58 protein-coding genes and 1 pseudogene (1 of these 59 running past the window's edge) are annotated in these 54,617 nt (G+C 71.1%); 23 read left to right on the forward strand and 36 right to left on the reverse strand.

The features are described from left to right. Positions 1-300 precede the first annotated feature (300 nt). A complete protein-coding gene (locus tag J7E93_RS19715; RefSeq protein ID WP_215071223.1) occupies positions 301-942 on the reverse strand; it encodes a DNA-3-methyladenine glycosylase in 642 nt (213 codons plus the stop codon). Positions 943-1,046: 104 nt separating this feature from the next. Between J7E93_RS19715 and J7E93_RS19720 the strand changes: the two genes are divergently transcribed. The 3 genes from J7E93_RS19720 (at position 1,047) to J7E93_RS19730 (ending at position 3,094) form a co-directional block, all read left to right on the forward strand. After that, the gene (locus J7E93_RS19720) at positions 1,047-1,829 is read left to right on the forward strand and encodes a sporulation protein (RefSeq protein ID WP_215071224.1); all 783 of its coding nucleotides are present in this window, start codon (positions 1,047-1,049) and stop codon (positions 1,827-1,829) included. A gap of 57 nt (positions 1,830-1,886) precedes the next feature. After that, on the forward strand, positions 1,887-2,423 hold the full coding sequence (locus tag J7E93_RS19725; RefSeq protein ID WP_215071225.1) for a YbhB/YbcL family Raf kinase inhibitor-like protein: 537 nt from the start codon (positions 1,887-1,889) through the stop codon (positions 2,421-2,423). 164 nt (positions 2,424-2,587) lie between these two features. Beyond that, the gene (locus J7E93_RS19730) at positions 2,588-3,094 is read left to right on the forward strand and encodes an HNH endonuclease (RefSeq protein WP_215071226.1); all 507 of its coding nucleotides are present in this window, start codon (positions 2,588-2,590) and stop codon (positions 3,092-3,094) included. Positions 3,095-3,160: 66 nt separating this feature from the next. Here the strand turns inward: J7E93_RS19730 and J7E93_RS19735 are convergent, their stop codons facing one another. The 4 genes from J7E93_RS19735 to J7E93_RS19750 form a co-directional block, all read right to left on the reverse strand. Beyond that, complete coding sequence (locus J7E93_RS19735; RefSeq protein ID WP_215071227.1) at positions 3,161-3,928, reverse strand: sulfite exporter TauE/SafE family protein; 768 nt, start codon at positions 3,926-3,928, stop codon at positions 3,161-3,163. 95 nt (positions 3,929-4,023) lie between these two features. After that, the gene (locus J7E93_RS19740; RefSeq protein WP_215071228.1) at positions 4,024-4,974 is read right to left on the reverse strand and encodes an SPFH domain-containing protein; all 951 of its coding nucleotides are present in this window, start codon (positions 4,972-4,974) and stop codon (positions 4,024-4,026) included. 93 nt (positions 4,975-5,067) lie between these two features. Next, the gene (locus tag J7E93_RS19745) at positions 5,068-5,496 is read right to left on the reverse strand and encodes an NfeD family protein (RefSeq protein ID WP_215071229.1); all 429 of its coding nucleotides are present in this window, start codon (positions 5,494-5,496) and stop codon (positions 5,068-5,070) included. Positions 5,497-5,591: 95 nt separating this feature from the next. Next, entirely contained in the window at positions 5,592-6,389 is a 798-nt protein-coding gene (locus tag J7E93_RS19750) for an ABC transporter ATP-binding protein (protein WP_215071230.1), read from the reverse strand. 175 nt (positions 6,390-6,564) lie between these two features. On the opposite strand from J7E93_RS19750, the gene J7E93_RS19755 reads away from it, so the two are divergent. After that, positions 6,565-7,350, forward strand: a complete 786-nt coding sequence (locus tag J7E93_RS19755) for a hypothetical protein (protein ID WP_215071231.1) — start codon at positions 6,565-6,567, stop codon at positions 7,348-7,350. An 84-nt stretch (positions 7,351-7,434) separates the two neighbouring features. On the opposite strand, the gene J7E93_RS19760 is transcribed toward J7E93_RS19755, so the two are convergent. The 3 genes from J7E93_RS19760 to J7E93_RS19770 form a co-directional block, all read right to left on the reverse strand. Beyond that, entirely contained in the window at positions 7,435-7,677 is a 243-nt protein-coding gene (locus J7E93_RS19760) for a chaplin (RefSeq protein WP_215071232.1), read from the reverse strand. Between the two features lie 161 nt (positions 7,678-7,838). After that, positions 7,839-8,483, reverse strand: a complete 645-nt coding sequence (locus tag J7E93_RS19765) for a response regulator transcription factor (protein WP_215071233.1) — start codon at positions 8,481-8,483, stop codon at positions 7,839-7,841. Next, positions 8,476-9,621: a GAF domain-containing sensor histidine kinase gene (locus J7E93_RS19770; RefSeq protein ID WP_215071234.1), complete on the reverse strand. Its 1,146-nt coding sequence runs from the start codon at positions 9,619-9,621 to the stop codon at positions 8,476-8,478. The genes J7E93_RS19765 and J7E93_RS19770 overlap by 8 nt, the downstream gene beginning before the upstream one ends. A gap of 171 nt (positions 9,622-9,792) precedes the next feature. On the opposite strand from J7E93_RS19770, the pseudogene J7E93_RS19775 reads away from it, so the two are divergent. The 3 genes and pseudogenes from J7E93_RS19775 to J7E93_RS19785 form a co-directional block, all read left to right on the forward strand. After that, positions 9,793-10,518: pseudogene (locus J7E93_RS19775) on the forward strand (SDR family NAD(P)-dependent oxidoreductase); the annotation flags it as partial. A gap of 164 nt (positions 10,519-10,682) precedes the next feature. Next, positions 10,683-11,900: an S-adenosylmethionine:tRNA ribosyltransferase-isomerase gene (locus J7E93_RS19780; protein ID WP_215071236.1), complete on the forward strand. Its 1,218-nt coding sequence runs from the start codon at positions 10,683-10,685 to the stop codon at positions 11,898-11,900. Positions 11,901-12,191: 291 nt separating this feature from the next. Continuing rightward, the gene (locus J7E93_RS19785) at positions 12,192-12,941 is read left to right on the forward strand and encodes a transglycosylase SLT domain-containing protein (protein WP_215071237.1); all 750 of its coding nucleotides are present in this window, start codon (positions 12,192-12,194) and stop codon (positions 12,939-12,941) included. Positions 12,942-13,031: 90 nt separating this feature from the next. Here the strand turns inward: J7E93_RS19785 and J7E93_RS19790 are convergent, their stop codons facing one another. Further along, the gene (locus tag J7E93_RS19790) at positions 13,032-15,590 is read right to left on the reverse strand and encodes an FHA domain-containing protein (RefSeq protein WP_215071238.1); all 2,559 of its coding nucleotides are present in this window, start codon (positions 15,588-15,590) and stop codon (positions 13,032-13,034) included. Positions 15,591-16,112: 522 nt separating this feature from the next. Between J7E93_RS19790 and serB the strand changes: the two genes are divergently transcribed. Next, positions 16,113-17,333, forward strand: coding sequence for a phosphoserine phosphatase SerB (serB, locus tag J7E93_RS19795; protein ID WP_215071239.1), 1,221 nt, complete (start codon positions 16,113-16,115; stop codon positions 17,331-17,333). A 65-nt stretch (positions 17,334-17,398) separates the two neighbouring features. Here the strand turns inward: serB and J7E93_RS19800 are convergent, their stop codons facing one another. From J7E93_RS19800 to J7E93_RS19810, 4 genes are all read right to left on the reverse strand, one after another. Next, on the reverse strand, positions 17,399-17,917 hold the full coding sequence (locus J7E93_RS19800) for a histidine phosphatase family protein (protein ID WP_215071240.1): 519 nt from the start codon (positions 17,915-17,917) through the stop codon (positions 17,399-17,401). Positions 17,918-17,964: 47 nt separating this feature from the next. Continuing rightward, entirely contained in the window at positions 17,965-18,168 is a 204-nt protein-coding gene (locus J7E93_RS19805; RefSeq protein WP_215071241.1) for a hypothetical protein, read from the reverse strand. 240 nt (positions 18,169-18,408) lie between these two features. Then, a complete protein-coding gene (locus J7E93_RS37215) occupies positions 18,409-18,525 on the reverse strand; it encodes an SGM_5486 family transporter-associated protein (protein ID WP_251066797.1) in 117 nt (38 codons plus the stop codon). 17 nt (positions 18,526-18,542) lie between these two features. Then, a complete protein-coding gene (locus J7E93_RS19810; RefSeq protein WP_215071242.1) occupies positions 18,543-19,853 on the reverse strand; it encodes an MFS transporter in 1,311 nt (436 codons plus the stop codon). A gap of 63 nt (positions 19,854-19,916) precedes the next feature. Here J7E93_RS19810 and J7E93_RS19815 point away from each other — a divergent pair, with 63 nt between their 5' ends. After that, a complete protein-coding gene (locus J7E93_RS19815; protein WP_215071243.1) occupies positions 19,917-20,597 on the forward strand; it encodes a FadR/GntR family transcriptional regulator in 681 nt (226 codons plus the stop codon). Here J7E93_RS19815 and J7E93_RS38390 read toward each other — a convergent pair. From J7E93_RS38390 to fabG, 3 genes are all read right to left on the reverse strand, one after another. Then, entirely contained in the window at positions 20,575-21,153 is a 579-nt protein-coding gene (locus J7E93_RS38390) for a hypothetical protein (RefSeq protein WP_374105405.1), read from the reverse strand. The two genes, J7E93_RS19815 and J7E93_RS38390, sit on opposite strands and share 23 nt — an antisense overlap. Positions 21,154-21,314: 161 nt before the next feature. Next, positions 21,315-22,091, reverse strand: a complete 777-nt coding sequence (gene fabI / locus J7E93_RS19825; RefSeq protein ID WP_215071244.1) for an enoyl-ACP reductase FabI — start codon at positions 22,089-22,091, stop codon at positions 21,315-21,317. Positions 22,092-22,095: 4 nt separating this feature from the next. After that, on the reverse strand, positions 22,096-22,800 hold the full coding sequence (gene fabG / locus J7E93_RS19830) for a 3-oxoacyl-[acyl-carrier-protein] reductase (protein WP_215071245.1): 705 nt from the start codon (positions 22,798-22,800) through the stop codon (positions 22,096-22,098). 187 nt (positions 22,801-22,987) lie between these two features. Between fabG and J7E93_RS19835 the strand changes: the two genes are divergently transcribed. From J7E93_RS19835 to tyrS, 3 genes are read left to right on the forward strand one after another with little or no spacing between them, the layout of a single operon-like run. After that, positions 22,988-24,511 (forward strand): TldD/PmbA family protein, encoded by a 1,524-nt coding sequence (locus tag J7E93_RS19835; protein ID WP_215071246.1) that lies wholly within the window; start codon positions 22,988-22,990, stop codon positions 24,509-24,511. Then, entirely contained in the window at positions 24,508-25,899 is a 1,392-nt protein-coding gene (locus J7E93_RS19840; protein WP_215071247.1) for a metallopeptidase TldD-related protein, read from the forward strand. The genes J7E93_RS19835 and J7E93_RS19840 overlap by 4 nt, the downstream gene beginning before the upstream one ends. A 54-nt stretch (positions 25,900-25,953) precedes the next feature. Next, positions 25,954-27,225 (forward strand): tyrosine--tRNA ligase, encoded by a 1,272-nt coding sequence (gene tyrS, locus J7E93_RS19845; RefSeq protein ID WP_215071248.1) that lies wholly within the window; start codon positions 25,954-25,956, stop codon positions 27,223-27,225. Between the two features lie 162 nt (positions 27,226-27,387). Here tyrS and J7E93_RS19850 read toward each other — a convergent pair whose 3' ends face one another. Continuing rightward, on the reverse strand, positions 27,388-27,663 hold the full coding sequence (locus J7E93_RS19850; RefSeq protein WP_215071284.1) for a GlsB/YeaQ/YmgE family stress response membrane protein: 276 nt from the start codon (positions 27,661-27,663) through the stop codon (positions 27,388-27,390). Between the two features lie 180 nt (positions 27,664-27,843). On the opposite strand from J7E93_RS19850, the gene J7E93_RS19855 reads away from it, so the two are divergent. Next, a complete protein-coding gene (locus J7E93_RS19855) occupies positions 27,844-28,200 on the forward strand; it encodes a DUF3099 domain-containing protein (RefSeq protein ID WP_215071249.1) in 357 nt (118 codons plus the stop codon). A gap of 193 nt (positions 28,201-28,393) precedes the next feature. After that, positions 28,394-28,612: a hypothetical protein gene (locus J7E93_RS19860; protein WP_215071250.1), complete on the forward strand. Its 219-nt coding sequence runs from the start codon at positions 28,394-28,396 to the stop codon at positions 28,610-28,612. On the opposite strand, the gene moaA is transcribed toward J7E93_RS19860, so the two are convergent. From moaA to J7E93_RS19875, 3 genes are all read right to left on the reverse strand, one after another. Beyond that, positions 28,595-29,596: a GTP 3',8-cyclase MoaA gene (gene moaA, locus J7E93_RS19865; protein WP_215071251.1), complete on the reverse strand. Its 1,002-nt coding sequence runs from the start codon at positions 29,594-29,596 to the stop codon at positions 28,595-28,597. The two genes, J7E93_RS19860 and moaA, sit on opposite strands and share 18 nt — an antisense overlap. Before the next feature lie 160 nt (positions 29,597-29,756). Beyond that, complete coding sequence (locus tag J7E93_RS19870) at positions 29,757-31,382, reverse strand: cation acetate symporter (protein WP_215071252.1); 1,626 nt, start codon at positions 31,380-31,382, stop codon at positions 29,757-29,759. Continuing rightward, positions 31,379-31,753, reverse strand: coding sequence for a DUF485 domain-containing protein (locus tag J7E93_RS19875; RefSeq protein WP_215071253.1), 375 nt, complete (start codon positions 31,751-31,753; stop codon positions 31,379-31,381). The genes J7E93_RS19870 and J7E93_RS19875 overlap by 4 nt, the downstream gene beginning before the upstream one ends. Positions 31,754-32,060: 307 nt before the next feature. Here J7E93_RS19875 and J7E93_RS19880 point away from each other — a divergent pair, with 307 nt between their 5' ends. After that, positions 32,061-33,599: a S8 family serine peptidase gene (locus tag J7E93_RS19880; RefSeq protein WP_215071254.1), complete on the forward strand. Its 1,539-nt coding sequence runs from the start codon at positions 32,061-32,063 to the stop codon at positions 33,597-33,599. Between the two features lie 75 nt (positions 33,600-33,674). Continuing rightward, entirely contained in the window at positions 33,675-34,976 is a 1,302-nt protein-coding gene (locus J7E93_RS19885) for a CoA transferase (RefSeq protein ID WP_215071255.1), read from the forward strand. 33 nt (positions 34,977-35,009) lie between these two features. On the opposite strand, the gene J7E93_RS19890 is transcribed toward J7E93_RS19885, so the two are convergent. The 8 genes from J7E93_RS19890 to J7E93_RS19925 form a co-directional block, all read right to left on the reverse strand. After that, the gene (locus J7E93_RS19890) at positions 35,010-36,053 is read right to left on the reverse strand and encodes a zinc-dependent alcohol dehydrogenase family protein (protein WP_215071256.1); all 1,044 of its coding nucleotides are present in this window, start codon (positions 36,051-36,053) and stop codon (positions 35,010-35,012) included. An 18-nt stretch (positions 36,054-36,071) separates the two neighbouring features. Next, positions 36,072-36,740, reverse strand: coding sequence for a lysoplasmalogenase (locus tag J7E93_RS19895; protein ID WP_308368724.1), 669 nt, complete (start codon positions 36,738-36,740; stop codon positions 36,072-36,074). Further along, positions 36,737-37,615 carry a sterol desaturase family protein gene (locus J7E93_RS19900; protein WP_215071258.1) on the reverse strand — a complete coding sequence of 293 codons (879 nt, stop codon included), beginning with the start codon at positions 37,613-37,615 and terminating at the stop codon, positions 36,737-36,739. Before J7E93_RS19900 ends, J7E93_RS19895 begins: the two co-directional genes overlap by 4 nt. Before the next feature lie 118 nt (positions 37,616-37,733). Continuing rightward, positions 37,734-38,447, reverse strand: coding sequence for a VIT family protein (locus J7E93_RS19905; protein ID WP_215071259.1), 714 nt, complete (start codon positions 38,445-38,447; stop codon positions 37,734-37,736). Positions 38,448-38,471: 24 nt separating this feature from the next. Then, complete coding sequence (locus J7E93_RS19910; RefSeq protein ID WP_215071260.1) at positions 38,472-39,695, reverse strand: amidohydrolase family protein; 1,224 nt, start codon at positions 39,693-39,695, stop codon at positions 38,472-38,474. Continuing rightward, complete coding sequence (locus J7E93_RS19915) at positions 39,695-40,984, reverse strand: amidohydrolase family protein (RefSeq protein ID WP_215071261.1); 1,290 nt, start codon at positions 40,982-40,984, stop codon at positions 39,695-39,697. The genes J7E93_RS19910 and J7E93_RS19915 overlap by 1 nt, the downstream gene beginning before the upstream one ends. An 11-nt stretch (positions 40,985-40,995) precedes the next feature. After that, positions 40,996-41,880, reverse strand: a complete 885-nt coding sequence (locus tag J7E93_RS19920; RefSeq protein ID WP_215071262.1) for an SDR family NAD(P)-dependent oxidoreductase — start codon at positions 41,878-41,880, stop codon at positions 40,996-40,998. Beyond that, positions 41,880-42,689 (reverse strand): acetoacetate decarboxylase family protein, encoded by an 810-nt coding sequence (locus J7E93_RS19925; RefSeq protein ID WP_215071263.1) that lies wholly within the window; start codon positions 42,687-42,689, stop codon positions 41,880-41,882. Before J7E93_RS19925 ends, J7E93_RS19920 begins: the two co-directional genes overlap by 1 nt. A 96-nt stretch (positions 42,690-42,785) precedes the next feature. On the opposite strand from J7E93_RS19925, the gene J7E93_RS19930 reads away from it, so the two are divergent. From J7E93_RS19930 to J7E93_RS19955, 6 genes are all read left to right on the forward strand, one after another. Next, the gene (locus J7E93_RS19930; RefSeq protein ID WP_215071264.1) at positions 42,786-43,442 is read left to right on the forward strand and encodes a TetR/AcrR family transcriptional regulator; all 657 of its coding nucleotides are present in this window, start codon (positions 42,786-42,788) and stop codon (positions 43,440-43,442) included. 179 nt (positions 43,443-43,621) lie between these two features. After that, a complete protein-coding gene (locus J7E93_RS19935) occupies positions 43,622-44,596 on the forward strand; it encodes a DEDDh family exonuclease (RefSeq protein WP_215071265.1) in 975 nt (324 codons plus the stop codon). Between the two features lie 54 nt (positions 44,597-44,650). Further along, on the forward strand, positions 44,651-44,884 hold the full coding sequence (locus J7E93_RS19940; RefSeq protein WP_158986043.1) for a hypothetical protein: 234 nt from the start codon (positions 44,651-44,653) through the stop codon (positions 44,882-44,884). A gap of 69 nt (positions 44,885-44,953) precedes the next feature. Beyond that, on the forward strand, positions 44,954-45,754 hold the full coding sequence (locus J7E93_RS19945) for an SURF1 family protein (protein WP_215071285.1): 801 nt from the start codon (positions 44,954-44,956) through the stop codon (positions 45,752-45,754). Between the two features lie 62 nt (positions 45,755-45,816). Beyond that, positions 45,817-47,601, forward strand: a complete 1,785-nt coding sequence (locus tag J7E93_RS19950) for a glycoside hydrolase family 15 protein (RefSeq protein WP_215071266.1) — start codon at positions 45,817-45,819, stop codon at positions 47,599-47,601. 4 nt (positions 47,602-47,605) lie between these two features. Further along, positions 47,606-48,361 carry an SDR family NAD(P)-dependent oxidoreductase gene (locus J7E93_RS19955; RefSeq protein ID WP_215071267.1) on the forward strand — a complete coding sequence of 252 codons (756 nt, stop codon included), beginning with the start codon at positions 47,606-47,608 and terminating at the stop codon, positions 48,359-48,361. Positions 48,362-48,403: 42 nt separating this feature from the next. Here J7E93_RS19955 and amaP read toward each other — a convergent pair whose 3' ends face one another. Genes amaP through J7E93_RS19980 form a run of 5 tightly spaced genes read right to left on the reverse strand, consistent with a single transcriptional unit; the run spans position 48,404 to position 50,661 of the window. Beyond that, positions 48,404-48,991 (reverse strand): alkaline shock response membrane anchor protein AmaP, encoded by a 588-nt coding sequence (gene amaP / locus J7E93_RS19960; RefSeq protein ID WP_215071268.1) that lies wholly within the window; start codon positions 48,989-48,991, stop codon positions 48,404-48,406. Between the two features lie 3 nt (positions 48,992-48,994). Continuing rightward, a complete protein-coding gene (locus J7E93_RS19965) occupies positions 48,995-49,627 on the reverse strand; it encodes a DUF6286 domain-containing protein (protein WP_215071269.1) in 633 nt (210 codons plus the stop codon). Next, the gene (locus tag J7E93_RS19970; protein WP_215071270.1) at positions 49,624-49,974 is read right to left on the reverse strand and encodes an Asp23/Gls24 family envelope stress response protein; all 351 of its coding nucleotides are present in this window, start codon (positions 49,972-49,974) and stop codon (positions 49,624-49,626) included. The genes J7E93_RS19965 and J7E93_RS19970 overlap by 4 nt, the downstream gene beginning before the upstream one ends. 6 nt (positions 49,975-49,980) lie before the next feature. After that, positions 49,981-50,172, reverse strand: a complete 192-nt coding sequence (locus tag J7E93_RS19975) for a hypothetical protein (RefSeq protein WP_215071271.1) — start codon at positions 50,170-50,172, stop codon at positions 49,981-49,983. Positions 50,173-50,202: 30 nt separating this feature from the next. Beyond that, entirely contained in the window at positions 50,203-50,661 is a 459-nt protein-coding gene (locus tag J7E93_RS19980; protein WP_215071272.1) for an Asp23/Gls24 family envelope stress response protein, read from the reverse strand. Between the two features lie 93 nt (positions 50,662-50,754). Between J7E93_RS19980 and J7E93_RS19985 the strand changes: the two genes are divergently transcribed. Then, the gene (locus tag J7E93_RS19985) at positions 50,755-51,513 is read left to right on the forward strand and encodes a hypothetical protein (RefSeq protein ID WP_215071273.1); all 759 of its coding nucleotides are present in this window, start codon (positions 50,755-50,757) and stop codon (positions 51,511-51,513) included. 16 nt (positions 51,514-51,529) lie between these two features. On the opposite strand, the gene J7E93_RS19990 is transcribed toward J7E93_RS19985, so the two are convergent. The 3 genes from J7E93_RS19990 to J7E93_RS20000 all read right to left on the reverse strand — a co-directional run. Next, complete coding sequence (locus tag J7E93_RS19990; RefSeq protein WP_215071274.1) at positions 51,530-52,327, reverse strand: enoyl-CoA hydratase/isomerase family protein; 798 nt, start codon at positions 52,325-52,327, stop codon at positions 51,530-51,532. 151 nt (positions 52,328-52,478) lie between these two features. Further along, positions 52,479-52,700, reverse strand: coding sequence for a helix-turn-helix domain-containing protein (locus tag J7E93_RS19995; protein ID WP_006123601.1), 222 nt, complete (start codon positions 52,698-52,700; stop codon positions 52,479-52,481). A 322-nt stretch (positions 52,701-53,022) separates the two neighbouring features. Beyond that, positions 53,023-54,617, reverse strand: the 3' portion of a protein-coding gene (locus J7E93_RS20000; RefSeq protein WP_215071275.1) for an ABC-F family ATP-binding cassette domain-containing protein. The gene runs 4 nt beyond the window's last position; the window shows 1,595 of its 1,599 coding nt (coding positions 5-1,599); its start codon lies beyond the right edge, outside the window; it ends in the stop codon at positions 53,023-53,025.

Raw genomic sequence — 54,617 nt, forward strand, 5'->3', positions numbered from 1 at the left:
CTTCGGTCTTTCGTGTTTCCAACCTTACCAGATCCGTTTTCCGATCCGTTTCCGGTTCGGATTCTGTATTCCGGCGGCCGATTGGGGCCTTTGCCTTTCGGCGTGTTCACTACTTTAGCCGAATTCCCCGGCGGCTCATAATCGAGCCATTCAGTTCGGTTTCCGGCACGCCGAGAAACCCACCCTGTGGGGGTTTGTTGTAGGTAGTGGATGGCCGCTCCGGGGGTGCTCTCACAAGCACTGCCCGTCTCAAGCGGCTCGGACTACATTAGGCGTCCCCAGCATCTGGGTCAAGTCGCGTCAAGAGGTCCTCTTGCGGGGCGCATGGGCCCGGTACGGGCTCACCGTCGGATCGTCGTCGATCCAGAAGCGCCAGGGGTGCGGGGCACCTTCTCCGCCCACTCCCGTGCGGGGCCCGCTGCGTATCTGGTCGGCCGGGGGCGGGGTGCCGGTGAGGAGGGACAGGGGGGAGTCCGGGCCGTCGCAGGTGTCGGTGCCGTTCAGGGAGAGGGCCACGTCCAGGGCGGTCGCCAGGCGGGCCGGACCTTTGGCGAGTTCCGTGTCGTATCGGGCCGAGAGTCGACGTGCCCGGGCCTGGTCCGCGCCCACCAGAATCCGGCCCGCGCGCAGCAGCACTCCGCTCGCATGGCCCTCGGGGCCGCACACCAGGTTGAGGCAGTGCCACATGCCGTAGGTGAAGTAGACGTACGCGTGTCCCGGCGGACCGAACATGACCGCGTTCCGGGCGGTGCGGCCCCGGAAGGCGTGGGAGCCGGGGTCGATCGCGCCCGCGTACGCCTCCACCTCCGTCAGGCGGAGTTCGATACGGCCCGCCTTCGAGGTGCGGACCAGGGTGCGGCCGAGCAGGTCGGGGGCGACCTCCAGGACGGGGCGGTCGAAGAAGTCCCGCGGGAGCGGCGTACGGTCGGGGCTCTCGCTCATGGCGTCCGAGCGTACTGGGGAGCGCCGGGAAGCGGCGCGGAACCGGCTACGGTCGTCGCGCGTATGTAGGGGTCGAGACCAAGCAGGACCAAGAGGGAGTGTTCATGGGGTTCAAGAAGCTGCTCGCGAGCCTGGGTGCCGGCGGTGCGTCGGTGGAGACGGTGCTCACCGAGGAGAACGTCGTTCCGGGTGGCGTCGTCCAGGGTGAGGTGCGGATCCAGGGCGGTTCGGTCGACCAGCAGATCGAGGGGCTGTCCGTCGGGCTGCAGGCGCGGGTCGAGGTCGAGGGCGGTGAGCAGGAGGTCAAGCAGGACATCGAGTTCATCAAGGTCCGGCTCGGCGGTGCCTTCGAGGTGAAGGCCGGCGCGGTGCACGTCGTACCGTTCGGTCTCGAGATTCCCTGGGAGACGCCGGTCACGGCCATCGCCGGCCAGCAGCTGCGCGGGATGAACATCGGTGTGACCACCGAGCTGGAGATCGCCCGCGCGGTGGACTCCGGAGACCTGGACCCGATCAACGTCCACCCGCTGCCGGCGCAGCAGGCGATCCTCGACGCCTTCCTGCAGCTGGGCTTCCGCTTCAAGAGCGCGGACATGGAGCGCGGGCACATCCGCGGTACCCGGCAGAAGCTGCCGTTCTACCAGGAGATCGAGTTCTTCCCGCCGCAGCAGTACCGCGGTCTGAACCAGGTCGAGGTCAGCTTCGTCGCGGACGACCGTGAGATGGACGTCGTCCTGGAGATGGACAAGAAGCCGGGGCTGTTCAGTGAGGGCGGCGACTCGTTCCGTGCTTTCAAGGTGGGTCTGAACGACTTCCACACGACCGATTGGGCCGCTTACCTCAACCAGTGGCTCGCCGACGTCGGTGGGAAGCGCAACTGGGCCTAGGCTCGGCCGCGTAAGGCTGTGAGCCAGATCCTGGCCAGGCGATACGGAGGTTCAGACGTGGCCGAGGGAAAGAGGGCGCCGCTCCCTCACGACTTCCACCCGGAGGTGCCGGCGTTCACCGTGGTGAGCGACGACATCGTGCCGGGCGGTGTGCTAAATGACGCTCAGGTGTATGCGAAGGGGAACGTCTCTCCGCAGCTGAGCTGGGAGGGGTTCCCGGCGGGGACGAAGAGCTTCGCCGTCACCTGCTTCGACCCGGACGCGCCGACGGGCAGCGGGTTCTGGCACTGGGTGCTGTTCGACATCCCGGCGTCGGTGACCGAGCTGCCCGCGGGTGCCGGCTCGGGGTCGTTCGAGGGCTTGCCGGCCGGTGCCGTGCACGTCCGTAACGACTACGGGTCCCGGGAATTCGGCGGTGCCGCTCCCCCGGCCGGTGAGAACCACCGGTACGTCTTCACCGTGTACGCGGTGGACACGGAGAAGCTCGGGCCGGACGCGGACGCGTCGCCGGCGGCCGTGGGCATCAACCTGCGGTTCCACACGCTGGGGCGCGCGCAGCTGATCGGGGAGTACCCGGGTCCCGAGCACAGCTGAGCGTTCGTTTGTTGTTTGCCCGCTTCTGGTCTTGGAGAGATCAGAAGCGGGCATCTTTCGTTGCACACGGATATTGCGTTGTCCAACCCGGCGCGCCCGGCCAGAGTTGATCCGAGTCCGGAGCCCCGCAGCGGGGCTGGGCCGGCACACGGGAGGTGGGCACAATGCGGGACACGCTGGTTCTGAACGCGAGCTTCGAGCCGCTTTCGACGGTCACACTCAACCGTGCGGTGGTGCTTGTCCTGCAGGACAAGGCCGTCGTGGAGCAGGAACATCCCGAGCTCCGTATGCGTGCCGCCGCCGTCGACATTCCCGTGCCCCGGGTGATCAGGCTCTGCCGCTACGTCCGGGTGCCGTTTCGAAGACAGGCGCCGTGGTCGAGGCGGGGGGTGCTGGTCCGGGACCAGCACCGGTGCGCGTACTGCGGGAGGCGCGCGACGACAGTGGACCATGTGGTGCCGCGGGCGCAGGGTGGTGCGGACAGCTGGCTGAACACGGTGGCGTCCTGCGCCGAGGACAATCACCGCAAAGCGGACCGGACGCCGGAGCAGGCGGGGATGCCCCTGCTGCACGAGCCGTTCGTGCCGACGCCGGCGGACGCGATGCTGCTGGCGATGCGGGCGGGTGAGCGCTCGGAGCTGCCGCAGTGGCTGGCGAACTCGGCGGCGTGAGAGGGATCTTCCGTCGTCCGTAGGTCGTGTGGGCCCGCTCCCCTCGGGGGGCGGGCCCACGGTCGTTCAGCGGAGCAGCAGCTGCACGATGGCGGCGGTGCCGACGACCACGATGAAGCCGCGCAGGGCCGGGGGCGGCAGGCGGCGGCCGACCTTGGCACCGATCTGGCCGCCGATGGCCGAGCCGACGGCGATGAGCAGGACGGCGGTCCAGTCGAAGTCGGCGACGAAGAGGAAGAAGAGCGCGGCGATGCTGTTGACGATCGCGGCGAGGACGTTCTTGACGGCGTTGAGGCGCTGGAGGGTGTCCGCGAGGAGCATGCCCATGAGGGAGAGGTAGATGATTCCCTGGGCCGCGGTGAAGTAGCCGCCGTAGACGCTGGCGAGGAGCAGTCCGGTCAGCAGGAGCGGGCCGCCGTCGGGGTCTCCCGGGGCGCCGGTGCGGGCGCGGCGGGCCTGGACCGCCTTGGAGAGGCGGGGCTGGAGGATGACGAGGACCAGTGCGAGGGCGACCAGGACGGGGACGATCGTCTCGAACGCCCGGGCGGGGAGCATCAGCAGGAGTACCGCTCCGCCGAGCCCGCCGATCGCGGCGACGATGCCGAGGCGCACGATCCGGCGGCGCTGGCCCTTGAGTTCCTCGCGGTAGCCGATGGCGCCGCTGATGGAGCCGGGGATGAGGCCGAGGGCGTTGGAGACGGTGGCTGTGACCGGTGGCAGTCCGGTGAGGAGGAGGACGGGGAACGTGATCAGCGTTCCCGACCCGACGATGGTGTTGATGGTGCCGGCTCCCACACCGGCGGCGAAGACTGCCAGTACTTCCCAGATGGACAACGCCATCTCCTTACATGGTCAGTGAGTCGCCTCCCCGCCCTGAGGCCGTCAGGGTCGAGGGGCTCTCACCGATCATGCATGACCACGTGTACGTGTCAGTCGACCGGGGGCTGTTCGCGGCGCTCGGTTCCGGTGCCGTTCGCCGTGCCGCCGGTGTTGAATCCGGGGGCGCCGCCGCCGAGGTTTCCGAAGGCGCCGGAGAGGCCCTTGAGGGCGTCGCCGATCTCGCTGGGCACGATCCAGAGCTTGTTGGCGTCGCCCTCGGCGATCTTCGGCAGCATCTGGAGGTACTGGTACGAGAGGAGCTTCTGGTCCGGGTCGCCCGCGTGGATGGCCTCGAAGACCGTCCGTACGGCCTGGGCCTCGCCCTCGGCGCGCAGGGCGGCGGCCTTGGCCTCACCCTCGGCGCGGAGGATGGCCGACTGCTTCTCGCCCTCGGCGGTGAGGATCTGCGACTGACGGATTCCCTCGGCGGTGAGGATCGCGGCGCGCTTGTCGCGGTCGGCGCGCATCTGCTTCTCCATCGAGTCCTGGATGGAGGTCGGCGGCTCGATCGCCTTCAGTTCGACGCGGTTGACGCGGATGCCCCACTTGCCGGTGGCCTCGTCGAGGACGCCGCGCAGGGCCGCGTTGATCTCCTCGCGGGAGGTCAGGGTCCGCTCCAGGTCCATGCCGCCGATGATGTTGCGCAGGGTGGTGACGGTGAGCTGTTCGATGGCCTGGATGTAGCTGGCGACTTCGTAGGTCGCGGCCCGGGCGTCGGTCACCTGGTAGTAGATGACGGTGTCGATGTTGACGACCAGGTTGTCCTGGGTGATCACCGGCTGCGGCGGGAACGGGACGACCTGTTCACGCAGGTCGATCCGGTTGCGGATCGAGTCGATGAAGGGGACGACGATGTTCAGGCCCGCGTTGAGCGTGCGGGTGTAGCGGCCGAAGCGCTCCACGATCGCGGCGCTCGCCTGCGGGATGACCTGGATCGTCTTGATCAGGGCGATGAAGACAAGCACCACCAGAATGATCAGGACGATGATGACTGCTGACATCGTGTTCCCCGTGCCCTTCGCTGCCGGTTGACTACCGGGTTGCTGCTGATGATCGAGTTTCCCAGACGACGGAGCGTCGTGTGAGGGGTTCGGTCACATGACCACGGCGGTCGCCCCGTCGATGTCGACGACGTCGACCTGATCGCCCGGTTCGAAGGCCTGCCCGGAGTCGAGCGCGCGGGCGGACCAGACCTCGCCGGCGAGCTTGATGCGGCCGCCGTTGCCGTCGACCCGTTCGAGCACGACGGCCTGACGGCCTCTCAGTGCGTCGATTCCGCTGGCATGTTGGGGCGGTCCGTTGCGGTGCCGGGCCGCGATGGGGCGGACCACGGCGAGGAGCGCCACCGAGACGACGGCGAAGACGACCACCTGCGCGACGATGCCGAACCCGAGACCCGCGGTCACGGCTCCGGCGATCGCGCCGACGGAGAACATGCCGAATTCGGGCATCGCGGTCAGGACCAGCGGAATGCCGAGTCCCACCGCGCCGATCAGCCACCAGACCCATGCGTCGATGTCCACGTGGTCATGGTAGGGCGGTGGGAACTCCGGGGACAGGGCGCGGCGCTGTGCGGGGACGCGACGCCCGTGATTCCGTGATTCGGTTCGGTGCAGGGCTACTTGAGCGGGAGACCCTGGGCGGTGTAACGCTCGCCGACGTGCTCGACGACGAGCGGCAGGCCGAAGCAGAGCGAGAGGTTGCGGGAGGTGAGCTCGGTCTCCATCGGGCCGGCGGCGAGAACCTTGCCCTGACGGATCATCAGGACGTGGGTGAAGCCGGGGGCGATCTCCTCGACATGGTGGGTGACCATGATCATGGAGGGGGCGTACGGGTCGCGGGCGAGGCGGCCGAGGCGGCGGACCAGGTCCTCGCGGCCGCCGAGGTCGAGTCCGGCGGCCGGCTCGTCGAGGAGGAGGAGCTCGGGGTCGGTCATCATCGCGCGGGCGATGAGGGTGCGCTTGCGCTCACCCTCGGAGAGGGTGCCGAACCTGCGGTCCAGGTACTCGGTCATCCCGAGCCGGTCGAGGAAGGCGCGGGCGCGCTCCTCGTCGACGGCGTCATAGTCCTCGTGCCATGTGGCGGTCATGCCGTACGCGGCGGTGAGGACGGTCTGCAGGACGGTCTGGCGCCTGGGGAGCTTCTCCGCCATCGCGATGCCGGCCATGCCGATGCGGGGACGGAGGTCGAACACGTCGGTACCGACGCCGCCCAGCCGCTCGCCGAGGATCCGGGCGCTGCCCTGGGAAGGGAAGAGGTAGCTGGAGGCGATGTTGAGGAGGGTGGTCTTGCCGGCGCCGTTGGGGCCGAGGATGACCCAGCGCTCGCCCTCCTTGACCGACCACGAGACATCGTCCACCAGAGCCCGTCCGTCGCGGACCACGGATACGTCCACCAGCTCCAGTACATCGCTCATGAGCGCGTTGTCTCCCCTTGCGGTCGAGTCGTGTCGTCGCCTTGCGCCTGTGGGCGCGGCGTCCAGGGAAAACCTACGCCACTGTCGGAGCGGGCCGGTCCTTAGGTCGGCCCTTAGTCCGTCCCCGGGTCCGGTGCTTCCGTGTCCCGCCTCGGGGATTCCCTAGGCTGGGGGCATGCTTTCGGAACCACGCTCAGGACGCCTGGCCGCTTGGGGCAATGCCCTGTTGGCCGGATCGGTATCGCCGGACGACGCGGCGCTGGCCATCGTCGGGGACGACGCGGTGCACCGCGTGGAGGGGCTGCCGGGTGAGGCGGGGCCGGTCGGCCTGACCCTCGCGCTCGGGCGGCTGCGGCGGCTGGGGGTGACGGGGTGGCGGGTGGCACTGCCGGCTCCGGGGCATCCGCTGGGTCTGAGCGGGCCGCCCGACTTCAACGCGCGGGCGCTGGAGGCGGAGGAGGCGGTGGTCGGTTTCGGCGCTCCGTACGGTCTGGTGCCGGCGGTCACGGAGGCCGGTCCCGCGGGCGATGTGCACGTCGAGGTGGTCTGGCAGTGCCTGTCGGTGCGGGAGGCCCCGCCCGCGGACGTCCCGTCGCTGGGTGAGGCGGAGCGGGAACTGGCGGAGGCACTGCGGGACGCCACCTCTGTACTGACGAGGCTCGATGTGGCGGCGTCGGGTCCGGTGGCGGACGCGGCGCGCGACGCGTACCGGGCGCGGGCGGAGGCGGGCCGCGAGGTGCTGGCGCCCGGCTATCCGCCACGGGCGGTACGGGTGCTGGAGCTGGCCCAGCGGGTGGCTCTGCTGGTGGATCTGGCGTACGACCACGGCCACGGGGGCGCGGTGAGCGCGGCGGAGATGGCGGCGCGGGTGGCGGCGCTGCGGCCGGTGGAGCGGGTGGCCCGGCGGGCGCAGGTCGCGGCCTACAACGCGTACGTGGAGGAGAGGGAACGGGAGCGCTGACCCGGTGCGAGGGGGGCTGGGGCGGACAGGGCAGAGCCCGGCCCCCGGGGGATCGTCCGGGGGCCGGGCTGGTCAGGGGTGGCGTCAGCTGTTGACGGCGCTGTTGCCGAAGGCCGGGTTGAGCAGGCCGATCACGTTGGCCGTGTTGCCGGAGACGTTCACGGGGACGTGGACCGGGACCTGCACCAGGTTGCCGGAGGCGACACCCGGCGAGTTGAGGGCCTGCCCCTGGGCGTCCGCTCCGTGGGCGGAGGCGACACCCGCACCGGCGGCGACGATGCCACCGGCGATCATGGTGAGGGCAGCGGCCTTCTTCAGCTTGTTCACTTCAGGATCCTCCTGGTCTTCGCCGCGGCGGTACCGCCGCGGCACGCCATGAAGAACGCCGCCCGCCCCGCCGGGTTGCGCCGAACGGGGGACATGCACCCGACAGTATGAAGAGGACGAACGGAGGTGCCTCCTCCGCCTTGCCCCTGCTCCCCCTTGTTTCAGGAGGTCAGACCGTTCCGGACCGCCCAGAGCGCCGCCTGGGTCCGGTCCGCCAGATCGAGCTTCATCAGGATGTTCGAGACGTGTGTCTTGACCGTCTTCTCCGACAGGACGAGGGCACGGGCGATCTCCCGGTTGGACCGTCCGTCCGCGATCAGGCCGAGCACCTCCCGCTCCCGCTCGGTGAGCGTCGAGCCGCGGCCCGTCCCGCTGGGGGTGTCGTCCTGCGAGAGCAGCGCCTCGGCGACCTCGGGCTGGAGCAGCACATGCCCCGCGTGGACGGAGCGGATGGCACCGGCCAGGGCGTCCGGGTCCACGTCCTTGTAGACGTACCCGGAGGCGCCCGCCCGCAGCGCGGGGACGACCGTCCGCTGCTCGGTGAAGCTGGTGACGATCAGCACCCTCGCCCCGTTGGCCAGCTCGCGCAGCTTCCGCAGCGCCTCGATGCCGTCCATGCCGGGCATCTTGACGTCCATCAGGACGACGTCGGGCCGCAGCTCCTCGGCCCGCGCGACCCCTTCGGCGCCGTCGGACGCCTCGCCCACCACTTCTATGTCGTCCTGCACCTCCAGGAAGGTCCGAAGGCCGCGGCGGACGACCTGGTGGTCGTCGACCAGCAGGACGCGGATGACTCTGTCAGCCACCGGGGACCTCCATCTCGATCGTGGTGCCTCGGCCCGGTGCCGATGTCACGGTGAGGGTGCCGCCGACCCCGCCGGCCCGGTCCCGCATGGAGACCAGGCCCAGGTGGCGTCCGGCCCTGCGCACCGTACGCGGGTCGAAGCCCGAGCCGTCGTCGGTGACGGTGAGCAGGGCGCCCTGACCGCGGCGGACCAGGGAGACGGCGACCAGCTGCGGCTCCGCGTGCCGCAGCGCGTTGTGCAGGGCCTCCTGGGCGACCCGGAGCAGGGCCTCCTCCTGGGCGGCGGGCAGGGCACGCACCCCGGAGCTGTCGAAGGTGACCCGGGCGCTGTGGGCCCGGTCCATGACCTGGATCTGGGTGCGCAGCGTATGGACGAGCCCGTCCTCGTCGAGCGCGGCGGGGCGCAGCTCGACCACGGCGGCGCGCAGCTCGTCGGCCGCCTCGGCGGCCAGGGTGGCGACCTGCTGGAGCTCTCCCTTGGCCCGGGCCGGGTCACGGTCGACCAGGGCGGCCGCGGCCTGGGCGGTGAGGCGGAGCGAGAAGAGCTTCTGACTGACCGCGTCGTGCAGCTCGTGGGCGAGGCGCGAGCGCTCCTCGGCGATCGTGAGCTCGCGGCTGCGTTCGTACAGCCGGGCGTTGGTCAGGGCGATGGCGGCGTGCTGGGCGAGGATCGAGAGCAGCTCCTCGTCCTCCTCGGTGAAACCGCACCCTCCGCCGGGCCTGGGGCAGCGCTTGTTGGCCAGGAAGAGAGCGCCGATGGTCTCCTCGCCGTCCTGGATGGGCAGGCCGAGGAAGTCGGACATCTCCGGATGGGCCGCGGGCCAGCCCTCGAAGCGCGGATCCCGGCGGACGTCGGCGAGCCGCTCGGGCTCGGCCTTGTGGAGCATGGCCGCCAGGATGCCGTGCTGGCGGGGCAACGGTCCGATGGCCCGCCACTGCTCGTCGCTGACGCCGTCGACCACGAACTGGGCGAAGCCGCCGTGGTCGTCCGGCACCCCCAGCGCGGCGTACTCGGCGTCGAGCAGCTCACGGGCGGAGGCGACGATCGTCTTGAGGACGTCACGCACCTCCAGGTGGCGGCTCATCGCCAGCAGCGCGGTGCTCACGGCGGCGAGGCCCGAGCTCGGTCGATGACTCATGAACTCACCGTACTCGTGGGTTGTGACAGTCCGTATCCGCCTGGGGACGGCCATGGCTCGGGACCTCAGGACTAGGTCGAAGTGCCTTGTGCGGTCGGGGCCCGCGGACGAGGCGGCGGGCGGGGTCACGGCCGGAGGCTGAATCCATCGGTACGAGAGGGGATGGATGTCATGGCTGTCGCGATCATCACGGGAGCGTCCAAGGGGCTGGGGCGGGCGCTGGCCCGCGAGCTGGCCGGGCGGGGCTGGGACCTGGTGCTGGACGCCCGGACGCCGGCGGTGCTGGAGGAGAGCGCCGAGGCGGCACGCGCGCGGGGAGCGCGGGTGGTGGCCCTGCCCGGGGATGTGACGGACGCGGCGCACCGCCGGGAGCTGGTCGCGGCGGCGCGGGGGCTCGGCGGGCTCGATCTGCTGGTGAGCAATGCGAGCGCGCTGGGCGCGGAGCCGCTGGTGCGGCTCGACGCGCTGCCCCTGGACGGTTTGCGGGCGGCGCTGGAGACGAATGTGGTGGCGGCGCTGGGGCTCGTGCAGGAGGCGCTGCCGCTGCTGAGGGCGCGTGGAGCCGAGGCAGGGGTGGAGGCGGCCGGAGCCGAGGCAGGGGCGGGGGCTGTGATCGCGGTCAGTTCGGATGCGGCGGTCGAGGCGTACGAGACGTGGGGCGGGTACGGGGCGTCGAAGGCGGCGCTCGATCAGCTGGCGGCGGTACTCGCGGTCGAGGAGCCGGGGCTGCGGGTGTGGACGGTGGATCCGGGCGACATGGCGACGGACCTCTATACGGCGGCCGTCCCGGACGACGACGATCCGCGGCCGTCACCGGAGGCGGTGGTGCCGGGGTTCCTCTCGCTGATCGAGCGCCGGCCCCCGAGCGGCCGGTACGCGGCGGCTGATCTGACGGAGGCGGGTCCGAGGGAGCCCGACCCCGACCGCAAGGAGCCGGGACGCGGGGAGCCGGGACGCGGGGAGCCGGGACGCGGGGAGCCGGGTCTCACGGCATCGGGTCTCACGGCATCGGGGCTCACGGCATCGGGGCTCCTGCCGTCGGGGCACGAGGAGGCCGGCCGATGACCGCGCCGGTCACCCGCCCGCAAGGGGCCCGCCCGGCCGCCGGGCGGAGCCCCGACGACGCGGCGGGGCCTGTGCTGGGGGAGGGCGTGGCCGTGCCCGAGGAGCTGTCGGCGCGGGTGCCGGCCGAGCAGCGAGGGCCGGGGCGGGGCCGGGACGACGTGCGGCTGATGGTCTCGCGCGGTACGGAGGTCTCGCACCACGCGTTCCGTGAGCTGCCGGGGCAGCTGCGGGCCGGCGATGTGCTCGTCGTCAACACGTCGACGACGTTGGCCGCTGCCGTAACCGGGCGCCTTGGCGCGGAGAGCGGTGGGGAGCCGGTCGTCGTGCACTTCTCGACGTGCGGGGACGACGGCCGGTGGGCGGTGGAACTGCGGGAGCCGTGCGGGGACCCCCGGACGGGGCCCGGGGCCGGTCGGGGCGGTACCCGGCCGCGCCCGGGCGGCCCGGCGGGGCTGGTGGTGCGGCTGCCCGGGGGCCGCACCACGCCGGCTGGGGGTGTGGAGGGAGGGGCGCGTCTGGTCCTGGAGGAACCGCTGGTCCCGGGGGCGGCGCGGCTCTGGTGGGCGCGGGCGGACACGGCCGTACCGGCGCTGCTCGCGCGGTACGGCAGGCCGATCCGTTACGGGTACACCGAGCGCGACCAGCCGCTCGCCGCACATCAGACGGTCTTCGCGCTCCCGTCCCCCGACGGCGCCGGTTCGGCGGAGATGCCGAGCGCGGGCCGGCCCTTCACGGCCGGTCTGGTGGCGGAGCTGGTGAGCCGGGGGGTGCAGTTCGCTCCGCTCACCCTTCATACGGGGGTGGCGTCGGCGGAGGTCCACGAGCCGCCGTACCCCGAGCGCTTCGAGGTCCCGGCGGCGACCGCGTGGCTGGTGAACGCCGCGAAGGCGGGTGGGGGCCGGCTGGTGGCGGTGGGGACGACGGCCGTACGGGCGCTGGAGTCGGCGACAGACGAGAGGGGGGTGGTGCGGGCCGCCGGGGGGTGGACGGATCTGGTGGTGACCCGGGCGCGCGGGGTGCGGGTGGTGGACGGGCTCCTGACCGGTCTGCACGAGCCCGAGGCCTCGCATCTGCTGATGCTGGAGGCGATCGCCGGCCGGAGGGCGCTGCGCCGTGCCTACGCGGAGGCACTGCGCGAGTCCTACCTCTGGCACGAGTTCGGCGACGTCCATCTCATCCTCCCCGAGGAGGCCCCTCACCGTTTGCATTACTGAAGCAACTCACGGTGAGTTCGCCACCTGCCCGATGTGAGCCCGGGCATAGGACGTAGGTCACTTACGACCTCCCCTAGTTGCCGCATAAGGGGCAGACAAGGACGGTACGCGGCGGTCCCGGGTGGGTTTCGGTGGGTCATGCACGGGCCCCTGATCCACTACCCGGGATCGTACGTCACACCTTTGCCACAGGATTTTGCTGCCGCTAAGAATTGCATCCGTCGCCGCCGAGCAAGGCGCAGCGCCGCCCCGGCCTGAGCGACCCCCTGCGATTCGAAGAGGTACTCCTGCATGTCTGCGAACACTCCTGGCCACAGTCGTCTGAGCAAGACCTACAAGGCCTCTCTCGCCGGTGTCGCCACCCTCGGCGCCGCGGCCCTCGCCTTCACCCTCGTCCCCACCAACGCCGCCGCTGAGACCGAGCCGCAGGCGCTGGCCAACACCCAGCAGGTCGCCTGGGGCTACAACGCCGACAGCGTTCAGGCCAAGGCCCTCCACGCGAGCCTCACCGACCAGCACACGGTCCTCGGCCTCAAGGCCAAGCAGGAGGCGGCGGCGAAGGCCGAGGCGAAGGCGAAGGCCGACGCGAAGGCCAAGGCCGACGCCAAGGCGAAGGCGGCCGCCAAGGCCAAGGCCGAGGCGAAGGCCAAGGCCGACGCCAAGAAGCGCGCCGAGGCGAAGGCGGCCGCGAGCCGTGCCGCCGCCCGCACGCCCGTCTTCGCGAACAACCTCGACGGCTGGATCCGCGAGGCGCTGTTCATCATGGACAAGCACAACATCCCCGGCACCTACGAGGGCATCCACCGCAACATCATGCGGGAGTCCAGCGGTAACCCGCGGGCCATCAACAACTGGGACATCAACGCCATCAACGGTGTCCCGTCGAAGGGCCTGCTGCAGGTCATCTACCCGACCTTCAAGACCTACCACGTGCCGGGCACCAAGTTCGACCAGTACGACCCGGTCGCGAACATCGTCGCGGCGTGCAACTACGCCGCCGACCGCTACGGCTCGATGGACAACGTGAACAGCGCCTACTGAGCGTAGGCAGCGCAGACGCCGAAAGGGCGGCACCCGTGCTGGGGTGCCGCCCTTCGGCGCGTTCGGCCGCGCTTGCGCGTCCGGCAGTGCTTACTTGCGCATGACCTCGGGCTCGTGGCGGCGCAGCAGACGCGCCACCGCGAAGCCGCAGGCGATGCCGATGAGCAACAGGACCGTGAGGTTGAAGCCCCACTGGCCGACCGTGTGGTCCCACAGCGGGTCCAGGTTGGTCGGGTCCTTGTGGTCCCACGGCGGCATCAGGTGGCCGAGGTCGAGGGTCGAGCCCGCGGCGGCGATGGCCCAGCGCGAGGGCATCAGCCAGGCGAACTGCTCCAGGCCCGGGGATCCGTACACCTGGAACAGGATGCCGGTGAACACGACCTGGACGATCGCGAACATGACGAGCAGCGGCATCGTCTTCTCCGCGGTCTTCACCAGCGACGAGATGACCAGGCCGAACATCATCGAGGTGAAGCCGAGCGCGATGATCGTGACGCACAGCTCGACGGCGGGCGGCATGACCAGACCCTCCGCCGGGAGCTCACGGGTGGCGAAGCCGATGCCGCAGATGATCACACCCTGGATGGCGGTGATCACGCCGAGGACGATGACCTTCGACATCAGGTACGCCGAGCGGGACAGGCCGGTGGCCCGCTCCCGTTCGTAGATGACCCGTTCCTTGATCAGTTCTCGTACGGAGTTGGCGGCGCCCGAGAAGCACATGCCGACCGCGAGGATGAGCATGATCGTGCCGGCGTCGCCGTTGTAGCGGGACGGGGGCGTGGGCGGTGCGAGGCCGAAGTCGGCCGGGATGACGACCGAGACCAGGCCGAGGACGGCCGGCAGGATCACCATCAGGCCCATGAAGCCCTTGTCGGAGGCGATGACCGACGAGTAGCGGCGGATCAGCGTCCACAGCTGCGAGCCCCAGCCCTGCGGCTTGGGCGGCCTGGCCATGGCCTGCTGCGGCATCTGGACCGGCTGCGCGGCGACGGCGTCGATGTCCGCGGCGTACATCTGGTAGTGCTGCGAGCCCTTCCAGCGGCCCGCCCAGTCGTAGTCGCGGTAGTTCTCGAAGGCGGAGAAGACGTCGGCCCAGGTGCTGTAGCCGAAGAAGTTCAGCGCTTCCTCCGGCGGGCCGAAGTAGGCCACGGAGCCGCCGGGCGCCATCACGAGCAGCTTGTCGCACAGACCGAGCTCGGCCACCGAGTGGGTGACGACGAGGACCGTGCGGCCGTCGTCGGCGAGGCCGCGCAGCAGCTGCATGACGTCGCGGTCCATGCCCGGGTCGAGGCCGGAGGTCGGCTCGTCCAGGAAGATCAGCGACGGCTTGGTGAGGAGCTCCAGGGCGACGGAGACACGCTTGCGCTGGCCACCGGAGAGGGAGGTGACCTTCTTCTCCTTGTGGATGTCGAGCTTGAGCTCGCGCAGCACCTCGTCGATCCGGGCCTCGCGCTCGGCCGGGGCGGTGTCGCCGGGGAAGCGGAGCTTGGCCGCGTAGCGGAGCGCCTTCTGGACGGTCAGCTCCTTGTGCAGGATGTCGTCCTGCGGGACCAGACCGATGCGCTGACGCAGCTCGGCGAACTGCTTGTAGAGGCTCCGGTTGTCGTAGAGGACGTCGCCCTCGTTGGCCGGGCGGTAACCGGTGAGCGCCTTGAGCAGCGTGGACTTGCCGGAGCCGGACGGGCCGATGACACCGATCAGCGACTTCTCGGGGACGCCGAAGGAGACGTCCTTGAGGATCTGCTTGCCGCCGTCGACCGTGACGGTGAGGTGGCGGGCCGAGAAGGAGACCTCACCGGTGTCGACGAACTCCTCGAGCTGGCCGCCGACCATCCGGAAGGTCGAGTGACCGACACCGACGATGTCGTTGGGGCCGATGAGGACGGAGCCGCCCTTGGCGATCGGCTGACCGTTGACGTACGTGCCGTTGTGGGAGCCGAGGTCTCGGATCTCGAAACGGCCGTCGGGGGTGGCGTGGAACTCGGCGTGGTGGCGCGAGACCTGGAGGTCGGAGACGACCAGTTCGTTCTCGAGCGCACGACCGATCCGCATCACGTGGCCGAGGGCCAGCTGGTGGAACGTGGTCGGGCTGCGGTCTCCGTAGACCGGCGGCGCCCCCGCGATGCCGCCACCCTGGCCCGGTGTCTTCTGCGCCAACTGCTCGGCGGGGCCGCCCTGCTGGTGCGGGAACGGCGGCTGCTGGGCCTGCGGAGGCTGTTGGGCCTGCGGAGGCTGCTGCTGCCAGCCCTGCTGCTGCGGCGGGGCCGGGTGGGTGGCCCAATCGGCCTGCGCGGCCTGATGGGCCGGGGCCGCCTGCGCGGCCGCCTGGTGCTGCGCCGGGGCGCCGGCGGCGAGATTCAGCCGCGGGCCGTCGGTGGCGTTGCCGAGGTGCACGGCGGTGCCGGGTCCGATCTCCAACTGGTGGATCCGCTGCCCCTGCACGAAGGTGCCGTTGGTCGAGCCGTGGTCCTCGATGACCCAACTCCGGCCGCCCCAGCTGATCGTGGCGTGTCGCCACGAGACCCTGGCGTCGTCGATCACCAGGTCACCCTGCGGATCACGTCCCAGGGTGTACGACCTGGACGGATCGAGAGTCCAGGTCCTTCCGTTCAATTCCAGTACGAGTTCTGGCACTCCATGCCCCACTACTTGTCCCCCGATGTACCCCCGTCGCTGGGAGTCTAGGGATGGCGAACATCGGGGGGAACTATTTCAGGCCCGGCCCCGGGTCCGAAAGTCGGGCGGTGTGAAGACCCGGCAGAGGCGCGCTTCGGCCATCCTCGGGTCGCCCCCGGACACGCCGTCGGCGCGAGGAGAAAACGTCAGGGAGCAGGACGAGCGCCATGAGTGCGCAGGAAACGTCCGGAAGGGGTGAGTCGTCATGAACCGGATGATCCGGGGACGACGGGAGGGCCGGCGGGAGGGCCGGCGGGCGGCGGGCGGGACGGTGACGGCCCGGTGGTGTGGTCAGGGTGTCGGGCCGATGTGATCAAGGCCTCGGGCCCTGTTCTCCTGGCGTCGGTCCCTGCGCCCGTGGCCTCGGGCGGCCGCCGACAGGCACCGAGGGGCTCCGGAGAGTTACGGTGGCAGAGCGCGTGACGAGTCGGGTGTCCGGTACGCGGGACGGGGGCGGTGGTGGCACCCAGTGCCCGATACGGTGGAACCACCATGAGCGCATCGCAGACCTCAGACGTTCCCACCCTTCTCGTCAAGATCTTCGGGAAGGACCGTCCCGGGATCACCGCCGGGCTCTTCGACACCCTCGCCGCCTACTCCGTCGATGTCGTGGACATCGAGCAGGTCGTGTCCCGCGGCCGCCTCGTCCTGTGCGCGCTCGTCACCGAGCCGACCGTCGCCTCGCCGGGCGAGCTGCGGGCGACCGTGCACAGCTGGGCCGAGTCGCTGAAGCTCCAGGCGGAGATCATCTCCGGAACGGGCGACAACCGTCCGCGCGGAAGTGGCCGTTCGCACGTCACCGTGCTCGGACACCCGCTGACCGCCGAGCAGACGGCCGCCATAGCGGCCAGGATCACGGGGACCGGCGGCAACATCGACCGTATCTTCCGGCTCGCGAAGTACCCGGTGACGGCCGTCGAGTTCGCCGTCTCCGGCTGCGAGACGGCGCCGCTGCGGACCGCCCTGGCCACCGAGGCGCACAGCATCGGCGTCGACGTGGCCGTCGTCTCGGCCGGGCTGCACCGGCGGGCCCAGCGCCTGGTCGTCATGGACGTGGACTCGACGCTGATCCAGGACGAGGTCATCGAGCTGTTCGCGGCGCACGCGGGCTGCGAGGACAAGGTCGCCGAGGTCACCGAGGCCGCGATGCGCGGTGAGCTGGACTTCGAGCAGTCCCTGCACGCGCGGGTGGAGCTGCTCGCCGGCCTCGACGCCTCGGTGGTGGACAAGGTCCGCGCCGAGGTACGGCTCACGCCCGGCGCCCGCACCCTCATCCGTACGCTCAAGCGGCTCGGCTACCAGGTCGGTGTGGTCTCGGGCGGGTTCACGCAGGTCACGGACGACCTCAAGGAGCGGCTGGGGCTCGACTTCGCCTCGGCCAACACCCTGGAGATCGTGGACGGCAAGCTGACCGGCCGGGTCACCGGGGAGATCGTGGACCGGGCGGGCAAGGCCCGGCTGCTGCGCCGGTTCGCCGCGGAGGCGGGGGTGCCGCTGGCGCAGACCGTGGCCATCGGCGACGGAGCCAACGACCTCGACATGCTGAACGCGGCCGGGCTCGGCGTGGCCTTCAACGCCAAGCCGGTGGTGCGCAAGGCCGCCCACACCGCCGTGAACGTGCCCTTCCTCGACACCGTCCTCTACCTGCTGGGGATCACCCGCGAGGAGGTCGAGGCGGCGGACGGCGGCGAGGACGAGGAACTGCCGCACTGACCCGTGCGCACCGACGGAGGCCCGGTCACCGAGCGGTGACCGGGCCTTGTGTCAGGGGGTACCGGTCACTCGTGCGGGGCCCAGAACTCGACGAGCTTGCCCACGCCGTGCTCCAGGGACTTCCAGGAGCCGGTGAAGGAGACGATCGCGAACGCGGCGGTCGGGAAGCCGCTCCGGTTCATCCGGGCCGAGGTGTCCCCCTCGGCCTCACCGGCGAGAGCGTCGGCAAGGGCGTGCACGCCGGGGTTGTGGCCGATGACGAGCAGGTCGCGCACCTCGTCGGAGGTCTCGTTGAGCAGGGCGATGAGCTCGCCGAGCGAGGCCTCGTACAGCCGCTCCTCATACATGGTTCTGGGACGGTGCGGCAGCTCGTGGACCGCCAGCTTCCAGGTCTCGCGGGTTCTGGCGGCGGTCGAACAGAGGGCCAGATCGAAGGAGATCCCGGTGTCGGCGAGCTTGCGGCCCGCCACGGGGGCGTCCGTGCGGCCACGCTCGGCGAGCGGTCGCTCGTGGTCGGAGACCTGGGGCCAGTCGGCCTTGGCATGCCGGAGCAGCACGATCCTGCGGGGTGTATCGACGCTCATGAGCCCCAGCTTCGCATGAAACGAGGTGTCGGGCGCAGGGTGTCGGGTCAGCCGGGCAGTGTCCGCTGGATCTGCTCCAGGAGGTGGGCGACCGAGGGGTCGGCGCCGCCCGCGTGGGCCCCGCCCGGTCCCGCTATGAGCAGAAGGAGCGCGACGAAGGCGGCCGCCGGGAGGGCGAGGGCCCACCAGGGCAGCCGGGTGTCGACGCCCGCGGACGAGGACGGGGTCCGGGTGTGCGTACGGGCCGACATGGCCGCCTCCGTGGGTCGCTGGATCCGCCGCTGTCGCGGCGATGTCTCCAACGTACGGATCGGGCCAGGACCGTCCCATCCGGTGATCCACCTACTTCACCCTGACACTCACCCCCTAGGGGACAGGGGGGTTAACCCCAAGAGAGCGGCCTGGCCCGACCTGCGGGGTGAGCGGCCCCGGTGGCGGCGTCATGGGGTCATGGGGTCGTCATGGGGTCAAGGGGTCATGGGGTCACGGGGTCATGGGGAGGCGATCGAGGCGATGACGGCGATGACGACACCGATTCCGAGCATCGCGCCGAGCACGATGAGGAACTTCTTCTGGCCGTCCTGGGGGTTCGGGTCGAGCACTGGCATGGGGCCAGTCTCGCATCTCAGCATTCGTCCTCGACGGTCCGGTCCCGCCCCGCGAGGACGCCGACGGCCATCTGGGGCAGCATCAGCCCGGCCATCAGCGCGATGGGCAGGCCCCAGCCACCGCTGTGCTGGTAGAGGACGCCGACCAGGAGCGGACCGGGGATGGAGATGAGGTAGCCGACGCTCTGTGCGAAGGCGGAGAGCCTGACCACGCCGGCCCCGGTCCGTGAACGCATGCCGATCATGGTGAGGGCGAGCGGGAAGGCGCAGTTGGAGACGCCGAGGAGCAGGGCCCAGGCCCAGGCGCCCGCGGCGGGCGCGACGTACAGCCCGGTGTAGCCGGCCAGGCCGCACAAGGCCAGCGCGACGGCGATGGGGCCCTGGTTCTTGAGCCGGGTGGCGAGGCGCGGGATGACGAACGCGAGCGGCACGCCCATCACCATCGTGACGGCGAGGAGCACTCCGGCCGTGCCGGCCGGGACGCCGGCGTCCCGGAAGATCTGCGGCATCCAGCCCATGGTGATGTACGCGCCGGTGGCCTGGAGGCCGAAGAAGGCGCCGAGGGCCCAGGCGGTACGGCTGCGGGTGATCCGGAGCGGGGCGGCGGGGGCCGCCCCCTGTGCGGGGATCCCTGCGGCCGGGGCGGTGGGCCGCACCGCGTCCCGGTCGCGCAGCAGTGGGATCCAGGGCAGGACGGCGAAGGCGGCGAGGACCGCCCAGACGCCGAGGCCGGTGTGCCAATTCCCGCCCAGCGCCTCGGTCATGGGCACGGTCGCGGCGGCGGCAAGGGAGGTGCCGAGGGCGAGGGCCATGGAGTAGAGGCCCGTCATGGTGCCGACGCGGTCGGGGAAGTACCGCTTGACGATGACGGGCATCAGGACGTTGCTGACGGCGATGCCCATGAGGGCGAGAGCGCTGGCGGCGAGGAAGCCGACGGTGCCGGAGGCGAAGGGGCGGACGGCGAGGCCCGCGAAGATCGCGGCCATACCGGCGCAGACGACGGCGGCGGGGCCGAAGCGGCGGGCGAGGCGCGGGGCGGTGATGCCGAAGATCGCGAAGCAGAGCGGGGGGACGGAGGTGAGGACGCCCGCGACGCTGCCGCTCATGTGCAGGCCGTCGCGGACCTCTTCGAGCAGGGCGCCGAGGCTGGTGATGGCGGGGCGCAGATTGAGCGCGGCGAGCACGAGCCCGACGACGACGAGCCGGGTGATCCAGACGGCGGGCCGGGCCGGTGCGGAAGAATCGGCGGTGACGGCGGCGGTACGTGCCGGGGCGGCGTCGCCCGCGGGCGCGGGGGCTTGGTCGAGGGTCTGAGGCTCGTCAGGCATGAGGCCATCATAGAATCATGGGATGATTGATTGTCCAATCCGGAACCAAATGGAAGGTGCATCATGGCGCTCGGGTCTCCCCGGCGTTCCGGGCTCTCCGATCAGGTGATCACCGAGCTGCGGAACCAGATCACCTCCGGCGAGTGGCCGGTCGGGTCACGGATCCCCACGGAACCGGAACTGGTCGAGCAACTGGGCGTGGCCCGCAACACGGTGCGCGAGGCGGTCCGCGCCCTCGCGCACAACGGGCTGCTCGACATCCGGCAGGGTTCCGGCACCTACGTCGTCGCCACCAGCGAGCTGGCGGGGGTCATGCACCGGCGGTTCGCCGCGTCCGACCCGCGGCACATCGCCGAGCTGCGCTCGACCCTGGAGTCCTCGGCGGCCCGGCTCGCGGCCCAGCGGCGTACCGAGCGGGACCTGAAGCAGCTGGACGCCCTCCTGGCGGGACGGGAGGAGGCGTGGGCCTCCGGCGACGCCGAGCGCTTCGTGACGGCGGACGGCGCCTTCCACCACGCGGTGGTGGTCGCCTCGCACAACGACGTGCTGACCGAGCTGTACGCCGACCTCGGGCACGTACTGCGCCAGTGGCTGCGCGACGACGTGGGCCAGGAGCTGCGGCCGGAGCACCACATGGATCATGGGCGTCTGGTCGAGGCGATCAGGGACGGCGACGCGGACACGGCGGCGGCGGAGGCGGCCGGATACCCGTTCATGTGCCTCAGGAACCTGGGACCGGCATAGACGGCCCGGCAGACGCGGGAGGCGCCTCGGCCTTCGGCGCCTCGACCGGTCCCAGTGGCGCCGTGACAGGCGCAGGAGGGTCCTCGGCCGGTCCCGGTGGTACCCCGGCAGGGCCGGGAAGCCCCTCGGCCGATCCCGGTGGCGCCTCGGCCGGTTCCGGTGACACCCCGGCAGGGCCGGGAGGGGCCTCGGCCGGCTGGTGGGTGAGCCAGGCGGAGCGGACTTCCTTCCAGCAGCGCCCGGAGAGCCGGACGTAGGCCGTCGGGTCCACGTCGACGGGGGCGCTGTCGGTGTCCACGTCCCACCACCGGTCGCACTCGACGTGCAGACGGACGCGATCGGTGCCGGGATAGGGGTTGTGGCAGTACGCGGTGACGCGGGAGCCCTCCACGACCGTGCGGCAGGAGGCGCCGAAGTTCTCGGGATCCTCCGCGACGGTGACCGCGGGGTCCTCCGTGGGAGCGGGAGCGGCGCGGACCTCGGCGGCGACGGCGATCCCGGCGAGCAGAGCGACGGCCGAGGCAAGGGCGGCGGCCCTGCGAGGAAGCGCGCGCATGCCCGTACCTCCTCCCCGCCAATAGCTGGAATGTCACACTCCGATCCAGTCTGAGGCGGTTCGACCTACTTTTCGACTCGGGGAGGGGCCGCGGGACGGCGAAGGCCGGGAGCCCGTCCCCGTGGGGACGCGCTCCCGGCCTTCGTACGTCGTGTGCCCGCTCAGGCGCCGATCGCGTGCAGACCGCCGTCGACGTGCACGATCTCGCCGGTCGTCTTCGGGAACCAGTCGGAGAGCAGCGCGACGATGGCGCGGCCCGCCGGCTCCGGGTCGGAGAGGTCCCACTGCAGCGGGGAGCGGCTGTCCCACACGGAGGCCAGCTCCGAGAAGCCCGGGATGGACTTGGCGGCCATCGAACCGAGCGGGCCGGCCGAGACCAGGTTGCAGCGGATGTTCTGCTTGCCCAGGTCACGGGCCATGTAGCGGCTGGTGGCCTCCAGGGCGGCCTTGGTCGGGCCCATCCAGTCGTACTGCGGCCAGGCGAACTGCGCGTCGAAGGTGAGGCCGACGACCGAACCGCCCTCGCTCATCAGCGGCAGCAGCGCCATCGTCAGGGACTTCAGGGAGAAGGCCGAGACGTGCATGGCGGTGGCCACGGACTCGAACGGCGTGTTCAGGAAGTTGCCGCCGAGCGCGTCCTGCGGCGCGAAGCCGATGGAGTGCACGACGCCGTCCAGGCGGTCGCCGAGGTGCTCGCGGACCTGGCCCTCCAGACGCGCGAGGTGCTCGTCGTTGGAGACGTCGAGCTCCAGGACCTTCACCTTGTCGGGATGGGGCAGCTTCTTGGCGATGCGCTCGGTCAGCGTCGGCCGGGGCCAGGCGGTGAGGATGATCTCCGCGCCCTGCTCCTGGGCCAGCTTGGCGGCGTGGAAGGCGATGGAGGACTCCATCAGCACACCGGTGATCAGGATGCGCTTGCCCTCGAGAATTCCGCTCATGTGATCAGTGACCCATGCCCAATCCGCCGTCAACCGGGATGACGGCTCCAGTGATGTACGAGGCGTCGTCCGAGGCGAGGAACTTCACCGCGGCGGCGATCTCCTCGGGCTGCGCGTAACGGCCCAGCGGCACCTGGGACACGATGCCGGCGCGCTGCTCCTCGGTGAGCACCTTGGTCATGTCGGTGTCGACAAACCCGGGCGCGACGACATTGAACGTGATGTTGCGCGAGCCGAGCTCACGGGCGAGGGAACGGGCGAAACCGACGAGGCCGGCCTTGGAGGCGGCGTAGTTGGCCTGTCCCGCCGAGCCGAGGAGTCCGACGACCGAGGAGATCAGGACGACGCGGCCCTTCTTGGCCCGCAGCATGCCGCGGTTGGCGCGCTTGACGACCCGGAAGGTGCCGGTGAGGTTGGTGTCGAGGACGGAGGTGAAGTCCTCCTCGGACATCCGCATGAGGAGCTGGTCCTTGGTGACGCCGGCGTTGGCCACCAGCACCTCCACCGGGCCGTGCTTCTCCTCGATCTCCTTGTACGCCTGCTCCACCTGCTCGGAGTCGGTGATGTCGCACTTGACGGCCAGGAAGCCGGCCGGCGGCTCTCCGGAGCGGTATGTGACGGCAACCTTGTCGCCGGCCTCGGCGAACGCGCGGGCGATCGCGAGGCCGATGCCCCGGTTTCCACCGGTGACGAGAACCGAGCGGCTCAACGGATCACCCTTTCGATAAACGGTCTGTTACCTCGGAAACCTATCGGTCCCACCCCTTCCGCGAGGAATCGACCCCTGACAGTGGCGTCCGCGCGGCACTGTCGGGTCCCTACAGAAAGACCTGGGCATCGCGACGGAAAGCGCGACATGATCGGGGTCGACCGGTCTCATACGACAGGAGACATTCGTGCCTCATTCCATCGACGCAGCCTTCACGGCGCTGCCGCTGCGGGCGCTCGCCGACGCGGCGCTCGCACGCGCGCGTGCCCTCGGCTCCGAGCATGCCGATTTCCGCCTGGAGCGGGTGCGCAGCGCCTCCTGGCGGTTGCGTGACGCCAAGCCGTCGGGATCCTCGGACCTCACGGACCTCGGGTACGCGGTGCGGGTGGTGCACGGCGGGGCGTGGGGGTTCGCCTCCGGGGTCGATCTGACCATGGACGGGGCGGCGCGGGTCGCCTCGCAGGCCGTCGCCATGGCCAAGCTGTCCGCGAAGGTGATCGCGGCGGCCGGCTCGGACGAGAGGGTGGAGCTCGCCGAGGAGCCGGTGCACGCCGAGAGGACCTGGATCTCGTCGTACGAGATCAACCCGTTCGACATTCCCGACGCCGACAAGAGCGCGCTGCTCGCCGACTGGAGCGACCGGCTGCTGCGGGCGGAGGGAGTGGCGCATGTGGACGCGTCGCTGCTGACCGTCCATGAGAACAAGTTCTACGCCGACACGGCGGGCACCGTCACCACCCAGCAGCGCGTCCGGCTGCACCCGCAGCTCACGGCGGTCGCCGTCGACGAGACGACCGGCGAGTTCGACTCGATGCGGACGATCGCGCCGCCGGCCGGGCGGGGCTGGGAGTACCTGACGGGCACCGGCTGGGACTGGGACGCGGAGCTGGAGCGGATCCCGGAGCTGCTCGCGGAGAAGATGCGGGCGCCGAGCGTGGAGGCGGGGACGTACGACCTGGTGGTCGATCCGTCGAACCTCTGGCTGACGATCCACGAGTCGATCGGCCACGCCACCGAGCTCGACCGGGCGCTCGGCTACGAGGCGGCGTACGCCGGCACCTCGTTCGCCACCTTCGACCAGCTGGGGAAGCTGGCGTACGGCTCGTCGATCATGAACGTCACCGGTGACCGCACCGCCGAGCACGGGCTCGCGACCATCGGGTACGACGACGAGGGCGTCGAGGCGCAGAGCTGGGACCTGGTGAAGGACGGCACGCTCGTCGGCTACCAGCTGGACCGGCGGATCGCGAAGCTCACGGGCCTCGGCCGGTCGAACGGCTGCGCCTTCGCCGACTCGCCGGGCCATGTGCCGGTGCAGCGGATGGCGAACGTCTCCCTGCAGCCGGATCCGGGCGGGCTGTCCACGGAGGATCTGATCGGGGGTGTGGAGCGCGGCATCTACGTGGTCGGCGACCGGTCGTGGTCGATCGACATGCAGCGCTACAACTTCCAGTTCACCGGTCAGCGCTTCTTCCGCATCGAGAACGGCAGGCTGGCCGGTCAGCTGCGGGACGTCGCGTACCAGGCGACGACGACCGACTTCTGGGGCTCGATGGAGAAGGTCGGCGGCCCGCAGACGTACGTCCTCGGTGGCGCGTTCAACTGCGGCAAGGCCCAGCCGGGCCAGGTCGCGGCGGTCTCGCACGGCTGCCCGTCGGCCCTCTTCCGGGGCGTCAACATTCTGAACACCACGCAGGAGGCCGGTCGATGAGCCGCGTCAGCAAGCCGTACGAGATCGTCGAGCGGGCCCTGGAGCTGTCCCGCGCGGACGGGTGCGTCGTCATCGCCGACGAGGAGTCCTCCGCCAATCTGCGCTGGGCCGGCAACGCGCTGACCACCAACGGTGTGACCCGTGGCCGGACCCTCACCGTCATCGCGACCGTCGACGGCGCCCAGGGCACGGCCTCCGGTGTCGTCTCGCGCTCCGCCGTGACCGTCGACGACCTGGAGCCGCTGGTGCGGGCCGCCGAGGCCGCCGCCCGGGCCGCGGGGCCCGCCGAGGACGCCCAGCCGCTGGTGGAGGGCGTCGACGCCTCCCCCGACTTCGGGGACGCGCCGGCCGAGACGACGTCCGCCGTCTTCACCGATTTCGCGCCGACGCTCGGCGAGGCCTTCGCCAGGGCCCGCTCCGGCGGCCGAGAGCTGTACGGGTTCGCCCACCATCAGCTGACCTCGACCTATCTCGGCACCTCGACGGGTCTGCGGCTCCGGCACGACCAGCCCAACGGCACCCTGGAGCTGAACGCCAAGTCCCCCGACCGTTCCCGCTCCGCCTGGGCCGGGCGCTCCACCCGGGACTTCAAGGACGTCGACCCGGCGGCGCTCGACGCCGACCTGGCGCAGCGGCTCGGCTGGGCGGAGCGCAGGATCGAGCTGCCGGCCGGGCGGTACGAGACGCTGCTGCCGCCGACGGCCGTGGCGGACCTGCTGATCTACCAGCTGTGGTCCTCGACGGCCCGTGACGCGGTGGAGGGCCGCACGGTCTTCTCCAAGCCGGGCGGCGGGACCCGTCTCGGCGAGACGCTCTCCCCGCTGCCGCTGACGCTGCGCAGCGATCCGAACGAGCCGGGCCTGGAGTCGGCGCCGTTCGTCATCGCGCACTCCTCGGGCGACGACTCCTCGGTCTTCGACAACGGCCTGCCGATGGCGCGGACGGACTGGGTACGGGAGGGCCGGCTCGAGCACCTGATCACGACCCGGCACACGGCGGCACTTACTCGCTTGCCCGTGGCGCCCGGCGCGGGGAACCTGATCCTGGACGGCGGTGGCGAGCGCTCACTGGAGGAGATGGTCTCCTCGACCGAGCGCGGTCTGCTGCTGACCTGCCTCTGGTACATCCGCGAGGTCGACCCGGCGACGCTGCTGCTGACCGGGCTGACCCGGGACGGCGTCTACCTCGTCGAGAACGGCGAGGTGGTCGGCGAGGTGAACAACTTCCGGTTCAACGAGTCGCCGGTGGACCTGCTGTCGCGGGCCTCCGAGGCGGGGCGGACGGAGAAGACGCTGCCGCGCGAGTGGAGCGACTGGTTCACGAGGGCGGCGATGCCGGCGCTGCGGGTGCCGGACTTCAACATGAGCTCGGTCAGCAAGGGCGTATGACGCGCCTAGACTGAGTGACGGCGTGACGACCACCAATCAAGGAGACCGAAGATCGTGACGGACATCGTCGACGAGCTGAAGTGGCGTGGGCTCTTCGCCCAGTCCACCGACGAGGACGCATTGCGCAAGGCTCTCGCGGACGGTCCCGTCACGTTCTATTGCGGTTTCGACCCGACCGCGGCCAGTCTCCACGTCGGTCACCTGGTCCAGGTGCTCACCGTCCGCCGGCTCCAGCAGGCCGGTCACCGGCCGCTGGCGCTGGTCGGCGGGGCCACCGGTCAGATCGGTGACCCGCGGCCGACGGCCGAGCGCACCCTGAACGACCCGGAGACGGTCGCGAACTGGGTGAACCGGCTGCGCACCCAGATCGAGCCGTTCCTCTCCTTCGAGGGGGAGAACGCGGCGGTCATGGTGAACAACCTGGACTGGACCGCCGGGATGTCGGCGATCGAGTTCCTCCGGGACATCGGCAAGCACTTCCGGGTCAACAAGATGCTGACCAAGGACTCGGTGGCCCGGCGGCTGGAGTCCGAGCAGGGCATAAGCTACACCGAGTTCAGTTACCAGCTGCTGCAGGGCATGGACTTCCTGGAGCTGTACCGCCGCTACGGCTGCGTGCTGCAGCAGGGCGGCAGCGACCAGTGGGGCAACCTCACGGCCGGCCTGGACCTGATCCACCGTCTGGAGCCGGACGCGGTCGTGCACGCGCTGGCGACGCCGCTGATGACGAAGGCGGACGGGACCAAGTTCGGCAAGACCGAGGGCGGGGCCGTCTGGCTCGACCCGGAGATGACCACGCCGTACGCGTTCTACCAGTTCTGGCTGAACGTGGACGACCGGGACATCACGAAGTACATGCGGATCCTGTCCTTCAAGTCCGTCGCGGAGCTGGAGGAGCTGGAGAAGGTCACCGCCGAGCGGCCGCAGGCCCGTACGGCTCAGCGGGCGCTGGCCGAGGAGCTGACGACGCTGGTGCACGGCGCCGAGCAGTGCGCGGCCGTCATCAACGCCTCCAAGGCGCTGTTCGGGCAGGGCGACCTGGCCGAGCTGGACGCGCCCACGCTGGCCGCCGCGCTCTCCGAGCTGCCGCACGCGCGCGTGGCGGAGCTCGGGCAGGTCGTGGACCTCTTCACCGAGGTCGGTCTTGCACCGAGCAGATCGGCGGCGCGGCGGACGGTGAAGGAGGGCGGTGCCTACGTGAACAACGTGAAGGTCACCGCCGAGGACGCCGAGGTGTCGGCGGACGAGCTGCTGCACGGCCGCTGGCTGGTGCTGCGCCGGGGCAAGAAGAACCTGGCGGCGATCGAGGTCGGCGCCGAGGGCTGACGCCCGAAGCACGACGGCACGACGGCACGACGGCACGACAGGCACGACGGCGACAGGCAAGGGCATGACAGGCAGGACATGACGGAGGCCTGGTACGCGCGTGGCGCGCGTACCGGGCCTCCGTTCCGCCGTCGGGGCTGTCCTCCGGGCTCCCGCCCGGTGTCACGCTCGCTGTCTGTTGCCTCTGATCGAGGCCCAGAGCATGTCGCCGACGCCCACCACGGCGACCGCGCCGATGAGTTGGAGCAGGTGCCGTGTCCAGTCGATTCCCTTGGTGTCGTTGACTCCGATCCAGGTCGCGACGGCATTGCCGAGCACGCTGCCGAGAATTCCGAATACGGTCGTCAGCCACAGGGGGATCTGCTGCTTCCCCGGAATGATCGCCTTGGCGATCAGGCCGAGTACCAAGCCCCAGATGATCGCCCACAACCAACTCATGATCGCCTCCTCATGCGGCGCAATCTGCGCATGTGGCCCCAGTCTCGGCCCGACGGCGATACTGCGCATGTCGGACGGACCCATACGTGACCCGGGCTCCTCCGCCTCGTACGTCGGGCGTACCGTGGAGACAGGTCCGGATCGGGGAGTGTCCGGCGTGGACGCTGGTGGTGGATTGTGATGCGGAGGCATGACGAGACCGAGGTCTTCCGGATCACCGGGGCCCGTCAGGGCCTGACCGACGATGTGCGCGGCCGGCAGCGGCGGTACGTGATCTCGATGACGGTACGGACCCTGGCGGTGATCGCCGCGGCCACTCTGTGGAACGTCGAGCGGCATGTGGCCATCGTGGCGCTGGTGCTCGGTGGAGTGCTGCCCTACATCGCTGTCGTCATCGCGAACGCGGGGCGGGAGAAATCGCCGTCCCTTCCCTCCACGTTCGTACCGGCGGCGACGCATCCGGAGCTCCCTGTCGGGGAGGCCTCCACGAAGGCCCGCACGGAAGCCCACGAGGAGCATCCGTCCGGACAGAGTTGATCATCCACGCCTTCGGAAAGCTCAAGAAAAGCTCAGATCAATCATGAAGTTCCGGTGCACCACACCCCATTCCCCGTGACATACTTCCTACGCGCTCCGCATCCCCCGTCGGAGCGACGGACCGACGCCGGGCAGCTCCCCCCGTGGCTGCTCGGCGTCGCCCTTGTTGGGACAATGAACCGTGATCAATCCGGTGAGCGACGAAACCCCCATCTGTTCCGCCAAGGGCTGCCGTGCCGACGCGGTGTGGGTACTGGCGTGGAACAACCCCAAGCTGCACACCCCGGAGCGGCGCAAGACCTGGCTCGCCTGCGAGGAGCACCGCGAGCACCTCTCGCAGTTCCTCGGGGTACGAGGATTCCTCAAGGACGTCGTCCCGCTCGCGGAGTGGGACTCAGCCGCCGATCGCTGACATCGGGCGCTCCGGCTGGAGGAAGCTCGGGTCGTCCAGACCGGAACCGGCCTTCTTCCCCCACATCGCCAGCTTCCAGATCCGGGCGATCTCCGCGTCAGACGCCTCGCTCGGCTCCGCCGCGCGCAGCGCGGCCCGCAGATCGGTCTCCTCGGTGGCGAAGAGGCAGGTGCGGACCTGGCCGTCCGCGGTGAGGCGGGTCCGGTCGCAGGCCCGGCAGAACGGGCGGGTGACCGAGGCGATGACACCGACGGTGTGCGGTCCGCCGTCGACCACCCAGCGCTCGGCGGGTGCCGAACCGCGCTCGTCGGCGCCCTCGGCGGTCAGGGTGAAGCGGGTCCGCAGCGACTCGAGGATGTCCCCCGCGGTGATCATGCCGTCACGCTTCCAGCCGTGCTGGGCGTCGAGCGGCATCTGCTCGATGAAGCGCAGCTCGTAGGCGTTCTCCACCGCCCAGGCCAGCAGGTCGGGGGCCTCGTCGTCGTTGAGCCCGGGCATCAGGACCGCGTTGACCTTGACCGGGGTGAGGCCGGCCTCGCGGGCGGCGGCCATGCCGTCGAGGACGTCGTGGTGGCGGTCCCGGCGCGTCAGGGTCTTGAAGACGTCGGGCCGCAGGGTGTCGAGGGAGACATTGACCCGGTCGAGGCCGGCGGCCTTCAGGGCGGCCGCGGTGCGCTTGAGCCCGATGCCGTTGGTGGTCAGGGACATCTTGGGGCGGGGCTCCAGAGCCGCGCACCGCTCGACGATCCCGACCAGCCCCGGGCGGAGCAGGGGCTCGCCACCGGTGAAGCGGACCTCGGTGACGCCGAGGTCGGTGACCGCGATCCGTACCAGCCGGACGATCTCGTCGTCGGTGAGCAGATCGGGCTTGGCCAGCCACTGCAGGCCCTCCTCGGGCATGCAGTACGTACAGCGCAGGTTGCATCGGTCCGTGAGCGAAACACGCAGGTCGGTGGCGACCCGGCCGTAGGTGTCGATGAGCACTGTGGGCCCCCTCCCCCATCTCGCGGATGGCGACTTGGTATGTACCCGAGCCTACGTGAGCGCGCCGACAACGAGCACGGACGATTGTCACGAGGACCGACGCGGCCGCGTCGTAGAACTCTACGACGCGGCCGTCCGGCGATTGCCTACCGTATACGGTTCAGTGCGCTCCGACACCGGTCAGGGACTTGACCTCGAGTTCCGCGTACTTGCCCTTGTCCGGTTCCTCCTTCGACAGGAGCGAGCCGAGCCAGCCGAGCAGGAAGCCCAGCGGGATGGAGACCAGGCCCGGGTTCTCCAGGGGGAACCAGTAGAAGTCCACGGTCTTGAACATCGAGGTGGGCTTGCCGGAGACGACCGGCGAGAACAGCACCAGGACGACCGAGGAGATCAGACCGCCGTAGATCGACCAGAGCGCGCCCTGGGTGGTGAACCGCTTCCAGAAGAGGCTGTAGAGGATCGTCGGCAGGTTGGCGGAGGCGGCGACCGCGAAGGCGAGGGCGACCAGTCCGGCGACGTTGAGGTCGCGGGCGAGCGCGCCCAGCGCGATGGAGACGATGCCGATGAGGACGGTCGCCCAGCGGGCGGCGCGCACCTCCTCCTTCTCGGTGGCCTTTCCGCGCCGGATGACGTTGGCGTAGATGTCGTGCGCGAAGGAGGAGGACGAGGCCAGGGTCAGTCCGGCGACCACGGCGAGGATGGTGGCGAAGGCGACGGCGGAGATGACCGCGAGCAGGATCGCTCCGCCGGTCGATTCGGCGCCGCCGCCGATCTCCAGGGCCGCCAGGGGCGCGGCCGTGTTGCCCGCCTTGTTGGAGGCGACGATGTCGCTGTTCTTGAGCAGGGCCGCGGCGCCGAAGCCCAGCACGATCGTCATCAGGTAGAAGGCGCCGATGATGCCGATGGCCCAGTTGACCGACTTCCGGGCGGCCTTGGCGGTCGGCACCGTGTAGAAGCGGATCAGGATGTGGGGCAGGCCGGCGGTGCCGAGGACGAGCGCGATACCGAGCGAGATGAAGTCCAGTTTCGAGATGCTGGAGACGCCGTACTTGAGGCCGGGCTCCAGGAACGCCGAGCCCTTGCCGCTGTTGGTGGCCGCGGCCCCGAGCAGGTCGGAGAGGTTGAAGTTGAACTTCAGCAGGATGAGGAAGGTGATCAGGAGCGTGCCCGCGATGAGTAGGACGGCCTTGACCATCTGCACCCAGGTGGTGCCCTTCATGCCGCCGATGGTGACGTACACGATCATCAGCACGCCGACCAGGGCGACGATGGCGACCTTGCCGCCGTCGCTGGTGATGCCGAGGAGCAGCGAGACGAGCACGCCCGCGCCGGCCATCTGCGCGAGCAGGTAGAAGATCGACACGACGATGGTGGAGGTGCCGGCGGCGGTACGGACGGGGCGCTGGCGCATCCGGTAGGCGAGGACGTCGCCCATGGTGAAGCGGCCGGAGTTGCGCAGCGGCTCGGCGACCAGGAGGAGGGCGACCAGCCAGGCGACCAGGAAGCCGATCGAGTAGAGGAAGCCGTCGTAGCCGAAGAGCGCGATGGCGCCCGCGATGCCGAGGAAGGAAGCGGCGGACATGTAGTCGCCGGAGATCGCGAGGCCGTTCTGGAAGCCGGTGAACTGGCGGCCGCCGGCGTAGAAGTCGGCGGCGCTCTTGGTCTGGCGGCCCGCCCAGACGGTGATGAAGAGGGTGGCGACGACGAACGCGCCAAAGAGGGTGATGATCAGCGGCCGGTGCTCGCTGGTCGCGTTGCCCGCCGCCAGCAGGAGGGTGCTGTTCACGCGTCGGCCTCCATCCGGGACTTGATGGCGTCTGCCTTCGGGTCGAGGCGGTTCGCCGCGTGCCGCGAGTAGAGCCAGGCGATGAGGAAGGTGGTGGCGAACTGGCCGAGGCCGAGGACGAGCGCCACGTTGACGTTGCCGAAGAGCTTGGTGCCCATGAAGCCGCCCGCGTAGTTGGAGAGCAGCACGTACAGCAGGTACCAGGCGATGAAGGCGACCGTCAGGGGGAAGGCGAAGGAGCGGTACGTGCGGCGCAGTTCGCCGAATTCCGCACTCTCCTGCACCTCGACGAAGGCCTCGGTCGTGGGCTGGACGGGACCGGTGTCGGTCTCCGTTCCGCTTTCGGGCGGCGGCGGTGCATCGGTAGCCACGGAATCTCCTCGCGACGCGGGTGGGGTGGGCATGGACAAAAGGGGCCTCGCTGGGGGGTGGGGGACGGCGCTCCGGACGGGGCTCCGGACGGAGCTCCTCCCCTGCACAACGGCACGGAGGCCGGGGCGACGCGGTTCACCGCCCACCTTTTTCTTCCCGGGGATCTTCTGGATCTTCCTCCGGATCTGCATCAAGTCCTCTCAACTCATTGAAGGGTCGGGAAGATCAGCGATAACTTCACTCGTCATGCACCTGCCCGCGCGCAACCGGCGTTCGGGCAGTACATACGGATGATGTGGAGAACCCATGGCTCATCTGGGATCGAGACGCGGCCGAGTACTCGCTCTGCCTGCCGGTCTCGCGCTCACGGCCTCGCTCGGCTTTCTTCCCACCGGCGCATCCGCCGCGGAACTGAGCGACGCCCCCGCGACGGCCGCCGTCTCGACCGACGGCCCCAAGCTGTCGTACGTCGTGAACATCGAGGGAGGCCGCTGGACGGCCGCTTCGGTGAAGAAGGCGATCACCGCCGCCGGCGGCACTGTGGTCATCTCCTATGACCAGATAGGCGTCATAGTCGTCCACTCGCAGAACCCGGAGTTCGCGAAGACGATCCGCCAGGCCCGCGGCGTGGTGTCGGCCGGTGCGACGCGCACCGCCCCGCTCTCCGTCCAGAGCGACACCTCCGTCGGCGAGGGCGCCCAGGCGCTCACCGCGGCCGAGGCCACGGCCGCGGCGGCGGGCGCCACCGACGGGCAGGACCCGCTGGAGCCGCTGCAGTGGGACCTCCCGGCCATCAAGGCGGACAAGGCCCACCAGAAGACGCTCGGCAGCAGCAAGGTGACGGTCGGCGTCATCGACACGGGTGTCGACGACACCCACCCGGACCTGGCGCCGAACTTCGACGCCGCCGCCTCGGCGAACTGTGTGACCGGTGCCCCGGACACCACTCCCGGCTCGTGGCGCCCGAACCCGGGCGAGAGCGACCACGGCACGCATGTCGCCGGTACGATCGCCGCCGCCAAGAACGGCATCGGCGTCACCGGCGTCGCGCCGGGCGTGAAGGTCTCGGGCATCAAGGTGTCCACCTCCGCCGGCTTCTTCTACACCGAGGCCGTCGTCTGCGGCTTCGTGTGGGCGGCCGAGCACGGTGTCGACATCACGAACAACAGCTACTACACCGACCCGTGGCTGTTCGCGTGCAAGAACGACGCCGACCAGAAGGCCCTGATCGAGGCGGTCACCCGTGCCACCCGCTACGCGGAGCGCAAGGGCACCGTCAACGTCGCGGCGGCCGGCAACTCCAAGATGGACCTGGCGGCGGACGAGATCACGGACGTCACCAGCCCGAACGACACCACGCCGGTGACCCGGGTCATCGACCCCCAGGAGTGCTTCGACTACCCCTCGATGCTCCCGGGCGTGGTCACGGTCTCCGCCACGGGCGCGAAGGACCTGAAGGCCTCGTACTCCAACTACGGTCTGGGGGTCGTCGACATCGCGGCGCCCGGCGGCGACCGTACCGAGTACCAGACCCCGGACGCCCCGGCGGTCAACGGCCGCATCCTGTCGACCACGGTCAACGGGGGCTACAACTACAAGGCCGGTACGTCGATGGCCGCGCCGCACACGGCCGGCGTGCTCGCGCTGCTGAAATCGACGCACCCGCACGCGAGCCCGGCGGCGCTCAAGGCGCTGCTGTACGCGCAGGCCGACGACCGCGCCTGCACGAACCCGTACGACATCGAGGGCGACGGCAAGGTCGACGCGGTGTGCGAGGGCGGCAAGAGCAAGAACGGCTTCTACGGCGCGGGCCTCATCGACGCGCTCGACGCCGTGCGGAAGTAACACCGCACGAAGGGCCCCGGTGTGGTGCGCCACACCGGGGTCCTTTCGCGTGGCACTGAGTGCCATCATGCGGTCATGGACAACACAGTGCGTACGGGTACGGAGTTGCTGTGGTCGGCCCTGGGCGGCGATCCCGCCCTGCTCGACCGCGTGTCGTACGGCGGGCCCTCGGGGCTGCTGCCGGCCAGGCTGCCGGTGATGGAGCTGGCCCGGGCCACGGTCGCGGTCGCGGGTCTGGCCGCCGTCGAGCGGGAGGGCGCCCCCGGGCGGGTCCGGGTGGACGACGGGGCCGTCGCCACCGCGTTCGTGAGCGAGCGTCATCTGCGCGTCGACGGGCGGGCTCCGGTCAACTTCGCGCCGCTGTCCCGCTTCTGGCGCGCCTCCGACGGCTGGATCCGTACGCACGCCAACTATCCCCACCACCGGGCGGCGCTCCTCTCGGCGCTGGGGGTGCGCGGGGAGTCGGTGGAGGCCGTACAGGAGGCGATCACCGGGCGGACGGCCGTGGAGGCCGAGACGGCCGTGTACGCGGCCGGGGGGCTGGCGGTCGCGCTGCGCACGCCGGAGGAGTGGGCGGCCCACGAGCAGGGCCGGGAGGTGGCGGCGCGGCCGCTGCTGACCCGGGAGCGGCTCGACGACGCGGCCCCTCGGCGGCGCTCCGGTCCCCTGCGGGTCCTGGATCTGACCCGGGTCATCGCGGGCCCGGTCGCCACGCGCACGCTCGCCCTGCTGGGGGCGGACGTGCTCCGTGTCGATCCGCCGGGCAATCCCGAGCTGCCCGATCAGCACGCGGACACGGACTTCGGGAAGCGGACGGCGGCGCTCGACCTCGAAAGCCCCTCGGGCCGGCGCACGTTCGACGAACTCCTCGACGCGGCGGACGTGCTGGTCACCGGCTACCGTCCCGGCGCCCTGGACTGGTTCGACCTCCACCGGCCCGGTCTGGTGACCGCACAGCTCTCGGCCTGGGGCGACCACGGCCCGTGGGGCGGGCGGCGGGGCTTCGACAGCCTGGTGCAGGTGGCGACGGGGATCGCGGTGACCGAGGGCTCGGCGGAGCAGCCGGGGGCGCTGCCGGCGCAGGCCCTGGACCACGGCACGGGCTATCTGCTCGCGGCGGCGGTGCTGCGCTCCCTGACCGAGCAGGACCGGGACGGCGGCACCCGTGTCGTGCGCCTGGCCCTCGCCCGGACGGGGCACTTCCTGACGCACACGCTCCCGCGCTACGAGCCGGAGCGGTATCTGACGGAGACGGACGGCCCGCTGGGTCGGCTGCGGCACGCGCTGTCGCCGGTGGTGTACGACGGGGGCCCGGCGGGCTGGGCGCGCCCGCCGGGCGTCGCGGGCGCCGACGCGCCCGCGTGGACGACGCCGTGACCTACGGCGGGCGCGCGTGGACGACGCCGTGATCTACGGCTTGACGAGGACCTTCAGCGCGGTGCGCTCGTCCATGGCCCGGTAGCCGGCGGGGACGCCGTCGAGGCCGACGGTCAGGTCGAAGACCGGCGACGGGTCGATGGTGCCGTCGAGGACGTCGGGGAGCAGTTCGGGGATGTACGCGCGGACGGGCGCGACGCCGCCCCTGAGCGCGATGTTCCGGTCGAACATGACGGAGAGGTCGAGTCCGGTGCCGCTGCCGTGCGGGACGCCGACGTAGCCGATGGAGCCGCCGTCACGGGCGATCGCGACGGCGGTGCGCATGGACTGCTCGGTGCCGACGGCCTCGATGACGGCGTGGGCGCCCTGGCCTCCGGTGAGCTCGCGGACGGCGGCCTCGGCGGCCTCGCCGCGTTCGGCGACGACGTCGGTGGCGCCGAAGGTGCGCGCGATGTCGGTGCGGGCGGTGTGGCGGCCGAGCGCGATGATCCTCTCGGCGCCGAGGCGCTTGGCGGCGAGGACGCCGCACAGGCCGACGGCGCCGTCACCGACGACCGCGACGGTGGAGCCGGGCTGCACACCCGCGCCGAGGGCCGCGTGGTGTCCGGTGCCCATGACGTCGGAGAGCGCGAGGAGCGCGGTCAGCAGGCGGTCGTCGGAGGCCGCGTCGGCGGGAAGCCTGACGAGGGTGCCGTCGGCGAAGGGGACGCGGACGGCTTCGCCCTGGCCGCCGTCGGAGCCGACGGAGCCCCAGAAGCCGCCGCGAGGGCAGGAGGTGTGGAGACCTTCGGCGCAGTACGCGCAGGTGCCGTCGGACCAGACGAAGGGGGCGACGACGAGGTCGCCGGGGTCGAAGCCGGTGACCTCGGAACCCACTTCCTCCACGACGCCGAGGAACTCGTGGCCGATCCGCTGGCCGGGCTGCCGGGCCGACTCGCCGCGGTAGGCCCACAGGTCGCTGCCGCAGATGCAGGCGCGCAGGACCCGCAGGACGACGTCCGTGGAGTCCTTGATCACCGGGTCGGGCACGTCCTCCACGCGCATGTCGAACGGGGCGTGGATGGTGGTGGCGCGCATGGCGGGCGGTCCTTGCTGTCAGACGGTTGTACGACGTTCACCGTACTCCGCTTTCAGGACGCCCGCCGTCAGCAGGTACTGGGCGGCGATGTAGGTGAGCATGACCCAGAATTCGGGGGCGGGCAGCTGGGGCCAGTCGGCGACACCGGTCGCGATGAGGGTGTCGGAGAGCAGGAAGAGCGCTCCGCCCGCGCCGGCGGCGAGGCCGAGCGAGCTCGCGCGGTAGGCCATGGCGGTGAGCAGGAGCGAGTAGCCGGCGACGGGGACGCGGAGCTCGGCGGGGAGGTCGGGCCACAGGAGGGCGACGGTGCCGGTGAGGGCCGCGGCGTACCCGATCCCGAGCGGGACGGACGTACGCCGTCCTGCGAAGAGCGCCAGGTAGCAGACGTGTCCTGCGGCGAAGGACCCCATGCCGACGAGGAAGGCCCAGTCGGCGTCGGAGAGCAGGAAGACGTCCCCGCCCCAGCCGAGGAGGAGGGCCGCCGTGAGGAGTCGGGGGGCGCCTCGGGTCACCGCGTGGGCGGCGAGCAGCGGCATCAGCAGCGGCTTGGCGATCCGGTGGCCGAGCTCGGCCCCGGCGAGGAGGGAGACGAGGTCGACGGCGACGGCGAGGAGGAAGGCGGCGAGGAGTACGCGGGAGACGGCGGTCGCCCGGGCCGGGGCGGCAGCGACAGCGGGGCTCCTCACGCGGCGGCCTCCGGCGCGGCGGGCCCCGGGTTCTCGCGCGGCTGCGGCCCGGGCTGCCATCCGGGTCCGCCGAAGACCCGTCCGGCGCGCTCGCGCCAGCTGGTCGCGGCCCGTACGTCCCGGGCGATGGCGGCGTACTCGTGGGTGGCGACGCGCAGCGGGTTGTAGGTCTCGATGTTCTTGGTGAGCCCGAAGACGGGCTTGTCGGCCTCCCCCACCCACGAGCCGAACATCCGGTCCCAGACGATCAGGATGCCGCCGAAGTTCCGGTCCAGGTAGCCGCCCTGGGAGGCGTGGTGGACGCGGTGGTGGGAGGGCGTGTTGAGGACGTACTCGAAGGGGCGGGGCAGTTTGTCGATGCGTTCGGTGTGGATCCAGAACTGGTAGACGAGGTTGACGGAGTAGCAGAAGGCCACAGCGGCCGGGTGCACCCCGAGGGCGATCATCGGCAGGTAGAACGGCCAGGACGTCAGACTGGTCCAGGGCTGGCGCAGCGCGGTGGTGAGGTTGAACTTGCGGCTGCTGTGGTGCACGACGTGGCAGGCCCACAGGATGCGGATGACGTGGTGTCCGCGGTGCTGCCAGTAGTAGAAGAAGTCCTGGGCGAGCAGCATCAGCGGGATCGTCCACCACAGCACGGGGACGCGGAGCGGCGTGAGCTCGTAGACCGCGGTGTAGATCGCGACGATCGGGATCTTCCAGAGGAGGTCGAAGACCAGACTGCCGATCCCCATGCCGAGGCTGGTGGCGGCGTCCTTGGCCTCGTACCCGGCGGCGTCCTCGTCGGGATGGAGTCGGTAGCTGACCATCTCCACCACGGTGAGCAGCACGAACGCGGGTATGGACCACAGCACGACATCGGGCAGGTTCGGCATGCCGATGACGGTAGAGGGGGGCGTCGGGGTGCGGCTAGACGTTGTTACCAACAAGTATGCGAGACGACTTGTCAGCAGGCTTTGGCACCTTCCGACAAGACGCCTCGCCCGGGGTGTCTCAGATGCCCGCCGCGCCCAGGAGTGACCCCGCCCCGTAGGTCACCGCCATCGCCAGCGCCCCTCCTCCCACGTTCCGCAGCATCGCCCGGCCCGAGGGGGCCGCGCCCAGGCGGGCGCTCCACCAGCCGGTGAGGGCGAGGGCGGTCAGGACGGAGAGGACGGTGATCCAGAGGCGGGTCGAGGCGGGCGGGAGGACGATCGCGAGGAGGGGGAGCAGCGCGCCGGCCGTGAAGGCGAGGAAGCTGGCGGCGGCCGCGTGCCAGGGGTTGGTGAGGTCGTCGGGGTCGATACCCAGTTCCACGCGCGCGTGGGCGCGCAGCGCGTCGCGTTCGGTGAGCTGCTCGGCGGCCTCGCGGGCGACGTCCCGGGAGAGGCCGCGGGCCGACAGGAGGTCGGTCAGCTCGTCCAGTTCGGCCTCCGGTTGTTCCCGCAGTTCGCGCTTCTCCGCGGCGAGGGCGGCCTTCTCCGAGTCGCGCTGGGTGGAGACCGAGACGTACTCCCCCGCCGCCATCGACATCGAGCCGGCGAGGAGACCGGCCAGCCCCGCGGTCAGGAGCGCGGCCCGGGATTCGGTCGCGCCGGCGACGCCCACGACGAGGCCCGCGGTGGAGACGACTCCGTCGTTGGCTCCGAGCACGGCGGCCCGGAGCCAGTTGAGACGGGCGCCGAGGCCCGCGCCGTGGGCTTCGTCGTGGGCGGGGGCATCGGTCACCCCGGGAGGGTCTCACCCGGTCCGTCACCAGACACGGACCGACCCGCCCGGGGCGAAGGCGGGGCTGGTCGCGTCCGGCGGGACCTCCTTCAGGGGTTCGGCGATCTCCTCGGCGGTCGGACCGTGGACGGCGGCGAGGGAGTCCAGGAACGGCAGGTCGAAGCCGTACACGCGGGCGGCGTTGCCGCCCACCATGGCCGCGACCTCCTCCCTCGGCAGCCCCGCGTAGGCGATGCGGAGACCCTCGCGGGAGTACGGCGTGGTGCCCTCGTCGTGCGGGTAGTCGCTGCCCCACATGATCTTGTCGAGGCCGATCCGGTCGCGCAGCGGCACCTCGTGCGGGCGCATGAAGCTCGCACCGACGAAGCAGTTGTCGCGCCAGACCTCGCTGGGGCCCTTGCCCATGGCCTGAGCGAGGCCCGCCCCGAACTTGGACTCGGCGGTGGCGGCCCGCGAGGCCGCGGCGACCAGGCGGGCGTGGTAGTAGTCCAGCATCTCGATGACCCCGGGGATCCAGCCCGAGCCCTGTTCCGTCAGGACGAGCTTGAGGTCCGGGTGGCGGTGGAAGGCGCCGCCGAACACCAGGTGCCACAGCGCCCGGTGCGAGAACCAGGTCGTCTCCACCATGAACACCGCGCGGGCGGCCGGTTCGTCGCCGAGCGGCGGCGAGGCCGAGCCGCCGTGGTGGTTGACCGGGACGTCCAGCTCCGCGCAGACCGCCCAGATCGGGTCGTACGCCCGCGCGTACAGCTCGGGGACGCCGCTGCCGGGCGGGGCGCCCGGCAGCAGGATCCCGCCGGTCAGTCCGGCCTGCTTCGCCCGGCGGATCTCCCGTACCGCCTCGTCGACGTCGTTGAGGAGGATCTGCGCCACGCCCGCCCTGCGGCCCGGTGCGTCGGCGCAGAAGTCGGCCAGCCAGCGGTTGTGGGCGCGCAGCCCCGCCCACCTGAGCTCGTACTCCTCACGAGTGGGCGCGGGGGCCATCAGCGAGGCGGAAGGGAAGAAGGGCGGGATGGTGTTCGGGAAGACGACCTCCGCGACGATGCCGTCGGCCTCCAGTTCGCGCAGCCGCCGCTCGGAGTTCCAGTTGCGGTCGGCGGTGTCGGCGAGCAGGTCCTCGTACGGGTTCACATAGCCGGCCGCCCAGGCGTCGAAGTCGTCGTGGTGCCTCTTCTCCAGGTACGGCTTGTAGTCGAGGAGGTCCGCTCCGGCGTGGCAGTCCGCGGAGATGACGGTGTACCGGTCCATCAGCTCGCTCCCAGTACCGGGAAGTCGTGGTCGGTCAGCCAGTGGCGTCCGACCTCGCGCGAGCGGGCCCAGGAGGCCTCCACCGCCGACTGGTCGGGCGACTGGCCCAGTTCGGCCGGGGTCGGGCCGATCCGGCGGGCGATCGGCGCGAGCCTGCCGGTGTCGAAGCCGAAGACCTCCGCCGCCGCCAGGCCCAGGATCCGGCGGGTCTCCGCCACCGGAATGTCGTGGAAGGTGTTGCGGAGCCACGTCCGGGTGTTCGGCCAGGTTCCCTCCGGGTGCGGGAAGTCGGAGCCCCAGAGGATGTTGTCGACGCCGATCTCGTACCGCTGCGCCAGTTCTCGCCGCTTGGTGTTGGTGGCGCAGACGAAGACCTGCCGGTCCAGGTACTCGCTCGGGGGCCGCTTCAGCTCCGCGAACGGGGACAGCTTCTTGCCGCCGTGGGCGCCCAGGTAGAGCCGGTCCATGAACCACAGCAGGTTCGGCAGCCACCAGCAGCCGGACTCCGCGACGCCGAACCTCAGCCCCGGGTGGCGCTCGAAGACCCCGGACCAGAGCAGGAACCACAGCGGCCTGGCCGGCCACCAGGTCACCTCGCTGACGTAGATGCCGAGGTGGTCGCCGTACTCCTCGCGGGGCGCCGCGCCCGAGTGCGTGACCAGCGGCATCCCCGTCTCGGCCGCGGCCGCCCACACCGGGTCGTAGCGCCGGTCGTGGTACGGCGCCTTGTCGACCCACATCGAGGGGATCATCAGCGCCCCGAGGCCGGACTCCTTGACCCGGTGGATCTCGGCGACCACGCGCGAGGGCTCCGCCGTGATCGGCAGCAGCGCCACCCCGCAGTGCCGTGCCGCGTTGTCGGCGTCGCCGCCGACGAACTCGGCCAGCCACCGGTTGTGCGCCTGGGCGCCCGCCATGCCGAGGTCGGGGTCCTGGTCGCCGGAGAGGCCGAGGCCGACGCCGAAGGGGGCGGCGGTCCGGCTGTCGACGGCGTCCGCGTCGGGGAAGACGACCTCCGCCGCCACTCCGTCGCCGTCGAGTTCCTTCAGTCGCTGGGCGGTGTCCCAGCCGCCGCGCAGACCCTCCTCGTTGTCGCTGAACCACTTGTTCGCGAAGTCCTCGTTGCGCACCCCGAGCCGGGTCATCTCCTCCCGGCGGGCCTCACGCCCGGCGAGGAAGTCGTCGAAGGCGCGGTGGAAGCGGCTGTCGAGATAGGGCCGGTACCGCTCGGTGGGCAGGCCGGCGTGGCAGTCGGAGGAGACGATCAGATACGGGTCCTCATAGCTCATGGCGAAGCCCCTCAGTCGAGGATGAAGCTCTCCAGGTACGACGGATCGGCGCGGTCGAGCATCGACCGCGAGCGGGCGCGGATCTGCCGGTCGCTGTGCTCGCTGGGCGGCAGCATCCAGAACCGGTCGGCGCGGATGCCGTCGACGACGTGCTCGGCGACCTCTTCCACGGGCGTGAAGGCGACCTCGTGCCCGGCCTCCTTCATGGCCGCCTCCCACTGGTCGAGGCTGCGGTACGGGGTCCTGCGCGGCCGCTCCTTGGCGTACCGCGCGGGCCTGTTGCGGTGCGACTCCCACAGGCCGGTGCGCAGCATGTGCGGCCCGGGGAAGAGAACGGACGCGCCCACGCGCGCGTGCTCGGCCTTCAGGTGGGCGTACAGCGACTCGGTCATGGTCACGACCGCGGCCTTGGTGACGGCGTAGACGGAGGCGGTCGGCAGCGGCGCGATCCCGCCGTCGCCGGAGGAGGTGTTGACGACGTGGCCGGGCTCACCGCTCGCGATCATGCGCGGGACGAAGGCCTGGATGCCGTGGAAGACGCCCCAGACGTTGACGGCGAACGCCCACTTCCAGTCGTTGGGGTCGTGCTCCCACATGCGTCCTTCGGCGCCGGAGCCGACGCCCGCGTTGTTGCAGAGCACATGGACGGCGCCGAAGGTGTCGTACGTGGCGTCCGCGAGCGCCCGTACGGATCCGGGGTCGGATACGTCGACCGTGCGGGCGAGGATCCGGGCCCCGTCCTCCATGAGTTCCTCGGCGGCCCTGGCGAGCGCGGCCTCCTCGACGTCGCCGAGGACGACGGCGAGCCCCTCGGCGGCGAAGCGGCGGGCCATCGCGAGCCCGATGCCGCTCGCCGCGCCCGTGACGACGGCGACCTGCCCCTCGTGCAGTTCCATCACGCACTCCCCCCGGTCGATCCCTCCGGGGGCGCGTCGAGGATCTGCCGCGGGTCGTCGTAGCGCTGGTGGACGTAGGGCAGGAGGGCGTGGGCGCTGACCCGTTCCACGACCCTGCCCTTCTGGTCGGTGGTCTTCTCGCCGAGGGTGATCTCGACGATCCGGCGTACGGGGAGGTCGGCGACGGGGTCGTACATGGACTCGCGCAGCACGATGTCGCCCGTGATCCGCTCCAGCCTGCGGACCTTCTCGTGCCGGACGCAGTGGACGAGGACGGGGTCGGCGTCGAAGCCGGAGCCGTCCACGGCCGGCAGGAACTTGAAGTAGAAGTCGGTCCTCTCGGCGGGCTCGGGCAGGGGCAGCCGGCCGGAGACCGCGCCGCGCACCTCGACGAAGGCGATGCCGTGCCGGGCGAGCGAGGCGTGCACGACGAGTCCGTCGCGCTCGACGACGACCTCACCGAGCTTCTTCGGTTCTCCGAACACCTCGCGGCCGCCGACGAGGGCCCGCTCGTGGGTCATCGGCATGACCAGCGGATACCAGCCCTGCTGGTCGCCGTGTGCGGCGGCGACGGCGACCGATCCGGCGCCGAGGGGGTAGCCGGGGAGGTCGACCTGGGAGACGGTGGCGCGGACGAGGGGCCGTTCGGTGGGTTTGAGCGGGGGCGGCAGGACGGCCGCGACCACGTCCGGGTCGGTCTCCCAGACGGCGACCACTCCGGTGGACCAGATGTCGGGGAGCTTCGCGCTCTTGGTGCGAGCCGCGGTGATCTCGGCCTCGGTGCGCGCCCCGTACCGTACTCGTGCCATGACGTACCGCCCTTCAGGGATCGTCGGCCTGTAACACAGTTACACCGGCGCGGGGAAAGGGTAAAGAGGCGTGCACGCAAGGGATTTGGGGGGACGATGGCTCGTACCGCACTCAGCCGCGAAGAGGTGCTGGAGACCGCCGGGGCCCTGGTGAGGCAGCACGGCCCCGACGCCCTCACCATGCGCAGGCTCGCCGCCGAGCTCGGCACCGCGGTCACCTCGATCTACTGGCACGTGGGCAACCGCGAGTCCCTTCTCGACGCGCTGGTCGAGCGGACGGTCGCCGATCTCTCCGCGATCACCCCGCGCGGCCGCACACCGGCCGCCCGGATCGTGTCGGTGGCCCGCGCGCTCCGCCGCGAGCTGCGCGCCCGCCCGCATCTGGTGGCGATGGTCCACGAGAGGGGCCTGACGGAACGGATGTTCCTGCCCGCCCAGCGGGTCCTGGCCCATGAGGTGCACGCCGCCGGTCTGCGCGGGGCGAAGGCGGCGGAGGTGGTCCGTGCGGTGCAGTTCCAGGTCGTCGGCCATGTCCTGGTGGAACGCAACCGCGAGCGGGCCCCGGTCCAGTCCCCCGCCGAGGAGGAACTGTGGGCGGCCGCCTCCCCCGGGCCCGCCGGCTCCGACCTGGCCCTGGCCCGCGCCCTGGCGGCCCCCGTCGACACCGAGCGCCTCTTCACCACCTCCGTACGGGCCTTGGTCGACGGCCTGTTGGGGTCCCGTGGAGGAAGTGCCGGATCGCCGGATCAATAGGGTGGCACGCGCGCGTGGGGCCGTTCGGACGGCGACGTCGTGCCGGAGAGGGTGACGGGCGCCCCGTGGGTGCCCTGCGCTCCGCGGCGAGCGGGGCGGCGCGTCAACTTCGTGGCGGGTTCCTCGGTCGGCGGAGGGGACACCGGGGGCCGCGCTGTCAGCGGCGGCCCGTATTCTCAGTGACCATGCTCGACGACCGTACGACAGCAGCGACGTGGCCGGCCGCCTACCCACAGGGGTACGCGGTCGTCGACGTGGAGACCACCGGACTCGCCCGCGACGACCGGATAGTGTCGGCTGCCGTCTACCGACTGGACGCCCAGGGCAATGTCGAGGACCACTGGTACACGCTGGTCAATCCGGAGCGGGACCCCGGGCCGGTCTGGATCCACGGTCTGACCACAGACGTGCTGGAGGGCGCGCCGCTCTTTCCGGAGATCGCCGCCGAGTTCGCGGCCCGGCTCGACGGCCGGGTCCTGGTGGCGCACAACGCGATGTTCGACTGGTCGATGATCGCCCGGGAGTACGCGCGGACCGAGCGCACCGCGCCCGTGCGTCAACGTCTGTGCACCATCGCCCTCTCCAAGGAGCTGTCGCTGCCGCTGCCCAACCACAAGCTGGAGTCGCTCGCCGCGCACTTCGGAGTGGTCCAGCAGCGGGCGCACCACGCGCTGGACGACGCGCGGGTGCTCGCGGAGGCGTTCCGGCCGAGTCTGCACGCGGCGGCGGAGCGGAACGTACGGCTGCCGCTGCTCGAGTGCCGGCCGCTGACGGAGTGGGTGTCCACGCCGGTGACGCCGCGGATCGGTCACCAGGCCTCGTACCACGCGAACAGCTGGCGCCCTTCGCGGAAGCGGCCGCCGTGCCCGTACCCGAACCCCGGACGTTACGAAGCGGACAAACCGCTCAAGCAGGGCATGCGGGTGGCGTTCTCGGGCGACACCTCCATCGACCGCGAGCTCCTGGAGGACCGCGCGGTCGAGGCGGGGCTCCATGTCGCCACGAGCGTCTCCCGGCTGACGAGCCTGCTGGTCACGAACGATCCGGACGCGGCGACGTCCAAGACTGTGAAGGCGAAGTCCTTCGGTACGCCGATCGTCGACGAGGCGGCCTTCACCCAGCTGCTGCGGGACGTGGCCCCTGCAGACGGGTGACGTACCGGGCGTGCCGCCCGCGCTTCGCGCGCCCGCGGCCGCACCCTGTGGCGCATGGCACGTTGTGAGGTCTGCGGAAACGATTACGGCATGTCCTTCGAAGTGCACGCGCAGGGCGCGGTGCACGTCTTCGACTGCTTCTCCTGCGCCATTCACCGCATGGCGCCCATCTGCGAGCACTGTCGCGTCCAGATCATCGGCCAGGGCGTCGAGGTCGAGGGCAGCTGGTACTGCGGCGGCCACTGCGCCCGCGCGGAGGGAAAGGCGGGGATCGTCGACCACGTATGAACCCCGGCCCGCGGCGACGGACCGGAACCCCCCTGCGTGCACCCCATGACCAAGTTGTACGGTCATGGGGTGTACCGCTTCCTGTTGTCCCGGCAGTGGGTGATCCTCACCCTGATCGCCCTCGTGCTCATCCCCACGATGATCGAGCTGGGCTTCTGGCAGTTCCACCGGCACGAACGCCGGGTCGCCCAGAACGCCCTGATCGCGGACAACCTCAGGGCGGAGCCCGCGCCGATCGAGGAGCTCACCTCGCCCGGGCACACCGTCCCGCGTGCCGACTACTGGCGTACGGTCACCGCCACCGGGGTCTTCGACACCACGCACGAGGTCGTCGTCCGCCGCCGGACCAACGCCGACGACCGGATCGGCGTCCTCGTCCTGACTCCCCTGGTCCTCGGGGACGGCCGGGTCGCCCTGGTCAACCGCGGCTGGATCCCCGCCGCGCCCGACCAGAAGGCGTACCCCGAGGTGCCGCCCGCCCCCAAGGGCGAGGTGACCGTCACCGGCCGCCTCAAGGCCGACGAGACGACCGGCGCCAGCGGCATCAAGGACCTGCGGGGGCTGCCGGACCGTCAGGTGATGCTGATCAACAGCGACCAGCAGTCCCAGCTGCTCGGCCGTGAGGTGCTCGGCGGTTATCTGGAGCAGACGGCGCCCGAGCCGGCCGGCGGTACGCCGGAGCTGATCCCCGAGCCCGACCACGACTCGATCGGCGCGCACATGGCGTACGCCGTGCAGTGGTGGCTCTTCACGGCCGGCGTGCCGGTGGGCTGGGTGATCCTGGTGCGCAGGGAGAAGCGCGACCGCGAAGCCGCGGCCAGGGCCGACGACGGTTCAGGAACCCCTGAACCGGCGCCCGCTGCGGTGTAACCCACACCACGGCCCGCCGCCGCGCTGATTGACCGTCGTCCCTTTCGGGAACACGCCAGAGCGTGACGCAACGTATCGACGACTACGCCCTCATCGGCGATCTGCAGACCGCCGCCCTCGTCGGCCGCGACGGGTCGATCGACTGGCTGTGTCTGCCGCGATTCGACTCGGCCGCCTGTTTCGCCGCGCTGCTCGGCGACGAGGACAACGGCCACTGGCGGATCGCGCCCAAGGGCGCCACGAGGTGCACCCGCCGGAACTACGCGGAGGACTCCCTCGTCCTGGAGACGTACTGGGAGACGCGCACCGGCACCGTCAAAGTCGTGGATTTCATGCCACAGCGTGACAAGGCGCCCGATGTCATCCGGATCGTGGAGGGCGTCAGCGGCACCGTCGAGATGAGCGCGGTGCTGCGGCTGCGCTTCGACTACGGCTCGATCGTGCCGTGGATAAGGCGTTCGGACGGGCACCGGGTGGCCATCGCCGGACCTGACTCGGTCTGGCTGCGCAGCGAGCCCCCCGTGAAGACCTGGGGGCAGCAGTTCTCCACCTGTTCGTCGTTCACCATGGCCGCCGGCGAGAAGGTGGCGTTCGTCCTCACCTGGCACCCCTCGCACGAACCGCGCCCCGCCCTCGTCGACCCCTTCGACGCCCTGGAGCACTCCCTCGCCGACTGGCGCGAGTGGTCGGCGCGGTGCACCTACGAGGGTCCGTACCGGGAGGCGGTGCTCCGCTCGCTGATCACGCTGAAGGCGCTCACCTACGCGCCGACCGGCGGCATCGTCGCCGCCCCCACCACCTCGCTGCCCGAGGAGCTGGGCGGTGTACGGAACTGGGACTACCGCTCCTGCTGGCTCCGCGACTCGACGCTCACGCTCGCCGCGCTGCTGTCGGCGGGGTACGTCGAGGAGGCGGCTGCGTGGCGCGACTGGCTGCTGCGGGCGGTGGCGGGCGACCCGGCCGATCTGCAGATCATGTACGGGCCCGCCGGGGAGCGGCGGTTGCCCGAGATGTCGGTGCCGTGGCTGCGCGGCTATGCGGACTCGGCGCCCGTCCGGGTCGGGAACGCGGCCGTCGATCAGTTCCAGCTCGATGTGTACGGGGAGGTCATGGACTCGCTGTACCGGGCGAGGAAGGCGGGCATCCCCGCCGAGCGGCACGCCTGGAACCTGCAGCTGAGCCTGCTGGGGTTCCTGGAGTCGACCTGGCGCGAGCCCGACGAGGGTCTGTGGGAGGTGCGCGGACCGCGGCGCCACTTCGTCCACTCGAAGGTGATGGCCTGGGTCGCCGCCGACCGGGCGGTGCGCACGCTGGAGGACGATCCTTCACTCCCCGGCGACGTGGCGCGGTGGCGGACGATGCGCGACGAGATCCACGCGGAGGTGTGCACCAAGGGGTACGACCCCGATCGCAACACGTTCACCCAGTCCTACGGCTCGCGGGATCTGGACGCGGCCACGCTGCTGATCCCGCAGGTCGGCTTCCTGCCGCCGGACGACCCCCGGGTGCTGGGCACGGTGGAGGCGGTGCGCAAGGAGCTGACGCACGGCGGGTTCGTACGCCGCTACAGCACCGAGGGGGTGTCCGTCGACGGCCTCCCCGGCGGGGAGGGAACGTTTCTCGTCTGCTCCTTCTGGCTGGCCGACGCCCTGTGGCTGACCGGACGCGTCGACGAGGCCCGCGAACTCTTCGAGCGTCTGCTGGGTCTGCGCAACGACGTGGGGCTGCTCGCGGAGGAGTACGACCCCGTGGCGCGGCGGCAGCTGGGGAACTTCCCGCAGGCCTTCAGTCACATCGGGCTCGTGGGCACCGCCCTCGCGCTCCACGTGGACGAGGCGGCAGGATAGGCGCATGGATCTTGGACTGAAGAACCGTGTGTACGTGGTGACCGGCGCGACCCGAGGGCTCGGCCGGGCCTCCGCCCAGGCACTGCTGGCCGAGGGCGCGCAGGTGCTGATCACCGGGCGGGAGGAGAAGTCGGTCGCGGAGGCCGTCGCGGAGCTGGGCCCGGGCGCGGCCGGTCTCGCCGCGGACAACGCCGACCCGGCGACGCCCGGACGGCTGATCGCGGAGGCCCGGTCCCGCTTCGGCGGCTTCGACGGCATCCTGATCAGCGTGGGCGGCCCGGCCCCGGGCTTCGCTGCGGACAACACCGACGAGGAGTGGGCGTCGGCGTTCGACACGGTCTTCCTCGGCGCGGTACGGATGGCCCGGGCGGCTGCGGAGACGCTGACCGAGGGCGGGGTCATCGGCTTCGTCCTCTCCGGCTCGGTCCACGAGCCGATCCCGGGCCTGACGATCTCCAACGGTCTGCGCCCCGGACTCGCCGGGTTCGCGAAGTCGCTCGCGGGCGACCTGGGCCCCCGGGGCATCCGTGTCGTCGGCCTGCTGCCGAGCCGGATCGACACCGACCGCGTGCGCTCTCTCGACGCCCTCTCCGGCGACGCGGACGCCGCTCGCGCCGCCAACGAGTCCCGTATCCCGCTGCGCCGCTACGGCACCCCCGAGGAGTTCGGCAACACGGCCGCGTTCCTGCTGTCCCCGGCGGCCTCGTATCTGACGGGCGTGATGCTCCCGGTGGACGGCGGCGCGCGCCACGGCTTCTGAGCGGCCGCCGCTTCCTGATCAGGAAGGGCCTGCCGCGGCGGGTCAGCTGACCCGGCGCGCCCGGTGCTTGACCGCGCGCAGCCGCGCCTCGGTCGGCAGGGCCGGCAGGCCCGTGGAGGTACGGGCGTGGGCCAGGGCGTCGGTGGCCAGGGAGGTCAGGGTCGCGCCCGGGGAGGCCTGGGGCTCCAGGAGCAGGAAGACGCGGGTGCGGGGTGCGGTCCTGCGGCCCGTCAGGGAGACGCGGGCGCGGGCCACACCGTCCTGCGCGGCGGCGTCCGCCTCCAGGACGTCCTCCAGGGCCCGGCCCCGTACCGCCGCGCCCTCCCCGTCGCCGCTGTCGACCAGGACCTCGGCGAGCCGGGCCCTGCGGAACTGGGCGAGCAGCCACCACAGCGCGAGAAGCACGAGGAGCCCGAGGACGGCGATGACCGCCGGCCACCACCAGGCCTCGTCCCGCCACCGTTGCCGGTCCGCCTCGCTCAGCAGGACGTCGGAGGGGCCCGACCACGGCCACCACGAGGGCACCGCAAGATCGAGCGCGGCCGCGAGCACCGCCCCGCCGACGACGACGAGCAGCAGTCCCGCGAGGGCGAGCAGCACGCGGTTGACCCGCCGGAGAATGACCGTCACTCCCTACCTCTTCCTCGATGGCCGGCCCACCCGCACCGTCAGCGCGGGCGGGCGGGCGAGCCCCAGTTCGTCGATGGCGGTGGCCAGCGCGGTCTCCAGATCCGCCCGTACGTCGTCGACTTCACGGAAGTGCGAGAACGCCCGTACGGCAGCCTTGTTCCGGCCCATCCGTACCCGTACCGACTGCACGCCGGAGACCTCCATCGCCCGGTCGCGGAGCATCAGTGCCGCCGCCTCCCGGTCGAGTCCGGCGCGTACGTCGGCGTGGTCGCGGCGCATCGGAAGCACGGCGCGCAGCCCCGGGGTGCACGCCAGGACCAGAAGCCAGACACCGAGGAGCACGGCGAGGGCCGCGCCGGCCATGGTCCATGCGTTGTCGAGGGGCTCGGTCGCCAGGCCGTCGGCGAGCGTGCGCCGCCAGGCCATGGCCGTGCGCTCGGCGCGTACCGCCGCCACGTCGTAGAGCAGGAGCCCCACGGCGGCCAGCAGCACGGCGGCCAGCAGCGCCGCGGGGATCCGGCGGACGGCCCAGAAGCGCCGGGCGGGGGCGGCGGGCGGTGTGTCCTTCGGCACGGGCACGGTGGAGGTGGGCGCCCCGGACTCCGTTCCCATGCCCGCGCCGTTCTCGGTGCTCATCTCAGCCTCTCCCGGGCGGACGCGCGCGCGGTGCGCGGGGAGTGCAGCCGTTCCACATGGATAGCCACCTCGGGCACCTCCATGCCCACCAATTCCTTTACTCTGCGCATCACTTGACTGCGTACCGCGCCGCACCGGCGGCCGAGGTCGGAGGGGTAGTCGAGCTCCAGACTCACCGAGACCCGCGCCGCGTCACGGTGCACGACGACCGAGGCGTGCGGCGGCGAGCCGTCCTTGGGGACGGCGTCGAGCGCCTCCCGCGCGGCCTGTGCGGCGATCTTCGCGACGACCCGGTCGGCGATCGTGGTCGCCCCGCGTCCGGCGGTCCCCACCGGGCCGGCTGCCACCCCCGCTCACCGCCGCCGGTCGCCGCGCTCGCGGCCCCGGAGGAGATCACCGGGTTCGAGATCCCCGTCAACGAACCGCCCGACGACGAAGCCGATCGCGCCCAACGCCGCGACCAGCACGAACGCCCCGAAGCCGCCGAAGTATCCGGCGAAGCCGAGGGCCATTCCGGCCAACAGGCCGACCACCGCCATGCTCATGCTGTGCCCTTTCCGCCGGGGTGCCAGCGGCTACTGGAGCCGTGACTCCGGCTGCTCCTCGTCCTCTTCCTCGTCGGGCAGCTTCACATCGCTGACCGCGATGTTGACCTCGACGACCTCCAGGCCGGTCATCCGCTCGACGGCCGCGATGACGTTCTCGCGCACCGCTCCGGCCACGTCGGAGATGGAGACGCCGTACTCGACGACGATCTCCAGGTCGAGGGCGGTCTGCACCTCGCCGACCTCGGCCTTCACACCGCGGGTGACGCCCGACTTCGCTCCGCCTCCGCCCGGCACCCGGTCGCGTACGGCACCGAGGGTGCGGGAGAAGCCGCTGCCCATCGCGTGGACGCCCACGACGTCACGGGCGGCGAGGCCGGCGATCTTCTCCACGACACCGTCGGCGATCGTCGTCCTGCCTCGGGTGGCCGGATCGCCACCGCCACGCTTCGTCATCGACCGTTCGTCGGGGTGTGCGGTCTCACTCATCGCCGTTCATCCCTTCCAAGCAGTTATGTTCCTCTTTGCCCACATTAAGTGCGCTTCCGCTCTCTCGCGCCTGGGATGCGGCAGGCTGGAGCAATGACGACGACAACCGGGGCAGGATGGGCGACGGCGGTGCGTGCGCGGCTCGGGCTGGGCCGGCTGCTGCCGCTCGGCGAAGCGGCGGACGGCGCGTGGCTGGCGGAACGCGCCGCTCGGGCGGTGCTGCTGCGGGCCGCGACGGCGGTACGAGGCGTGGCGCCGGGACTGCTGCGCGTGGGACTCGCGGGCGGCGGGGCCGCTGGGGAAGCGCCCTTCCCCGTACCGCCGGGAGGGCTGCCGCCAGGGCCGTTGCGGATCACGGCGGAGTTCACGGCGACACCGGAGCGGCCGCTGCCGGTCCTGGCCGAAGAGGTACGTGAGGCTCTGTTCGCGGCGGCCGTGGCGGAGTTGGGGCTCATGGTCGTGGAGGTGGACCTGCGGGTGACGGGGCTCGTCGAGGAGCTGCCGGCGACGGGGCCCGCCGAGGGCGGGGACGGCTCATCGGACGCCCCGGTCTCCGCTCACCCGCCCGGGGGAACCTCGGCGACGGCGGAGGATCCGGCTTCGAAAAAGTCGGCCACGAAGGACCCGGCCGGCCTCGCCGCCCTCACGGTCGAGGGCGTGGCTGCCCTGACCGACGTCCTGGGCACCCCGGTGCACCGCGCCCCGGGCCTGCTCCGGGTGGAAGTGGCGGTGACCGCCGGACACCGCGCGCTGGACGTGGCCCGGAGCGTCCGCACAGCCGTGACGGCGACCGTGACCGCGACCGCCCCTGAGGCGACCGCGGTCACGGTCCTGGTGTCGGAGATCCGCTGACAGCGGGAGCGGGCGCTCAGTCGCCGAGGCCCGCCAGGTCGCGCAGTCGGCGGGCCTGGGCGGCGCGCTCGGCGGCGCGCTGGTCCTCGTAGGAGCGGCCCGAGACGCCCTGGAGCAGTGCCTTGGTCTCGATGACCGCGTCGCGCGGCGCGGCGAGCAGAGCGGCGCTCAAGTCGCGTACGGCCGCGTCGAGTTCGTCAGCGGGCACGGCGATGTTGGCGAGGCCGATGCGCTCGGCCTCCTCGGCGTGGACGAAGCGGCCCGTGGCGCAGATCTCCAGCGCGCGGGCGTAGCCCACGAGCGAGACGAGGGGGTGCGTGCCGGTGAGGTCCGGCACGAGCCCCAGGCTGGTCTCGCGCATGGCGAACTGCACGTCCTCGGCGACTACCCGCAGGTCGCAGGCGAGGGCGAGCTGGAAGCCGGCACCGATGGCGTGCCCCTGGACGGCCGCGATCGACACGATGTCACGGCGGCGCCACCAGGTGAACGCCTCCTGGTACTCCGCGATGACCGCGTCCAGGTCCTCGTCCGAACCGCGCGCCAGGTCCAGGAAGGACGGCTCTCCGTCGAAGCCCTCGGGCGTGAACGCCTGCCGGTCGAGCCCGGCGGAGAAGGACGTGCCCTCGCCGCGCAGGACCACGATCCGCACGCTGCCCGGCAACGACCGTCCGGCTTCCGTCAACGCCCGCCACAGAGCGGGAGACTGGGCGTTGCGCTTCGCCGGGTTGGTCAGAGTCACCGTGGCAACGGCGTCCTCGACGGTGAGCCGTACACCGTCCTTGTCGAACACGAGCACAGAGTCGAGCGAAGTCATGGGGCGCCTCCGGTTCCGGTGCAGCACTGTGAGCGGTCGCAGTCAGCGGAACCGACTGCTAAGTGACTGCACAGTAACCACCCGGTCGACCGCACGGCCGACCGGGTGGCCACCATGAGAACCGGTGGACCCGACGAACCGCGCCCCGATGTCAGGCCGAGGCTGCCTTCTTGCCCCGTGTCGCTCCGCCACGTCCACGCAGCGTGACTCCGGATTCACTGAGCATCCGGTGGACGAATCCGTAGGAGCGGCCGGTTTCCTCGGCCAGCGCCCGGATGCTCGCACCGGAGTCGTACTTCTTCTTCAGGTCTGCCGCGAGCTTGTCGCGCGCGGCGCCGGTCACCCGGCTGCCCTTCTTCAGAGTCTCGGCCACCCGTGCCTCCTCATGGGAAGTGCGCTCTGGACTTCTCATGATCACCCCTCGCGGACGTCCTGGCCACCCATTCGACAAGGTCTGTGCCACGAGGTTCGCGAACAGGGAAGGCGTCGCCACGACCGGAATTGATGATTCCGGTCGACGCGGCACCGGCGCGGGGACGCCCGCGGACGCGAAGTGCCAGGTCAGAGCCCCAGCCGAGGAACGACGTCGGCGCGACCTCTGACGGAGGGATTCCGCAGGGGCCGCGCCGGGGGTATGAGACGCCCTCACCCAGATGATGGATCACCCATGAGCCGAATGATCCATACCGAGATGATCAGGCGAGGGCCACGAGGTCCTTGTAGTCGGGCCCCCACAGGTCCTCGACGCCGTCCGGGAGCAGGATGATCCGCTCCGGCTCCAGCGCGTCGACCGCGCCCTCGTCGTGGGTGACGAGGACGACCGCGCCCTTGTAGGTGCGCAGCGCGCCGAGGATCTCCTCGCGGCTGGCCGGGTCGAGGTTGTTGGTCGGCTCGTCCAGGAGCAGCACGTTCGCCGAGGAGACGACCAGGGTGGCCAGGGCCAGACGGGTCTTCTCGCCGCCGGAGAGGACCCCGGCCGGCTTGTCGACGTCGTCGCCGGAGAACAGGAAGGAACCGAGCGTCTTGCGCACCTCGACCAGGTCGAGGTCGGGCGCGGAGGAACGCATGTTCTCCAGAACGGTGCGCTCCGGGTCGAGCGTCTCGTGCTCCTGGGCGTAGTAGCCGAGCTTGAGGCCGTGGCCCGGGGTGACCTCCCCGGTGTCGGGGGTCTCGGCCCCGGCGAGCAGGCGCAGCAGCGTGGTCTTGCCCGCGCCGTTGAGGCCGAGGATGACGACCCGCGAGCCCTTGTCGATGGCGAGGTTCACATCGGTGAAGATTTCGAGCGAGCCGTACGACTTGGACAGGCCCTCCGCCGTCAGCGGGGTCTTGCCGCAGGGCGCGGGCTCGGGGAAGCGGAGCTTGGCGACCTTGTCGTTGACGCGGACCGCCTCCAGGCCGGAGAGCAGGCGCTCGGCGCGCTTGGCCATGTTCTGCGCGGCGACGGTCTTGGTGGCCTTGGCGCGCATCTTGTCGGCCTGCGAGTTGAGGGCCGCGGCCTTCTTCTCGGCGTTCTGGCGCTCGCGCCTGCGGCGCTTCTCGTCGGCCTCGCGCTGCTGCTGGTAGAGCTTCCAGCCCATGTTGTAGACGTCGATCGTGGAGCGGTTGGCGTCCAGGTAGAAGACCTTGTTCACGACGGTCTCGACGAGGTCGACATCGTGGGAGATGACGATGAAACCGCCGCGGTAGCTCTTCAGGTAGTCGCGCAGCCAGACGATGGAGTCGGCGTCGAGGTGGTTGGTGGGCTCGTCGAGGAGCAGGGTGTCGGCGTCCGAGAAGAGGATCCGGGCCAGCTCGACACGGCGGCGCTGACCGCCGGAGAGGGTGTGCAGGGGCTGCCCGAGGACACGGTCGGGAAGGCCGAGGGCGGCGGCGATGGTGGACGCCTCGGCCTCGGCGGCGTACCCGCCCTTGGTGAGGAACTCGGTCTCCTGGCGCTCGTACTGCTTCATCGCCTTGTCGCGGGTGGCGCCGGAGCCGGTCGCGATGCGCTCCTCGTTCTGCCGCATCTTGCGCAGGAGGACGTCGAGGCCGCGCGCGGAGAGGACGCGGTCGCGGGCCAGTATGTCGAGGTCGCCGGTGCGCGGGTCCTGCGGGAGGTAGCCGACCTCTCCGGAACGGGCGATGGCGCCGGCGGCGGGCTGGCCCTCGCCCGCGAGGCACTTGGTGAGGGTGGTCTTGCCTGCTCCGTTGCGGCCGACGAGGCCGATGCGGTCGCCCTTGGCGATACGGAAGGAAGCGGACTCGATGAGGATGCGGGCGCCGGCGCGCAGCTCGATGCCGGAAGCGGTGA

It is taken from the genome of Streptomyces sp. ISL-36 (assembly GCF_018614205.1).
GTDB lineage: Bacteria > Actinomycetota > Actinomycetes > Streptomycetales > Streptomycetaceae > Streptomyces.

What these genes read in the sequence shown, in the direction of transcription:
- J7E93_RS19715 (WP_215071223.1), bottom strand. Translation starts at nt 942, where the DNA reads ATGAGCGAGAGCCCCGACCGTACGCCGCTCCCGCGGGACTTCTTCGAC.
- J7E93_RS19720 (WP_215071224.1), top strand. Translation starts at nt 1,047, where the DNA reads ATGGGGTTCAAGAAGCTGCTCGCGAGCCTGGGTGCCGGCGGTGCGTCG.
- J7E93_RS19730 (WP_215071226.1), top strand. Translation starts at nt 2,588, where the DNA reads ATGCGGGACACGCTGGTTCTGAACGCGAGCTTCGAGCCGCTTTCGACG.
- J7E93_RS19740 (WP_215071228.1), bottom strand. Translation starts at nt 4,974, where the DNA reads ATGTCAGCAGTCATCATCGTCCTGATCATTCTGGTGGTGCTTGTCTTC.
- J7E93_RS19750 (WP_215071230.1), bottom strand. Translation starts at nt 6,389, where the DNA reads ATGAGCGATGTACTGGAGCTGGTGGACGTATCCGTGGTCCGCGACGGA.
- J7E93_RS19755 (WP_215071231.1), top strand. Translation starts at nt 6,565, where the DNA reads ATGCTTTCGGAACCACGCTCAGGACGCCTGGCCGCTTGGGGCAATGCC.
- J7E93_RS19770 (WP_215071234.1), bottom strand. Translation starts at nt 9,621, where the DNA reads ATGAGTCATCGACCGAGCTCGGGCCTCGCCGCCGTGAGCACCGCGCTG.
- J7E93_RS19780 (WP_215071236.1), top strand. Translation starts at nt 10,683, where the DNA reads ATGACCGCGCCGGTCACCCGCCCGCAAGGGGCCCGCCCGGCCGCCGGG.
- J7E93_RS19785 (WP_215071237.1), top strand. Translation starts at nt 12,192, where the DNA reads ATGTCTGCGAACACTCCTGGCCACAGTCGTCTGAGCAAGACCTACAAG.
- serB (WP_215071239.1), top strand. Translation starts at nt 16,113, where the DNA reads ATGAGCGCATCGCAGACCTCAGACGTTCCCACCCTTCTCGTCAAGATC.
- J7E93_RS19800 (WP_215071240.1), bottom strand. Translation starts at nt 17,917, where the DNA reads ATGAGCGTCGATACACCCCGCAGGATCGTGCTGCTCCGGCATGCCAAG.
- J7E93_RS19805 (WP_215071241.1), bottom strand. Translation starts at nt 18,168, where the DNA reads ATGTCGGCCCGTACGCACACCCGGACCCCGTCCTCGTCCGCGGGCGTC.
- J7E93_RS37215 (WP_251066797.1), bottom strand. Translation starts at nt 18,525, where the DNA reads ATGCCAGTGCTCGACCCGAACCCCCAGGACGGCCAGAAGAAGTTCCTC.
- J7E93_RS19810 (WP_215071242.1), bottom strand. Translation starts at nt 19,853, where the DNA reads ATGCCTGACGAGCCTCAGACCCTCGACCAAGCCCCCGCGCCCGCGGGC.
- J7E93_RS19815 (WP_215071243.1), top strand. Translation starts at nt 19,917, where the DNA reads ATGGCGCTCGGGTCTCCCCGGCGTTCCGGGCTCTCCGATCAGGTGATC.
- J7E93_RS38390 (WP_374105405.1), bottom strand. Translation starts at nt 21,153, where the DNA reads ATGCGCGCGCTTCCTCGCAGGGCCGCCGCCCTTGCCTCGGCCGTCGCT.
- fabI (WP_215071244.1), bottom strand. Translation starts at nt 22,091, where the DNA reads ATGAGCGGAATTCTCGAGGGCAAGCGCATCCTGATCACCGGTGTGCTG.
- J7E93_RS19840 (WP_215071247.1), top strand. Translation starts at nt 24,508, where the DNA reads ATGAGCCGCGTCAGCAAGCCGTACGAGATCGTCGAGCGGGCCCTGGAG.
- J7E93_RS19850 (WP_215071284.1), bottom strand. Translation starts at nt 27,663, where the DNA reads ATGAGTTGGTTGTGGGCGATCATCTGGGGCTTGGTACTCGGCCTGATC.
- J7E93_RS19855 (WP_215071249.1), top strand. Translation starts at nt 27,844, where the DNA reads ATGCGGAGGCATGACGAGACCGAGGTCTTCCGGATCACCGGGGCCCGT.
- J7E93_RS19880 (WP_215071254.1), top strand. Translation starts at nt 32,061, where the DNA reads ATGGCTCATCTGGGATCGAGACGCGGCCGAGTACTCGCTCTGCCTGCC.
- J7E93_RS19885 (WP_215071255.1), top strand. Translation starts at nt 33,675, where the DNA reads ATGGACAACACAGTGCGTACGGGTACGGAGTTGCTGTGGTCGGCCCTG.
- J7E93_RS19890 (WP_215071256.1), bottom strand. Translation starts at nt 36,053, where the DNA reads ATGCGCGCCACCACCATCCACGCCCCGTTCGACATGCGCGTGGAGGAC.
- J7E93_RS19900 (WP_215071258.1), bottom strand. Translation starts at nt 37,615, where the DNA reads ATGCCGAACCTGCCCGATGTCGTGCTGTGGTCCATACCCGCGTTCGTG.
- J7E93_RS19910 (WP_215071260.1), bottom strand. Translation starts at nt 39,695, where the DNA reads ATGGACCGGTACACCGTCATCTCCGCGGACTGCCACGCCGGAGCGGAC.
- J7E93_RS19915 (WP_215071261.1), bottom strand. Translation starts at nt 40,984, where the DNA reads ATGAGCTATGAGGACCCGTATCTGATCGTCTCCTCCGACTGCCACGCC.
- J7E93_RS19920 (WP_215071262.1), bottom strand. Translation starts at nt 41,880, where the DNA reads ATGGAACTGCACGAGGGGCAGGTCGCCGTCGTCACGGGCGCGGCGAGC.
- J7E93_RS19925 (WP_215071263.1), bottom strand. Translation starts at nt 42,689, where the DNA reads ATGGCACGAGTACGGTACGGGGCGCGCACCGAGGCCGAGATCACCGCG.
- J7E93_RS19930 (WP_215071264.1), top strand. Translation starts at nt 42,786, where the DNA reads ATGGCTCGTACCGCACTCAGCCGCGAAGAGGTGCTGGAGACCGCCGGG.
- J7E93_RS19940 (WP_158986043.1), top strand. Translation starts at nt 44,651, where the DNA reads ATGGCACGTTGTGAGGTCTGCGGAAACGATTACGGCATGTCCTTCGAA.
- J7E93_RS19955 (WP_215071267.1), top strand. Translation starts at nt 47,606, where the DNA reads ATGGATCTTGGACTGAAGAACCGTGTGTACGTGGTGACCGGCGCGACC.
- J7E93_RS19965 (WP_215071269.1), bottom strand. Translation starts at nt 49,627, where the DNA reads ATGAGCACCGAGAACGGCGCGGGCATGGGAACGGAGTCCGGGGCGCCC.
- J7E93_RS19975 (WP_215071271.1), bottom strand. Translation starts at nt 50,172, where the DNA reads ATGAGCATGGCGGTGGTCGGCCTGTTGGCCGGAATGGCCCTCGGCTTC.
- J7E93_RS19980 (WP_215071272.1), bottom strand. Translation starts at nt 50,661, where the DNA reads ATGAGTGAGACCGCACACCCCGACGAACGGTCGATGACGAAGCGTGGC.
- J7E93_RS19985 (WP_215071273.1), top strand. Translation starts at nt 50,755, where the DNA reads ATGACGACGACAACCGGGGCAGGATGGGCGACGGCGGTGCGTGCGCGG.
- J7E93_RS19990 (WP_215071274.1), bottom strand. Translation starts at nt 52,327, where the DNA reads ATGACTTCGCTCGACTCTGTGCTCGTGTTCGACAAGGACGGTGTACGG.